The 55385-nt window shown below is 71.0% G+C and carries 52 protein-coding genes, 2 pseudogenes and 1 riboswitch (1 of these 55 running past the window's edge); of the genes and pseudogenes, 28 read left to right on the forward strand and 26 right to left on the reverse strand.

Annotated features, from left to right (window positions below):
* Positions 1-219: 219 nt before the first annotated feature.
* Positions 220-1467, reverse strand: a complete 1248-nt coding sequence (locus ACFWRT_RS29625; protein ID WP_380951131.1) for an NAD(P)-dependent malic enzyme — start codon at positions 1465-1467, stop codon at positions 220-222.
* Positions 1468-2004: 537 nt separating this feature from the next.
* On the opposite strand from ACFWRT_RS29625, the gene ACFWRT_RS29630 reads away from it, so the two are divergent.
* The 3 genes from ACFWRT_RS29630 to ACFWRT_RS29640 are packed head-to-tail and all read left to right on the forward strand — an operon-like array spanning position 2005 to position 4725.
* Entirely contained in the window at positions 2005-2967 is a 963-nt protein-coding gene (locus ACFWRT_RS29630; protein ID WP_380951129.1) for an ABC transporter substrate-binding protein, read from the forward strand.
* A gap of 28 nt (positions 2968-2995) precedes the next feature.
* Positions 2996-3964, forward strand: coding sequence for an amino acid ABC transporter permease (locus ACFWRT_RS29635; RefSeq protein ID WP_380951128.1), 969 nt, complete (start codon positions 2996-2998; stop codon positions 3962-3964).
* Complete coding sequence (locus ACFWRT_RS29640) at positions 3961-4725, forward strand: amino acid ABC transporter ATP-binding protein (RefSeq protein ID WP_018509991.1); 765 nt, start codon at positions 3961-3963, stop codon at positions 4723-4725. Before ACFWRT_RS29635 ends, ACFWRT_RS29640 begins: the two co-directional genes overlap by 4 nt.
* 174 nt (positions 4726-4899) lie before the next feature.
* Here ACFWRT_RS29640 and ACFWRT_RS29645 read toward each other — a convergent pair whose 3' ends face one another.
* The 3 genes from ACFWRT_RS29645 to ACFWRT_RS29655 form a co-directional block, all read right to left on the reverse strand.
* On the reverse strand, positions 4900-5700 hold the full coding sequence (locus ACFWRT_RS29645) for a hypothetical protein (protein WP_380951127.1): 801 nt from the start codon (positions 5698-5700) through the stop codon (positions 4900-4902).
* Positions 5697-6185 carry a SigE family RNA polymerase sigma factor gene (locus ACFWRT_RS29650; protein WP_380951126.1) on the reverse strand — a complete coding sequence of 163 codons (489 nt, stop codon included), beginning with the start codon at positions 6183-6185 and terminating at the stop codon, positions 5697-5699. Before ACFWRT_RS29650 ends, ACFWRT_RS29645 begins: the two co-directional genes overlap by 4 nt.
* 170 nt (positions 6186-6355) lie before the next feature.
* Positions 6356-7117 (reverse strand): class I SAM-dependent methyltransferase, encoded by a 762-nt coding sequence (locus tag ACFWRT_RS29655; RefSeq protein ID WP_380951125.1) that lies wholly within the window; start codon positions 7115-7117, stop codon positions 6356-6358.
* Positions 7118-7205: 88 nt separating this feature from the next.
* Between ACFWRT_RS29655 and ACFWRT_RS29660 the strand changes: the two genes are divergently transcribed.
* Positions 7206-7826 (forward strand): CGNR zinc finger domain-containing protein, encoded by a 621-nt coding sequence (locus ACFWRT_RS29660; RefSeq protein WP_380951124.1) that lies wholly within the window; start codon positions 7206-7208, stop codon positions 7824-7826.
* Here the strand turns inward: ACFWRT_RS29660 and sodX are convergent.
* Positions 7739-8242, reverse strand: a complete 504-nt coding sequence (gene sodX, locus ACFWRT_RS29665; RefSeq protein ID WP_380951123.1) for a nickel-type superoxide dismutase maturation protease — start codon at positions 8240-8242, stop codon at positions 7739-7741. The genes ACFWRT_RS29660 and sodX overlap by 88 nt on opposite strands.
* 121 nt (positions 8243-8363) lie before the next feature.
* Here sodX and sodN point away from each other — a divergent pair, with 121 nt between their 5' ends.
* Positions 8364-8759, forward strand: a complete 396-nt coding sequence (sodN, locus tag ACFWRT_RS29670) for a superoxide dismutase, Ni (protein ID WP_380951122.1) — start codon at positions 8364-8366, stop codon at positions 8757-8759.
* A gap of 183 nt (positions 8760-8942) precedes the next feature.
* On the opposite strand, the gene ACFWRT_RS29675 is transcribed toward sodN, so the two are convergent.
* Entirely contained in the window at positions 8943-9992 is a 1050-nt protein-coding gene (locus tag ACFWRT_RS29675; protein WP_380951121.1) for an aldo/keto reductase, read from the reverse strand.
* A gap of 115 nt (positions 9993-10107) precedes the next feature.
* Here ACFWRT_RS29675 and ACFWRT_RS29680 point away from each other — a divergent pair, with 115 nt between their 5' ends.
* The 8 genes and pseudogenes from ACFWRT_RS29680 to ACFWRT_RS29715 all read left to right on the forward strand — a co-directional run bounded on the left by ACFWRT_RS29680 (position 10108) and on the right by ACFWRT_RS29715 (position 17375).
* On the forward strand, positions 10108-10407 hold the full coding sequence (locus tag ACFWRT_RS29680) for a MerR family DNA-binding transcriptional regulator (RefSeq protein ID WP_380951120.1): 300 nt from the start codon (positions 10108-10110) through the stop codon (positions 10405-10407).
* Positions 10408-10510: 103 nt separating this feature from the next.
* Positions 10511-11482, forward strand: coding sequence for an alpha/beta fold hydrolase (locus tag ACFWRT_RS29685; protein WP_380951119.1), 972 nt, complete (start codon positions 10511-10513; stop codon positions 11480-11482).
* Between the two features lie 109 nt (positions 11483-11591).
* On the forward strand, positions 11592-12563 hold the full coding sequence (locus ACFWRT_RS29690; RefSeq protein WP_380951118.1) for an alpha/beta hydrolase: 972 nt from the start codon (positions 11592-11594) through the stop codon (positions 12561-12563).
* A gap of 16 nt (positions 12564-12579) precedes the next feature.
* Positions 12580-13764: an acyltransferase family protein gene (locus ACFWRT_RS29695; protein ID WP_380951139.1), complete on the forward strand. Its 1185-nt coding sequence runs from the start codon at positions 12580-12582 to the stop codon at positions 13762-13764.
* A complete protein-coding gene (locus tag ACFWRT_RS29700) occupies positions 13757-15139 on the forward strand; it encodes a sensor histidine kinase (RefSeq protein ID WP_380951117.1) in 1383 nt (460 codons plus the stop codon). The genes ACFWRT_RS29695 and ACFWRT_RS29700 overlap by 8 nt, the downstream gene beginning before the upstream one ends.
* Positions 15136-15810, forward strand: a complete 675-nt coding sequence (locus ACFWRT_RS29705) for a response regulator (protein ID WP_380951116.1) — start codon at positions 15136-15138, stop codon at positions 15808-15810. The genes ACFWRT_RS29700 and ACFWRT_RS29705 overlap by 4 nt, the downstream gene beginning before the upstream one ends.
* Positions 15811-15838: 28 nt before the next feature.
* Positions 15839-16186: pseudogene (locus ACFWRT_RS29710) on the forward strand (DUF1266 domain-containing protein); the annotation flags it as partial.
* Positions 16183-17375: pseudogene (locus ACFWRT_RS29715) on the forward strand (DUF1266 domain-containing protein). The pseudogenes ACFWRT_RS29710 and ACFWRT_RS29715, both read left to right, overlap by 4 nt.
* A 34-nt stretch (positions 17376-17409) precedes the next feature.
* On the opposite strand, the gene ACFWRT_RS29720 reads toward ACFWRT_RS29715, so the two are convergent.
* From ACFWRT_RS29720 to ACFWRT_RS29740, 5 genes are all read right to left on the reverse strand, one after another.
* Positions 17410-18300: an NAD(P)H-binding protein gene (locus ACFWRT_RS29720; protein ID WP_380951115.1), complete on the reverse strand. Its 891-nt coding sequence runs from the start codon at positions 18298-18300 to the stop codon at positions 17410-17412.
* On the reverse strand, positions 18297-18704 hold the full coding sequence (locus tag ACFWRT_RS29725; RefSeq protein ID WP_380951114.1) for a DUF952 domain-containing protein: 408 nt from the start codon (positions 18702-18704) through the stop codon (positions 18297-18299). The genes ACFWRT_RS29720 and ACFWRT_RS29725 overlap by 4 nt, the downstream gene beginning before the upstream one ends.
* A 22-nt stretch (positions 18705-18726) precedes the next feature.
* A complete protein-coding gene (locus ACFWRT_RS29730; protein ID WP_380951113.1) occupies positions 18727-20235 on the reverse strand; it encodes a choice-of-anchor A family protein in 1509 nt (502 codons plus the stop codon).
* A 153-nt stretch (positions 20236-20388) separates the two neighbouring features.
* Positions 20389-21387 (reverse strand): NAD-dependent epimerase/dehydratase family protein, encoded by a 999-nt coding sequence (locus tag ACFWRT_RS29735; protein WP_380951112.1) that lies wholly within the window; start codon positions 21385-21387, stop codon positions 20389-20391.
* Positions 21388-21463: 76 nt separating this feature from the next.
* Positions 21464-22411 carry a LysR family transcriptional regulator gene (locus ACFWRT_RS29740; protein ID WP_380951111.1) on the reverse strand — a complete coding sequence of 316 codons (948 nt, stop codon included), beginning with the start codon at positions 22409-22411 and terminating at the stop codon, positions 21464-21466.
* A 286-nt stretch (positions 22412-22697) separates the two neighbouring features.
* Here ACFWRT_RS29740 and snpA point away from each other — a divergent pair, with 286 nt between their 5' ends.
* Positions 22698-23354: a snapalysin gene (snpA, locus tag ACFWRT_RS29745; RefSeq protein WP_380951110.1), complete on the forward strand. Its 657-nt coding sequence runs from the start codon at positions 22698-22700 to the stop codon at positions 23352-23354.
* 165 nt (positions 23355-23519) lie between these two features.
* Here snpA and ACFWRT_RS29750 read toward each other — a convergent pair whose 3' ends face one another.
* From ACFWRT_RS29750 to ACFWRT_RS29775, 6 genes are all read right to left on the reverse strand, one after another.
* A complete protein-coding gene (locus ACFWRT_RS29750) occupies positions 23520-23876 on the reverse strand; it encodes a GntR family transcriptional regulator (protein ID WP_380951108.1) in 357 nt (118 codons plus the stop codon).
* A 2-nt stretch (positions 23877-23878) separates the two neighbouring features.
* A complete protein-coding gene (locus ACFWRT_RS29755; RefSeq protein ID WP_380951107.1) occupies positions 23879-24850 on the reverse strand; it encodes a DUF1648 domain-containing protein in 972 nt (323 codons plus the stop codon).
* Between the two features lie 157 nt (positions 24851-25007).
* On the reverse strand, positions 25008-25751 hold the full coding sequence (locus ACFWRT_RS29760; RefSeq protein ID WP_380951106.1) for a DUF6304 family protein: 744 nt from the start codon (positions 25749-25751) through the stop codon (positions 25008-25010).
* A 75-nt stretch (positions 25752-25826) separates the two neighbouring features.
* Positions 25827-26423, reverse strand: coding sequence for a GNAT family N-acetyltransferase (locus ACFWRT_RS29765; RefSeq protein WP_380951105.1), 597 nt, complete (start codon positions 26421-26423; stop codon positions 25827-25829).
* A 179-nt stretch (positions 26424-26602) separates the two neighbouring features.
* Positions 26603-27646, reverse strand: a complete 1044-nt coding sequence (locus tag ACFWRT_RS29770) for a family 2 encapsulin nanocompartment cargo protein polyprenyl transferase (RefSeq protein ID WP_380951104.1) — start codon at positions 27644-27646, stop codon at positions 26603-26605.
* A 92-nt stretch (positions 27647-27738) separates the two neighbouring features.
* Positions 27739-29145: a family 2B encapsulin nanocompartment shell protein gene (locus ACFWRT_RS29775; protein WP_380951103.1), complete on the reverse strand. Its 1407-nt coding sequence runs from the start codon at positions 29143-29145 to the stop codon at positions 27739-27741.
* A gap of 175 nt (positions 29146-29320) precedes the next feature.
* On the opposite strand from ACFWRT_RS29775, the gene ACFWRT_RS29780 reads away from it, so the two are divergent.
* The 3 genes from ACFWRT_RS29780 to ACFWRT_RS29790 all read left to right on the forward strand — a co-directional run bounded on the left by ACFWRT_RS29780 (position 29321) and on the right by ACFWRT_RS29790 (position 32025).
* The gene (locus ACFWRT_RS29780) at positions 29321-29767 is read left to right on the forward strand and encodes an RrF2 family transcriptional regulator (protein WP_380951102.1); all 447 of its coding nucleotides are present in this window, start codon (positions 29321-29323) and stop codon (positions 29765-29767) included.
* A gap of 105 nt (positions 29768-29872) precedes the next feature.
* Entirely contained in the window at positions 29873-31069 is a 1197-nt protein-coding gene (locus tag ACFWRT_RS29785) for a globin domain-containing protein (protein WP_380951101.1), read from the forward strand.
* Between the two features lie 35 nt (positions 31070-31104).
* On the forward strand, positions 31105-32025 hold the full coding sequence (locus ACFWRT_RS29790) for a 1-aminocyclopropane-1-carboxylate deaminase/D-cysteine desulfhydrase (RefSeq protein WP_380951100.1): 921 nt from the start codon (positions 31105-31107) through the stop codon (positions 32023-32025).
* Here ACFWRT_RS29790 and ACFWRT_RS29795 read toward each other — a convergent pair.
* Positions 32001-33602 carry a Na+/H+ antiporter gene (locus ACFWRT_RS29795; protein WP_380951099.1) on the reverse strand — a complete coding sequence of 534 codons (1602 nt, stop codon included), beginning with the start codon at positions 33600-33602 and terminating at the stop codon, positions 32001-32003. The two genes, ACFWRT_RS29790 and ACFWRT_RS29795, sit on opposite strands and share 25 nt — an antisense overlap.
* 35 nt (positions 33603-33637) lie before the next feature.
* Between ACFWRT_RS29795 and ACFWRT_RS29800 the strand changes: the two genes are divergently transcribed.
* The 3 genes from ACFWRT_RS29800 to ACFWRT_RS29810 all read left to right on the forward strand — a co-directional run bounded on the left by ACFWRT_RS29800 (position 33638) and on the right by ACFWRT_RS29810 (position 35490).
* Positions 33638-33898 (forward strand): UBP-type zinc finger domain-containing protein, encoded by a 261-nt coding sequence (locus tag ACFWRT_RS29800; RefSeq protein ID WP_380951098.1) that lies wholly within the window; start codon positions 33638-33640, stop codon positions 33896-33898.
* A gap of 231 nt (positions 33899-34129) precedes the next feature.
* Complete coding sequence (locus ACFWRT_RS29805) at positions 34130-34543, forward strand: ATP-binding protein (protein WP_024492166.1); 414 nt, start codon at positions 34130-34132, stop codon at positions 34541-34543.
* A 23-nt stretch (positions 34544-34566) separates the two neighbouring features.
* On the forward strand, positions 34567-35490 hold the full coding sequence (locus tag ACFWRT_RS29810) for an RNA polymerase sigma factor SigF (RefSeq protein WP_026241107.1): 924 nt from the start codon (positions 34567-34569) through the stop codon (positions 35488-35490).
* A gap of 99 nt (positions 35491-35589) precedes the next feature.
* On the opposite strand, the gene ACFWRT_RS29815 is transcribed toward ACFWRT_RS29810, so the two are convergent.
* Entirely contained in the window at positions 35590-36039 is a 450-nt protein-coding gene (locus ACFWRT_RS29815; protein WP_151513693.1) for a hypothetical protein, read from the reverse strand.
* Between the two features lie 183 nt (positions 36040-36222).
* Between ACFWRT_RS29815 and ACFWRT_RS29820 the strand changes: the two genes are divergently transcribed.
* A complete protein-coding gene (locus ACFWRT_RS29820; RefSeq protein WP_380951097.1) occupies positions 36223-37191 on the forward strand; it encodes a diacylglycerol/lipid kinase family protein in 969 nt (322 codons plus the stop codon).
* A gap of 319 nt (positions 37192-37510) precedes the next feature.
* Entirely contained in the window at positions 37511-37768 is a 258-nt protein-coding gene (locus ACFWRT_RS29825) for a WhiB family transcriptional regulator (protein WP_003953983.1), read from the forward strand.
* A 173-nt stretch (positions 37769-37941) separates the two neighbouring features.
* Here the strand turns inward: ACFWRT_RS29825 and ACFWRT_RS29830 are convergent, their stop codons facing one another.
* Together ACFWRT_RS29830 and ACFWRT_RS29835 are read right to left on the reverse strand one after the other, a co-directional pair.
* Positions 37942-39408, reverse strand: a complete 1467-nt coding sequence (locus tag ACFWRT_RS29830) for a sensor histidine kinase (RefSeq protein ID WP_380951096.1) — start codon at positions 39406-39408, stop codon at positions 37942-37944.
* A 371-nt stretch (positions 39409-39779) separates the two neighbouring features.
* Positions 39780-40862, reverse strand: a complete 1083-nt coding sequence (locus tag ACFWRT_RS29835) for an SIS domain-containing protein (RefSeq protein WP_380951095.1) — start codon at positions 40860-40862, stop codon at positions 39780-39782.
* Between the two features lie 184 nt (positions 40863-41046).
* On the opposite strand from ACFWRT_RS29835, the gene nagB reads away from it, so the two are divergent.
* The gene (nagB, locus tag ACFWRT_RS29840) at positions 41047-41832 is read left to right on the forward strand and encodes a glucosamine-6-phosphate deaminase (protein WP_380951094.1); all 786 of its coding nucleotides are present in this window, start codon (positions 41047-41049) and stop codon (positions 41830-41832) included.
* A gap of 138 nt (positions 41833-41970) precedes the next feature.
* On the opposite strand, the gene ACFWRT_RS29845 is transcribed toward nagB, so the two are convergent.
* From ACFWRT_RS29845 to ACFWRT_RS29860, 4 genes are all read right to left on the reverse strand, one after another.
* Positions 41971-43506 carry a glycoside hydrolase family 3 protein gene (locus ACFWRT_RS29845; RefSeq protein WP_380951093.1) on the reverse strand — a complete coding sequence of 512 codons (1536 nt, stop codon included), beginning with the start codon at positions 43504-43506 and terminating at the stop codon, positions 41971-41973.
* 9 nt (positions 43507-43515) lie between these two features.
* Positions 43516-44376: a carbohydrate ABC transporter permease gene (locus tag ACFWRT_RS29850; RefSeq protein WP_380951092.1), complete on the reverse strand. Its 861-nt coding sequence runs from the start codon at positions 44374-44376 to the stop codon at positions 43516-43518.
* Positions 44373-45380, reverse strand: coding sequence for a carbohydrate ABC transporter permease (locus ACFWRT_RS29855; protein WP_380951091.1), 1008 nt, complete (start codon positions 45378-45380; stop codon positions 44373-44375). The genes ACFWRT_RS29850 and ACFWRT_RS29855 overlap by 4 nt, the downstream gene beginning before the upstream one ends.
* A gap of 115 nt (positions 45381-45495) precedes the next feature.
* Positions 45496-46794, reverse strand: a complete 1299-nt coding sequence (locus tag ACFWRT_RS29860; protein WP_380951090.1) for a sugar ABC transporter substrate-binding protein — start codon at positions 46792-46794, stop codon at positions 45496-45498.
* A gap of 279 nt (positions 46795-47073) precedes the next feature.
* Here ACFWRT_RS29860 and ACFWRT_RS29865 point away from each other — a divergent pair, with 279 nt between their 5' ends.
* From ACFWRT_RS29865 to ACFWRT_RS29885, 5 genes are all read left to right on the forward strand, one after another.
* On the forward strand, positions 47074-47838 hold the full coding sequence (locus ACFWRT_RS29865; RefSeq protein WP_018510045.1) for a GntR family transcriptional regulator: 765 nt from the start codon (positions 47074-47076) through the stop codon (positions 47836-47838).
* A 251-nt stretch (positions 47839-48089) separates the two neighbouring features.
* Positions 48090-50315, forward strand: coding sequence for a carbon starvation CstA family protein (locus ACFWRT_RS29870; RefSeq protein WP_380953626.1), 2226 nt, complete (start codon positions 48090-48092; stop codon positions 50313-50315).
* Positions 50312-50515: a YbdD/YjiX family protein gene (locus tag ACFWRT_RS29875; protein ID WP_380953625.1), complete on the forward strand. Its 204-nt coding sequence runs from the start codon at positions 50312-50314 to the stop codon at positions 50513-50515. The genes ACFWRT_RS29870 and ACFWRT_RS29875 overlap by 4 nt, the downstream gene beginning before the upstream one ends.
* Positions 50516-50706: 191 nt before the next feature.
* Positions 50707-50829: riboswitch (cobalamin riboswitch) on the forward strand.
* Between the two features lie 135 nt (positions 50830-50964).
* Entirely contained in the window at positions 50965-53379 is a 2415-nt protein-coding gene (locus tag ACFWRT_RS29880; protein ID WP_380953624.1) for a ribonucleoside-diphosphate reductase subunit alpha, read from the forward strand.
* Positions 53379-54398, forward strand: coding sequence for a ribonucleotide-diphosphate reductase subunit beta (locus ACFWRT_RS29885; protein WP_030810657.1), 1020 nt, complete (start codon positions 53379-53381; stop codon positions 54396-54398). The genes ACFWRT_RS29880 and ACFWRT_RS29885 overlap by 1 nt, the downstream gene beginning before the upstream one ends.
* 106 nt (positions 54399-54504) lie before the next feature.
* Here ACFWRT_RS29885 and ACFWRT_RS29890 read toward each other — a convergent pair whose 3' ends face one another.
* Positions 54505-55385 carry the 3' portion of a hypothetical protein gene (locus tag ACFWRT_RS29890; protein ID WP_380953623.1) on the reverse strand. 484 nt of this gene lie beyond the right edge of the window, so only the last 881 of its 1365 coding nucleotides appear in the window; the start codon falls outside the window, past its right edge — the gene reads right to left on this strand; the stop codon is at positions 54505-54507.

Genomic DNA, 55385 nt, shown 5'->3' on the forward strand with positions numbered 1-55385 from the left:
GCATCCGAGCCCGGTCCGGGGCAGCGCCCCGGGGGCTCCGCCTCCAGACCCCCGCTGCTCAATCGCCGCAGGGGCTGGTGGTTCGGGCCCCGCTCCTCCAACGCCGGAGGGGCTGGAGTTGCCCCGAGCGCCGAAGCGGCTGAACGAGAGGGGGCGGGGCCCGTAATAACCACCGGACCCCGCCCCCTCACCCCTACAGGCACACACCCACGCGCACCGTCAGCGCCGAGCCACACCCTCCGCCCGCGCCGCCGCGGCCACAGCCGCGGTGACCGCCGGCGCGACCCGCTCGTCGAACGGCGACGGGATCACGTAGTCCGCCGCCAGCTCATCGCCGACCACGTCGGCCAACGCGTTCGCCGCGGCGATCTTCATGCCCTCCGTGATCCGGGAGGCCCGCACCTGGAGTGCCCCCGCGAAGATCCCCGGGAACGCCAGCACGTTGTTGATCTGGTTCGGGAAGTCGGACCGCCCGGTCGCCACCACGGCCGCGTACTTGTGCGCGATCTCGGGGTGGACCTCCGGGTTCGGGTTGGCCATGGCGAAGACGTACGCGCCCGGCGCCATCGACGCCACCGCCGCCTCCGGAACCGTACCGCCGGAGACACCGATGAAGACGTCCGCACCGGCGAGCGCCTTCTCCAGCGAACCGGAGATCCCTGCCCGGTTGGTGAGTTCGGCCAGCTCGCGCTTGACGTCGGTCAGGTCGTCCCGGTCCCGGCTGACGATGCCCTTGCGGTCGGCGACCGCGACATCGCCGATGCCGGCCTCCAGCAGGAACTTGGCGATGGCCACGCCCGCCGCGCCCGCGCCGGAGATGACGCCGCGCAGGTCACCGAGCGTCCGCCCGGAGAGCTTGGCTGCGTTGCGCAGGGCGGCGAGGGTGACGACGGCGGTGCCGTGCTGGTCGTCGTGGAAGACCGGGATGTCCAGCCGCTCCTGGAGCTTGCGCTCGATCTCGAAGCACCGGGGCGCCGAGATGTCCTCCAGGTTCACCCCGCCGAAGGAGGGGGCGAGCCGGACGACGGTGTCGACGATCTCCTCCACACTCGTGGTCGCGAGCGCGATCGGCACCGCGTCCACGCCGCCGAACTGCTTGAAGAGGATGGCCTTGCCCTCCATCACGGGGAGGGACGCCTCGGGCCCGATGTCACCGAGGCCGAGCACGGCGGTGCCGTCCGTCACGACGGCCACGACCTGGGACTTCCAGGTGTAGTCGTGGACGAGCTCCGGATTGTCGGCGATGGCGCTGCAGACCTTCGCCACGCCCGGCGTGTACGCCAGGGAAAGGTCGTCCTTGTCCCGGATCGGGACGGTGGACTGCACGGCCATCTTCCCTCCCCGGTGGAGGGCGAAGGCCGGATCGAAGGGCTCGTCGGCCCCGGTCTCCGTATCCGCGGCGCTCACGCGCCGGATGTCGCTGTCGGTGGTGCTGTCGCTGCGAGGATTGACGATCTCCGCTGCCATGGTGTTGACCCCTTAAGTCTTCATCGTTCGAGGGTGGCCACTCCTGGTTGAGGAGGGGTGGGCGGGCACCGCGTACGTGCCCTGCGCCGAGCGGTTGGCCCGCCCCGGCAGGGTGAGGTACATACGCGCGGGCGCGCCGCACACGCGCCCTGAGCCCCGGATGAGGGGTGTAAACGTCTTTCTTACCGGACCAACCCTGTTACGCACGAGTCCATTCCGATGCGGTGACGTGACTCATAGTCGAATATCTGGACAAGTCGGCAAACCGGCATAAATGCCACCCTTCCTCAGGGCGCGCCGGAGATTCTCCGGTGGCGGGAAGGGTTCGCGACAGATGGTCCGGCCCCGAGGTACCGGCCGCGCGAGTTCGGGGGTCGCCCGTTATCCGATTTTGACATGGCTGGGCCCCTGAATGGGCCTGTCCAAATGGCAGGATGCCGTAATCAAACGAGGTGACGACACTCGAAGGTGCGTGCCAAGCCTCCCCGAAAGCACCCTCACCCTCACCCTCACCCTCACCTGCCGGAGGATCCCGACATGACCGCAAGCATCATGCGTCGTAAGACCGCGAAGTCCCGGATTGCGGCGGTCGGCGCCATCGCGGTCGCCGGCACCCTGCTGCTCACCGCCTGCGGCGACCAGACCGAGAGCGCCTCCTCGGACGGCGGCGACAGCACGGCCACCAAGGCCGGCGCCCCGCTCTTCGCCAAGCTGCCGGCGAAGTACCAGAAGTCGGGTGTCATCAAGGTCGGCACGAACGCCGAGTACGCCCCGATGGAGTCCGTCGAGAACGGCAAGATCGTGGGCGTCGACCCCGACATCGCCGAGGCCCTCGGCAAGCAGCTGGGCGTGAAGTTCGAGTTCACCTCCGGCTCCTTCGACGGGCTGATCACCGCCCTGAACTCCGGCCGCCACGACATCGCCATGTCGTCCATCACGGACAACAAGCAGCGCCAGGAGGGCCTGGACGACTCCGGCAAGAAGCTGGGCGAGGGCGTCGACTTCGTCGACTACTTCCTGGCCGGCACCGCCGTGTACACGAAGAAGGGCAACCCGCAGAACATCAAGTCCATCGAGGACCTCTGCGGGAAGACCGCCGCCGTCCAGCGCGGCACCACGTACGAGGAAGCCCTCAAGAAGCAGTCCAAGGCATGTACGGACGGCGGCAGGAAGGCAGTCAAGATCGAGTCGTTCGAGAACGACACCGAGGCCCAGACCCGGGTCAAGTCCGGCGGTGCGGTCGCCGGTGTCAACGACTACCCGGTCGCGGTCGACCTGGCCCGCAAGGCCGACGGCGGCAACGCGTTCGAGGTCGTCGGCGAGCAGATCGACGCGGGCCCGTTCGGCATCGCCGTCAAGAAGGACAACACCGGTCTCCGGGACGCCCTGAAGGAGGCCGTCGACGCGATCATCGCCGACGGTTCGTACAAGAAGGTGCTCGACAAGTGGGGCGCCGGCACGGGAGCGATCGACAAGGCCGCCATCAACGGCGGCAAGTGACCGGACGCTTCACCGAAGGGCAGTCACCATGACTGACAAGTTCGACAAGACACCCGCCGGCGCACCGGCCGGCCAGGTGTCCGTCTCCAAGGGCGCCACCACGGCCCCGGAGAACATCAAGGCCATCCCGGTCCGCCATGTCGGCCGCTGGATCAGCGGCATCGTGGTCATCGGCCTCCTCGTGGCCCTCGGGTACGCCTTCTCGCAGGGCAACATCCAGTGGCAGGCCGTCGGCGACAAGCTGTTCGACAAGAACGTCGTCGCCGGAGCCGGCCGCACCCTGCTGATCAGCGTCCTCGCCATGGTGCTCGGCGTGATCCTCGGTGTGATCCTGGCCGTGATGCGGCTCTCGAAGAACCCGGTCACCAGTTGGGTCGCCTGGCTGTACATCTGGTTCTTCCGGGGCACTCCGGTCTACGTCCAGCTGCTGCTCTGGTTCAACCTGGCGCTGATCTTCCCGGTCCTGAACATCCCGTTCATCTACAAGGACGAGATGACGGACGTCATGACCCCGTTCATGTGCGCCCTGCTGGGGCTCGCCCTGAACGAGGCCGCCTACATGGCGGAGATCTGCCGCGCCGGCATCCAGTCGGTGGACGAGGGCCAGACCGAGGCGTCCCACGCACTCGGTATGACCCAGGCGAAGACCATGCGCCGCGTGGTCCTGCCGCAGGCGCTGCGGGTGATCATCCCGCCGACCGGCAACGAGTTCATCAACATGCTGAAGACCTCCTCCCTGGTCTACGCGGTCACCTACAACGAGCTGCTCCGCTCCACCTCGCAGATCGGCTCCACGTCGTACGCGGTCATGGAGATGCTGTTCGTCGCGTCCATCTGGTACATCGTGATGACCAGTGTGTTCAGCGTCGGCCAGTACTACCTGGAGCGCCGCTACGCCCGCGGCTCGCTGCGCTCGCTGCCGCTCACGCCGCTGCAGCGCATCAAGGTGAACCTCGCCTCCTTCAGCAACCGGCCCTCCGGAGGTGTCTCCGCATGACCACCCCCATGGTGAAGGCCGAGGGCGTCCACAAGTCCTTCGGCGCCGCCCACATCCTCAAGGGCATCGACCTGGAGGTCGCCCCGCGTGAGGTGTTCTGCCTGATCGGCCCGTCCGGCTCCGGCAAGTCCACCTTCCTGCGGTGCATCAACCACCTGGAGCAGATCAACGCCGGCCGGCTCTCGGTCGACGGCGAGCTGGTCGGCTACCGGCAGAAGGGCGACAAGCTCTACGAGCTCAAGGACAGCGAGGTCGCCCTCCAGCGCCGCGAGATCGGCATGGTCTTCCAGCGCTTCAACCTGTTCCCGCACATGACGGCGCTCGAGAACGTCATGGAGGCACCGATCCAGGTCAAGGGCGAGGCCAAGGCCGTGGCCCGGGCCCGCGCCGAGAAGCTGCTGGACCGGGTGGGCCTCGCCGACAAGGCGAAGAACTACCCCACCCAGCTCTCCGGCGGTCAGCAGCAGCGCGTCGCCATCGCCCGCGCGCTGGCGATGGAGCCGAAGCTGATGCTCTTCGACGAGCCGACCTCGGCGCTCGACCCGGAGCTGGTGGGTGACGTCCTGGACGTCATGCGCGGTCTGGCCGAGGACGGCATGACGATGATCGTCGTCACCCACGAGATGGGCTTCGCCCGCGAGGTCGGTGACGCGCTGGTCTTCATGGACGACGGCGTGGTGGTCGAGTCCGGCCACCCGCGCGACGTGCTGGGCAACCCGCAGCAGGACCGGACGAAGTCGTTCCTGTCGAAGGTGCTGTAGCAGGCTCGACCTGAGCTCTTCCTTCGGAGCTCTTCCTCTGGGGCTCTTCCTTCGGGGCTCCTCCTTCGGGGCTCCTCCTTCGGGGCTCTACCTGTCGGGCTCTTCCTTTCGGAGAGGGCGGTACGGACACGACGTCCGTGCCGCCCTCTCGGGCGTCCGGGACCCGGGACGTGTTCAGGGCTTCTCCGGCAGCACCTCCGGACCGGTCAGCAGCGCCTTCAGCCGCTCCCGGGAGACCGGGGGCTCATCGAGCAGGGGTCCCTGGGTGCCGGTGCTCTCGAAGCCGGTGCTGGAGCGGACGAGGAGCTGGGAGCCGTCGCGCTGGACGAGCTGCCCGGTCAGTTCGGGCCCCCAGCGGACGTCGTCGCCGCCCCGGAACGGCATCGCGCTGTTCCACAGGGTCAGCACTCGGCCGTCGGGAAGCACCTCCCGTACGCACCCCGTACGGTTCGTCTCCTGGCCTGGTTCGGGGCAGAGGTCGACGTCCGGATCGGCCGGACGGCCCTCCTTCTCCGTCACCGCCTCCCGGTCCTCGTAGGTGAGGACGAGGTAGCCCACGCCGCCGTCCTTGCGGAATGCGTACTGCCCGTCCAGCGGCCCGAGAAGGGGCCCCTGCGCCTGCTCGGGCGGGATCCCCTTGATAAGGGCGAGCAGCAGGACCTCCTCGATCTGCCCCGCGTCCGGGGGCAGGAGTGCGGCCAGCCGCTCGGTCTTGGTGAGCGTGGGTGCGGAGCTCGTCGGGGAGCCGCTCGGCCGGGGCGTCGTCGCCACCGAGGAGTGGGCGGTGTCCCCCCGGTCACCGGCCCGGGCCACCGTGAGCGCCCCGGCCGCGACCGCGGTGAGCGCCGCCGCCGAGACGAGGGCCCGGCGGCGCCGGCGTATCCGGGCGGCCCTCGCGTACACCGTGCCGGTGGAGAGCGCGGGGGTGCCCGCGTCGTCGGCGGCGCGGCCGAGCAGTTCGTGGACGTCGTTCATACGAGTTCCTCCGCCATCCCGGCGCGCAGCGCCGCCAGACCCCGAGCCGCGTGGCTCTTGACCGTGTTCGTCCGCATCCCCAGCGCCTCGGCCGTGGCCTCCACGCTCAGGTCCTCCCAGTAGCGCAGGACCAGCACCGCTCGTTGCCTGGGCGTGAGCCGGGCGAGGGCCGCCCGGACCACCAGGCCGGTGTCCGTGTCGGACACGGGCCCCTGGCGGTCGGGCAGCTCGCCGTACGCCTGTTCGCGCCGCCAGAACCTCCGGCGGCTCGCGATGAAGGTGTTGACCAGCGTCTTGCGGGCGTACGCCTCGATGTTGTCGAGCCGTCCGAGCCGGCGGCCGCCGAGGACGACCTTGACCAGCGTGCTCTGGACCAGGTCCTCGGCATCGTGCCGGTCGCCGCACAGCAGATAGGCGCTGCGGAACAGCGCGGTGCGCCTGCCCTCCACGAAGTCGTGCAGCGCGGCCTCGTCATCGGTCCGCATCCCGGCCCCTTTCCCGGATCCGCATGGACCGCCCCCTCTCCCCCGGGCCCGCCGACGCGGACCGTCTCACCCTTCCAGTGCGTCGGGAGGGGCAGGAGGTTGCAGCGGAAACGCGGGAGGGGCGGTACGGGCCATCGGCCCCGTACCGCCCCTCCCTCACCCGGCTCCGCCTACTTCACGGCGAGGATCAGGCTGTCCGAGGGCGATGCCCAGACCGCGCGGGCCTCGCCGAAGCCGGAGGCGAGCAGGGTGCGGGCGTGCCAGTCGGCGGAGGGCATGTCGCCGTCCGCGTGCTCGCCGTAGATCGCGAACCGTTCGGCGGTGGGCCCGGCGAGAACCGGGTCCTTGGCGGCGAGCGCCCACCACTCGGCCCAGTCCAGGGCGCCCGCGGCCTTGGCCCGGTCCATGGCGGCGTGCCGGTGGGCGCGCTCGGCGGCGTTGATGCGCGGGGTCTCCGGGTCGATGGTGCGGTCGGCGTTCATGAAGACCCCGCCCTCCCGGACGAGCCCGCCGAGCTGCCCGTACAGCGTGGCGAGCGGCTCGCTGTGGAACCAGTGCAGGGCGGTGGCGGTGAGGACGGCGTCGTACGAGGTGTGGGGCAGCCCGGTCGTCCACTCCGGGTCCTTGAGGTCGGCGGTCACGAAGGTGACCCGGTCGTCGCCCTCGAAGGTGCCGCGGGCTATGGCCAGCAGCGCGGGGTCGAGGTCGACGCCGGTGCTCGTGGCGTCCGGGAACCGCTTGAGGAGCCGGTCCGTAATACTTCCCGTACCGCACGCGAGGTCCAGGACCCGGGGCGCGGGGCCGACGACCGCCTCGACCATGTCCAGCATCACCCGGAACCGCTCCTCGCGGTCGGGCATGTACCACTCCTGCTGCCGGTCCCAGCTCTCCTGCCAGGACTGCCAGTCGGTGCTCGTCCCCGTCTCCGTCACGCCAACCTCCCAGTAAGCCTCATGAATGTCGGCCACCTATTACACTGACCGGCACACCGACCCTAGACCGACCCGGTAAGGACTACAAGTGGAACTGGCCTATTACTCGGACTACGCCGTGCGCCTGGTCAACACCGAGGAGCCGGCCCGCAACAAGGACGCCCTCACCTCGGTCGAGGCGGTACGGGAGCTGTTCGGCGCCAACCAGCAGGCGGCGCGGCGGACGGCGGAGGCGGACGTGACCCGCTTCCGTTCCGTACGGGCCCGGCTGCGGTCGGTCTTCGAGGCGGCCGACGGCGGCGACGAGACGCTCGCGGTCGACCTGCTGAACTCGCTGCTGCTGGAGTTCCCGGTGAGCCCTCAGATCTCCGGACACGACACCCGGGACGAGGACGGCAGGCCGGACTGGCACATGCACCTGGCCGACCACCCGTCGAACGCGACCGCCGGATACGCCGCCATCGCGGCCATGGGGCTCGCCTTCCACCTGACCTCGCACGGCGTGGACCGGCTCGGCCTGTGCGAGGCGGCCCCGTGCCGCAACGCCTACCTCGACACCTCCACCAACCGGTCCCGGCGCTACTGCTCGGACCGCTGCGCGACGCGGGCCAACGTGGCCGCCTACCGGGCCCGCAAGCGCGCGGAATCGGACCGGACGGCCCTCACCGCCGAGGCGGCCCAGCCGAGCAGCTCGGTCACCGACCGCTGACCCTTCGCCGTCCGCGCCGGGGGCCGGTAACGAGCGCGCACCCGGGCCAGTACGAGCTCGTCGGGGACCACCCCGTAATCCGTGCTGTCCCCGCCCGCGAAGGTGTTGTCGCCCCGTACCCACCAGCCGCCCGGCCGCCGTTCGACCGCCCGCTTCACCACCAGCAGGTCCTGCTGGAAGGGGTGACGCAGGATCACCACGTCACCGGGGCGCACCGGAGCGCCGTACTGCACCAGCAGCAGGTCCCCGTGGTAGAGCGTCGGCACCATCGAAGGCCCCGTCACCTCCACGACCCGCAACGGCCGCCGGCGGCCGGCCCGCCCGCCTCCGGACACCCGTCCCCACTCCGGCACCTCGGCCACCTCCCGGTCCTCCTCCGGCACACCGTCCCGCGTACCGCGTTCCGCTCCGTACATTCGGCCGACGGTCCGAATCCCACCCCGGACTTTTGACCTAAGCCCCTGGGGCAGCCACGGAAAGCGGCGCTCCACGGAGTAATGTCCCACCTGAGAAGACGATCACGAGGAGGACAGCTCCATGCTTTCCCGCCTGTTTGCCCCCAAGGTGAAGGTCAGCGCCCACTGCGACCTGCCCTGCGGCGTCTACGACCCGGCCCAGGCCCGCATCGAGGCTGAGTCGGTCAAGGCCGTCCAGGAGAAGTACCAGGCCAACGAGGACGCGGACTTCCGCACCCGCGCCATCCTGATCAAGGAACAGCGCGCCGAGCTCGCGAAGCACCACGTGTCGGTGCTCTGGAGCGACTACTTCAAGCCCCCGCACTTCGAGAAGTACCCGGAGCTGCACCAGCTCATCAACGACACCCTGAAGGCGCTCTCCGCGGCCAAGGGCTCGAACGACCCGAAGACGGGTCAGACGGCTCTTGACCTGATCGCCGAGGTCGACCGGATCTTCTGGGAGACCAAGAAGGCTTGATCTTCCCCGGGCCGTCCGACCGCGCGCGAGCGCGGGCCGGACGCCCCGAACGACCGCACCCGGTCCGCAGGCCGCCACAACGGCGTCCATCGCGGGCCGGGTGCGGTCGTTCGCGCCGGGTCACCGGGGTTCTTCTTCGGGACGCCCGGGCTTTCCGAAGCCGGGGCACCCAGGGGCAGTCTTTCAGGCGGCCGCGCGTTCGGCGAGCGGGCGGCGGCGCAGGGTCGGCTCGGTCAGGGACCGTGGGGGGAGCGAGGCGGCGGGGTTGTAGAGGTTCGCGCCGGGCCGGACGATCTTGTCGATCCGGTCGAGGGTCGTGTCGTCCAGGGTGACCGGGGCGCCCTTGAGCAGGCCCCCCAACTGTTCCATGGTCCGCGGCCCGATGATCGCCGAGGTGACGGCGGGGTGGGCCACCGTGAAGGCCACGGCGAGCTGCGGCGGGGTACAGCCGATGCTCGTCGCGAGTTCGACGAGTTGTTCGACCGCGTCGAGCTTGGCCGCGTTCTCGGCGATCGCGGGATCGAAGAAGGCCGGCCGGATCGCGGCCCGGCCGGCTTCCAGGTCGATGGGCCGCCCCTTGCGGTGGTTGCCGGTGAGGAATCCGAAGGCGAGCGGGGACCAGACCAGGACGCCCATCCCGTAGCGCTCGCAGGCGGGCAGCAGCGAGCCCTCGATCCCGCGGGCCAGGATCGAGTAGGGCGGCTGGGCGGTACGGAAGCGGCCGAGAGCGCGACGCTCGGAGACGTGGTGCGCCTCGACGATCTCGTCGGCCTGGAAGTTCGAGCAGCCGAAGGCGCGGATCTTCCCGTCCCGCACGAGGACGCCGAGGACCGAGAGCGTCTCCTCGATGTCGGTGGTGTGGCCGGGGAAGTGGACCTGATAGAGGTCGATCCACTCCGTGTCCAGGCGCCGGAGGCTGTCCTCGACCGCCTTGAGGATCCAACGCCGCGAGTTGCCCCCGCGGTTGGGTCCCTCGCCCGTCGCGAAGTGCACCTCGGTGGCGAGCACGACGTCGTCACGGCGCCCCCGCAGCGCCTTGCGCACGATCCCCTCGGACTCGCCCTGCCCGTACATGTCGGCGGTGTCGACGAAGTTGATCGCCTGGTCCAGGGCCGCGTGGATGATGCGGACGCAGTCGTCGTGATCGGGGTTGAAGCCTGCCTGGAACATCATGGTCCCGAGGCAGTGGGTACTGACCTCGATACCGGTTCTGCCGAGCGTGCGACAGCGCATGGTGATGTCCCTTACCGAGTGACCGTCGATGCCGGGCGACGGAGGACTCGGCCGGCACGGGGGACCCTGGGATCTAGACCCGACTTCGGGTCAACTCCCTTCTACGCCGACCGCCATGGCCGAGATCACCCCACCTCTGAGCATCGGACAGGTCGCCGAACGCACCGGCCTGAGTGCGCACGCGCTGCGCTTCTACGAGAACGAGGGCCTGTTCCTCACCCCCGTACGCCGCGGAGCCGGCGGCCGCCGCGTCTACGGCGAGGACGAGTCGCTGGACCTGATCAGGTTCAAGGCGGCGGTGTACGAGGACCTCATCGACCGGGGCAGCGCGGCCGCCCACCCATGTCACGGCCCGTCCGTCGCCGAGGGGGAAGAGCACTCGCCGGTGCCGCGCCGCGAGGCGCCGGCCGCATAGGGGGCACCGCTCCACCTGCCGATTCCCCTCGCCTGCCGTCCGCGTGCCCGCTACCATGAAGACGAAACGATACGTCTCGTCTCATAGGGCGGTGAGGTTTGCCATGGAAAGCTTCGTCGATGTCGCCCCCGGTGTCCGCCTCTGGGTGGAGGATCGCGGCGCCCGCGACGCCCCCGCCCTGCTGCTGGTCATGGGCGCGCTGGCGTCCGGGCTCGGGTGGCCGGACGAGCTGGTGGAGTCGCTCGCCGAACGGCACCGCGTGATCCGCTACGACCATCGCGACACCGGGCGCTCCACCTGGTCCTTCGACGAACAGCCCTATCCGCTCACCGCACTTGCCGAGGACAGCGTGGCGGTGCTGGACGCCCTCGGGGTGGAGCGGGCGCATCTGGTGGGGATGTCGCTCGGCGGGATGCTGGTCCAGCTCACCGTCGCGGACCGGCCCGAGCGGGTGCTCAGCGCGACGCTGATCGGGACCGGTGCGCTCAGTTCCGTACCGTACGAGCGTCCGGACGGGACCCGGATCCCGGCGGATGAGCTGCCCGGCGCGTCGCCCGCTCTCCTGGAGATGTGGAGCGGGCCCGTCGAGGATCTCGGGCCGGAGGCGGAGCTGGAGCGGCGGGTCGAGCACTGGCGGGCGCTCGGTGGCGACCGGATTCCCTTCGACGCCTCCTACGCCCGCGAGCAGGAGCGCCGGATCATCGCGCACACCGGGCACCACCACGCCGGTACCGCGCACGCCCGGGCCGACACCTCCGGCATGGACCGGACGGAAGCCCTGGCACGTACCGAGGTCCCCACCCTCGTCGTCTCCGCGCCCGCCGAACCCGTCTTCCCGCCGCCCCACGCCCATCACATCACCCAGGCGGTCCGCGGCGCGCGGCTAGTCGAGATTCCCGGCATGGGGCACGCGCTGCCCCGTGAGGTGCAGGCATCGCTCGCCGACGCGATCCTGGAGCACACCGGGCGGACGGACCACACCGGATGGATGGACCGCACCGGATGGGCGGACCGTCCTGGACGGACCACACCGGGCGGAGTTGACGCCGCTTCCCGTACGCCGCGTCATACCTGAGAGCTACCTCGGAGATCCACTCCTCAGCGGGACGGCAACTACCCGTCGCTCTCCGTAACTTCTGTATCGGAAACAGGAAGAACTCCCGGTACGGAAGGACCTCACCCCCATGGCGGACCGCCCGCGCAGACACCGTCTGCGCCGTACCCTGCTCGCCGCTCTCGTCACCTTCTCGGTGGCCGTTCCGGTGTCCGGGGCGGCCCGGCCCGCCGCTGTGCCCGCCCCCGCGCCGACCGTGCTCGGGCCGCCGCGGGACGCGAGCGCGGCGGCGTTGGAGGAGCGGTACGGGGTGAGCCGGGCCGATATCCGGGCGGCCGGGCGGGCGGCCTCCGGGCACGGGGACCTCAGGCGGGCGGCCTCCCTGCGGGCGATGGCCGCGCCCGGGCGGCAGTTCCTCTCCTTCGACGGGCGGGACGGGGGCCGGAGCGTGGAGGTCGTCGGAGAGCTGTCCGGGGCCCGGCGCGTCGCGGTGCTGGTGCCGGGGGCCGGTGTCGGGCTCGACGCGTACGGGCGGCTGCGGCGCGGGGCGGTGGCGCTCCAGCGGGAGTTGGGGGAGAGCGGGGCGGTCGTCGCCTGGCTGGGGTATCGATCACCCGCCACCGTCGGCCCGGCCTCGGTGACCGACGACCGGGCCGCCGAGGCCGCGCCGAGGCTGCGGCAGTTGGTGGACCGGCTCGGTGCCGCGCTGCCGGGGGCCAGGATCACGCTGCTCTGCCACTCCTACGGCTCCGTGATCTGTGCCCGGGCCGCCGCCTCGGGGACCGCCGCCGACGCCATCGTCCTCTACGGCAGCCCTGGGACCGGCTTCGAGGATGTCGCCGCCCTGCGGACCGGGGCGCGCGTGTGGGCCGGGCGGGGCGGGGACGACTGGATCGCCCGGGTGCCCCATGTGCGGGTGCGGGTGCCGTTCGTCGGGGCTGTGGGGTTCGGGACGGACCCGGTGGCGGAGCGGTTCGGGGCCGAGGTGTTCGACGCGGGCGGCGGGGGCCACAGCGACTATCTGCTGCCCCGGTCGCGCTCGCTGACGAATCTGGCCCGGATAGCCTCCGGCCGCGCCCCGTTGGAGGCCGGCCGTGGCTGACGACGTACGTGGACCGGTGCGCCGCCTCGTCGCGCTCATCGAGGCCGCCACCCCGCCCGGACGCGACCGGGCCGTGGACGCCCTGCGGGCCTTGGCCATCATGGGCGTGGTGGGCGGCCACTGGCTGGTGACCGCGCTGGTCGCCGACAGCGGGACCGTGCGTGGGGCGAGCCCGTTGACGTATCTGCCGGAACTGGCCCCGGTCTCCTGGGTGTTCCAGACCCTGGCGGTGTTCTTCCTGATCGGCGGGCAGGTGGCGGCCCGGAGTTGGGCCTCGGCGCGTGAGCGGGGCGTGCCGTACGGAGGGTGGGTGGGCGGCCGGCTGACGCGGCTGTTCCGGCCGGTGGCGGCGTTGGTCGTGGTGTGGTCGGTGGCGGCGGGCGTGATGCTGGTGGCCGGGGTGGGCGAGCCGACGGTGATGGCGCTGGCCAAGCTGGTCTGGTCGCCGCTGTGGTTCCTGCTCGTCTTCGCCGCGCTGACCGCGCTGACGCCGCTGGTGGTCCGGCTCCACCCGCTGTGGCCGCTCGTGGTGGTGCTGCACGTCGACCTCGTACGGTTCGGGCTCGGCGGTCCGCGGGAGCTGGGGTGGGTCAACGTGGTCGCGGGGTGGCTGGTGCCGTACTGCCTCGGGGCGCTGGTCGCCCGGGGCGGGCTGCGTGGCCGGGGGAACCGCTGGGCGCTGGTGGTCTGCGGGGGCGCGGCGGCTGGCGCGCTGGTGCTGTGGGCCGGGTATCCGGCCGCCATGGTCGGCGTTCCCGGCGGCCGGATATCCAATCTGGACCCGCCGAGCCTCGCCGCCGTGGTCTTCGGACTGGCGCAGTGCGGGGCGGCGCTGCTGCTGCTCGGGCCGCTGCGCCGGGCGCTGCGCAGGCCCGTCGCGTGGGCGGCGGTGGCTGTGGTGAACCTGGCGGCGATGACTGTGTTCCTCTGGCACCAGACGGCGATGATCGTCGTGACGGCGAGCGCGCTGCTGATCGCCGGTGGCCCGCTGCCGGGGCTGCACACCGTGCCCGACGGCGCCGGCTGGGTGGCCGCCCGGCTGCTCTGGCTGCCGGTGTTCGCGCTGGCGCTGGTGGTGTGCGGGGCGGCGTTCCGGGGTCACGAGCAGGGCGGGCGGAGGGAGGGCACACGCTCCCTCCTCGTACGGGAGTCGCTCACCGAGCGCTCCCCCGGGCGAAAGCAGGAGGTGCGTCGTGCCTAATCTGAACGCGGGTGAGACCGGAGGGGCAGTGGGGGACGTGAAGGCAGCGTGGGGCGTGCGGCTGCGGGCCGCGGTGCGCCGGGCGCCGCGCGTCCTGTACGAGGACCTGTGGGCGGCGCCCGCCGACCGGGTGCCGCGGATGGGAGAGGCCGGTGCCCCGGTGTGGCGGCCGGTTTTCCTGGTGATGCTGGTGATCACCGCGGTCGGCGTCACGGTGATCCGTACCTTCGAACTCGCTCCGCACGGAGCCTCGGTCAACGGGCCGACGGTGCTGCTGGCCGTCGCGCAGTCCGCGGTGCTGGTGGCCGGTATGGGCCGTCCCGTGGGGGCGTGGTGGGCGGCGACCGCGCTGACCGTCGTGTCGGTGCTGGTCGTCGTGGCCCAAGCTCCGTCGGAACTGCCGTACCCGCTGGTGAGCATGGTCCCGTTGAGTCCCCAAGTCCTCTACCCCTCCCCCTTCGCGGGGGCGGCGCTGCAAGGCGGTGCCCTGTTCCTGCTGGCGCTGCGGGTGCGGCCCCGCCGGGCGGTGGCCGCGCTGGTGCTCTCGATGGCCCTGGCGCTCTTCCTGGCCCTGCGCACGCCACCGGTGCCTCATATCGGCCTGGCCGCGTCCGTGCTCGTGTTCTCCACGGCGTTCGTGCTCGGTACCGCGCTGCGCAGCCTGCGCCTGGCCCGTCAGGACCTCGTCGACCAGGTCGAGCTGACCGCAGACGAGCGGGCCCGGCGGACCCTGCTGGAAGAGCGCCACCGGATAGCCCGCGAGCTGCACGACGTGGTGGCCCACCACATGTCGGTGATCTCCATCCAGGCGCAGGTGGCCCCGCACCTGGTGCAGGACCCCTCCGACGAGCTCAAGGAGAACCTCACCGGCATCCGCGAGAATGCCCTGGAGGCCCTCGCCGAACTGCGCCGGGTGCTGGGCGTCCTGCGCTCGGAGGAGGCGCCCGCGCAGAGCGCCCGGCACACCCCGCAGCCCAGCCTCGACCGGCTCGGCGCGCTCGTCGCCTCCGTGCGCTCCGCCGGTATGGCCGTCACCCTCGCCACCACCGGCGAGCCGCGCCCGCTGCCGCCGGGCGTCGAGCTGTCGGCGTACCGCATCGTCCAGGAGGCGCTGAGCAACGTGATGCGGCATGCCCCCGGGGCGAGTGCGCGGGTCGAGATCGGTCATCGGGCCGCCGGGCTGATCGTCCGCGTCACCAACACCGCGCCGCTGCGCCCCGCCCACGCCTCCCACGGGGTCCGGCACGGCCTGCTCGGGATGCGCGAGCGCACGACGATGCTCGGCGGCGACCTGGCCACGGGCCCCGCGCCCGGCGGCGGCTGGGAAGTCACCGCCATCCTGCCCGTCACCGGAGACACCGAGGACCTGCCATGACGCCACCCATCCGCGCAGTGATCGCCGACGACCAGATGATGGTCCGCCAGGGCTTCACGGTCCTGCTGAACGCCGAGCCGGACATCGAGGTCGTCGGGCAGGCAGTCAACGGGCTCGACGCCGTGACCAAGGCCGGGGAACTCGCCCCGGACGTCGTGCTGATGGACATCCGGATGCCCGAGCTCGGCGGTATCGAGGCGACCCGCCGGATCACCGCGTGCGAGGACTCGACGGTGAAGGTGCTGATCCTGACCACCTTCGACCTCGACGAGTACGTGTACGAGGCGCTGCGCGCGGGCGCCTCCGGCTTCCTGCTGAAGGACGCCTCGGCCGACGAACTCGCCAATGCCGTACGGGTGGTGGCGGCGGGCGACGCGCTGCTCTCGCCCAACATCACCAAGCGGCTGATCACGGAGTTCTCCCGGACGGCCGGGACCCCGCGCGCCCCGCTGAAGGAGCGGATCGGGGATCTGACGGAGCGGGAGACGGAGGTGCTGTCCCTGATCGCGGCGGGCCTGTCGAACGCGGAGATCGCCGGGCGGCTGATCCTCGCGGAGCAGACGGTGAAGACCCATGTGGGCCGCATCCTGGTCAAGTTGGGCATCCGCGACCGGACCCAGGCGGCGGTCTTCGCGTACGAGTCGGGGCTGGTGCGCCCGGGCGGCCTCTGACCACCCGGCCGGGCGCGTGGTTGACCACGAGAACAGGCTCCGGGCCGACGGCGCGCTCGCCCCGGACGGCCGCGTCGACACCCTGGCCGCCTTCGACCTCGGCCGGGCGGTCAACGTCGTACGGCTCGCGCTCGGCGCCCGGTACGGCGATCCGCACGAGGCCGAGCAGGACGTCCTGCGGCTCGGCGAACTCGCCCGGGAGGCCTACACCTCATGGGCGGACTTCTCCCTCGGCTACCTCATGGCCCACATCGTTCACCGGGCCGAGGACGACGGCCCGGAGGCCGCGGAGCACACGTACCGGCAGTCGCTCGCCGAGCACCGCCTCCTCACGCAAGACCCCACCAGCCCCGACCGGAACATCCCCTGGTCATGAACCCGATCCCCCACCCGAACCACGCGAGCCACCCGAACCCGACAACTCACCCGACCGCGCCGCCGGCTCCCTGGATCCCGCCCGGCGAGACCGAGCAGTTCCTCCACGAGGCGACGCTGCGCGGTGACGCCCGGGCCCAACTGGCCGCGCTGGCCGGGGCCGAGCTGTACATCCCGGCTCCGCGCGCCGAGGTGGACGCGAGGCCGGACAACGTCACCTGGCGCGCGCACCACGACCCGTCGGGCTTCGTCTGCCGGCCCGTGCTCACCCGGGGCATGCTGCCCGCCTGGCACGCGGACTGGGTCTTCCACGGGGTCTCGCTGCGCTGGGTCGCCGAGTTCGGCTGGCCGGAGGCGGGGATGTTCCTGGGGGTGAACGTGGGGACGCCCGGCCAGTTGCTGCTGCCGGCGACCCCGACGGAGCGGGCGCTGTGGCAGCGGGCGTACGCGGAGAACGACCGCCTCCAGGAGGACCGGCTGCTCGCGCTGCGCCACGGCGCGCTGCACGGGCCCTGGCGTACGGGCTGGCCTGCGGGGCGCACCTGGCGATCGCGGCCGCGGTGCCGTGGAACGAGGTCGGCACGGTCTGTCGCGAGTACGAGAGGGAGCGCGCGCAGCTCCGCGACTCCTGGGGCATCACCGACCACCCCGGGTGGCGCAGGCAACTGGACATCCTCCTCGACGCCCGCAACAGCCCGCCGGAGCCGGACTTCGTGCTGCGCGCCCGCGAACAGCTGGCGGCCGGCCTCGGCGAGCTGCCATCGGCCGACCTGTGGCGGGAGACGGCCGCCGGCCACGCCCAGGACCTCGGGGCCGACGCCGGGACGGTGAAGGGCATCGAGGACCTCGTACGCCGGATCATGCGGTACGAGGCCCGGTTCCGCGCGGACGGCCTGTTGGAGCCGGACGGGCGGGTGCGCACCGCGGTCGCGTACGACTACGGGCGGGCGGTGAACCTGGCGCGGTGGGGGCTGTCGGCCCGCTACTGCGCCCCGGCCGAGGCCGAGCAGGCGATCGTCTACGCCGGGGCGCTGAGCAAGTCGGCCTACCGGTCGTGGGAGGAGTTCTCGGCGTCGTACGCGCTCGGGCGGGTGCTGCGGTTCGACGGGGAGTCGTACGGCCCGTTCTACGAACAGAACGTCATCGCCCACCGTCTGCTGGCGGAGAGCGAGGACAGTCCGTGGCGGTGAGCCGGGGACTGCCCCCTCAGACCCCTCAGACCTCTCAGACTCCTCGGCCGCCGGGCAGCAGGTGGCGGTAGCTCTCCGGATTCTCCGCGAGGAACGCGGCGAAGCTCTTGGCCGGGTGGCCGGTGAGGGTGGGCACGGCGTCGGAGACGGCGGCCAGTTCGCCGGCCGCGATCGCCTCGTACGAGGTGACCCAGCCGGCCACCTCCCACTCCTCGGCCCCGTATCCGGCCCGGGACGCGTAGGCCTCCTCGACGGTCTCGGGGACGTAGCGGACCGGGTGTCCGGTGACCCGGCTCAGCTCCTCGGCGGCCTCGGCGAGGGTGAACGCCTCGGGGCCGGTGAGGTCGTAGCCCCGGTCGTCGTGGTCGGTTCCCTCGTCCAGCAGTACGGCGGCCGCCGCGTCCGCGATGTCCTCATGGGCGACGGCCGCGACCCGGCCGTCCCCGCCCGGACCGCGCAGCACCCCGTCGGCGCCGGTCATCGCGGGCAGCCCCGCCAGGTACCAGTTGTCCCGCAGAAACGTGTGGCGCACGTCGGCCGTGCGGATGTGGGCCTCGGTGTGCCAGTGGTCGCGGGCGAAGGTGAACGTGGCGTCGGGCGCGGCGCCCTGGAAGGACACGTACACGATCCGCTCCACGCCCACCGCCACGGCCGCGTCCACGGCGGTGATGTGCTCGCGCACCCGATAGGGGCTCTCGTGGGCGGAGACCAGGAACAGGGTGTGCGCCCCGTCCAGGGCCCGGCGCATGGCCTCCCCGTCGCCGTAGGGGGCGGCGGGCGCGCGGTCGGCGCCGGGCAGGTCGGGCAGGCGGGCCGGGTCGCGGCCGAGGAGGCGTACGGGGACTCCGGTACGGGCGAGCCGCTCGGCGACCCGGCCGCCGACGGCTCCGCTCGCTCCGGTCACCGCGGTGAGGGGGCCGTTCACTGGGGTTCGTCTTCCTCTCGTCGTGCCTGGTGCCAGTCCTCGTAGCGCCGCACCTCCACGACCGCCTCCACCGGGAGCGGTCCGTACAGGTGCGGGAACTCCTCGCCGCCGGGCTTCATCGCCTCGTACCGGACGGGGGCGGTGAGGCGGGCGGGGTCGACGACCAGGACCACCAGGTCATGGCCGCCGGCCCCGCTTCCGCCCTCGCTTCCGCCCTTGCCCCCGCCCCCGCCCCCGTCCCCGTACAGCATCCTTGCCACGCCCGGGAGTTGGTGGGGCAGGGAGAGGTGGATGAAGCCCTCCTCCTGGAGAGTGCGGCCGCGGGTGGACATCTCGTACGTCCCGGTCCCGCGGGCCGCCTCCCAGAGAGGTGCTTCGGCGAGGTGCAGCAGCGCTTCGGTCATCGCACCACGCTAGCGGGCGCTGCTAGTAGGTACGACGACGCGCCCTGCGGGTGGCGACGAGGACCGTACCGCCGGCGGCCACCAGCGCCGCCGCGATGGAGCCGATGATCCACTCGCCGCCCCGCGATCCGGTGTCGGGCAGTTCACCCGGGTGGGACGGGGAGGGGGTCGGCTTCCACGTCGGCGTGGGGTCGGTGGGATCCGGCGTGGGGTGGGTGGGAGTGGGGTCGGTGGGCGTCGGCGTCGGGTCCGTGGGGGTCGGGGTGGGATCCGTCGGGGTCGGCGTCGGGTCTGTCGGCGTGGGCGTCGGATCCGTCGGCGTCGGGGTGGGGTCTGTCGGGGTCGGCGTCGGATCCGTCGGCGTCGGGGTCGGATCCGTAGGCGTGGGCGTCGGGGTCGGATCCGTCGGCGTCGGGGTGGGGGTCGGTGTTGGGGTGGGGGTCGGCGTCGGGGTCGGGGTCGGGTCCGGGCCGCAGGTCGGGAGGTCGCCGTCGAACGGGTACGAGTGGATCTCCTGGCCGCCCGAAGCGCCCGACGAGGTGTGGGTGAGCGAACCGGCGGTGTAGAAACGGCCGTTGGTTCCACTCATGGAGAGCGTGGTCGCGCTGGCCGGCTGCCCGATCAGCACGCTCCCCTGGAACTGGGCCGGCCCGGTCAGCGTCAGGTCCGTCGCGTCCGGGAAGTTCCACAGCAGGCGCTCGCGGAGCCCCGGGTTGGGGAGGGTGCCCATGAACGTGGCGACCGTGCGGGCGTCCCCGTAGACGTTGACGAGGACGGTCGCACCGGCGGGGATGCCGTTGAAGGTGAACCCGGCGTTGCCGCCCGTCGAGGAGACCAGGTCCGCGTCCACGTCGAAGACCTGGATCGGCGAGGCGTTGTCCCCGGTGAAGGTGAACGTGTCGCCGGCCCGCGTCCAACTGCCGGTCGTCGCGCGGTGCTCGTCACCCTCGTACGCGTAGCACCGGCTGGCCTCGGTGAGCTGCGGGCGCAGTCCGGTGAACGGGGCGGTGGCCGCCGGATCGGGGCGCGGGGCCGTCAGCGGGTTCACCGTGCCGGTGAGGCTCCCCGCGTAGGCGACCCGGCCCGAGTGTTCACCCTCCTCCGCGAGGAGGCGCTTGCCGGGGGCGATGAGGATGTCCCCGCCCACCGTCAGGTAGTCGGATCCGTCCGGCGGCGGGACCCGCGAACCGACCCCCGCGACCCCGACGTTGTAGATCTGCGAGGCCCCGTCCCGCTTGTCCATGTCGAACCGGCCGAGGGTGACGACCTTCCCCTCGGCCTCGGAGGCGGCCTCCCGGACCAGGAAGTCCCCGCCGACGTAGATGTTGATGTTCTCGTCGAAGCCGACGACCGGCCCGTTGTTGGGTTCGTTCCACGTGTCCGGGCACGCGCTGCCGAGGCAGGGGCCCAGTCCCCCCGGCAACGGATCGGCGGCGGCGGCCGGGGCCAGCATGCCCACCATCGCCGCGGCCGTGGCCACTGTCACTGCTGCCCGGATTGCGTTGCCGCGCCTGCGCGCCTGTTGTTCCATGCCGCGCAATATGCATCTTAAATGCTAGTCATTTGTTATGACACGCCGCATTTGCCCCCATGCGTCGACCTATAGGCGGGCGTCGGCCCGGAGACGGGCGTCGGCCCGGAGGAGGGCGTCGGCCCGGAGGAGGGCGTCGGCCCGGAGGAGGGTTCAGAGAGCCAGTAGCTTCTCCTCCAGCCGGGGATCGAGCCCGACCGCCGGCCGGTCCGGCCGCTGGGGCGCGGTGCCGCCCCGCTCGCGCAGCCAGGTCCAGGTGTCCGCGACGGTCTCGCCGACCGGCCGGCAGCGCAGTCCGGCGGCCTCGGCCCTGGCATGGCCGCCCTGGTGCAGCGCGTCGTACAGCTCACCCTCCGGCAGCCAGACCGGCAGCCCGCTCCAGGGCTCGACCCCGGCGGCCAGCAGCGTGCCCGGGTCCGTCCAGCGCAGTTCGGCACCGGACCCGGTGACCCGGACGCAGGCGTCGAGCAGTTCGCCCATGGTGGTGTGGCCGGGGCGGCTGACGGTGTTGTACGGGCCGTGCAGCCCGGCCGCCGCGGCGTCCAGGATCCAGCGCGCCAGGTCGCGCGCGTCGACGTACTGGAGCTGAGCGGTACGCGGGCCGGGGGCGATCACCGGGCCGCCGCGGGCGATCCGCGTGAGCCACCAGGGCAGCCGCCCGATGTTCTCCCCGGGGCCGAGGATCAGCCCCGCCCTTGCCAGCAGGGCCCGGTCCCCGAACGCGTCGAGGGCCGCCAGCTCGCCGCCGCGCTTGGCCCGGTCGTACGGCACGTCCCCCTGCTCGTCGGGAGAGGCGCCGCCCACCAGCGGCCCGCCCTCGTCCAGACCGGCCGGTGCCGGGTAGGCGTACACGGAACGGCTGGAGACGTACGTGAAGTGGCCCGCGCGGTCCGCCAGCAGCCGGGCGGCGTCCCGTACGGCGGTGGGCGCCCCGCTCCAGGTGTCGACCACGAGGTCCCAGTCGCCCGCGTGGTCCGCGAGCGCGGCGAGGCCCCGCTCCCCTCCCGTACGGTCGCCCGTCAGCGCGCGCACGGCCGGCGGCGGCGCGTGGTGGCCCCGGTGGAAGACGGTGACCTCCCAGTCCCGCTCCAGCGCGGCCTCGGTGACGGCCCGTCCGACGAACTCCGTACCGCCCAGCATCAGCAGCTTCATGGACCGAGCCTGCCCGCTGCGGCCGCCCCCGGGAACATCCGCACGCCGTCAGCAGAGCGGGGAACTCCCGGCGGGCTCAGGGCGTACGCGCGAGGGGGCTGCGGTGGCGCAGCAGCCAGGCGTAGTAGCCGCTGGAGCGCCGGGCCGCCTCCACATAGGCCGCCTCCAGCTCCCCGTACACCACCGAGATGTCCGTCTCCGGCCGGGAGACCAGGAGCAGCCGCACCGCGAGGGGGTCGCCGCGCAGCGGGCGGATCGCCATGTCGTGGCGCGGCCCCGAGGTGGGCTGGCAGGGCGCGACGGCCTCACCGAGCACGACGAGGGAGGCGGCGGTGAGGTAGTCCCCGTGCAGGACGGGCGGGTCGATCCCGGCCGCGCCCAGCACCCGGCGCACCCCGTCCCACTCACCGTCCACCGTCGGATCGACCATCCACCGGTCGCCGGCCAGGTCCCCGAGCTCCACGACCCGGCGGCGGGCGGCGGGGTGGTCCCGGGAGAGGGAGATGAACTGCGGTTCGCGGTCCAGGAGTACGCGGTGGACCAGGCCGTCGGGGAGGGTCAGCGGGGAGCCCTCCACCTCGTGCACGAAGGCGACGTCCAGCCGGCCCGCCTCGACCGAGCGCAGGAGGGCGTGGGCCGAGACGTCGACCCGCAGGGAGATCTCCGTACCGGGCAGAGCACCCCGCAGCCGGCGGAGCCAGCTCCCCACGACCCGGCTCGCGGTGGAACCGACGCGCAGCCGGGGCCCCCGGGACGCGTCGGCCTCCGCGAGGGCGTGGGTGACCAGGGCGCTCATCCCCTCGACGAGCGGCCGGGCCCGGCTCAGGACGGCCCGGCCGAGGGGGGTCGGGCGGCAGCCGGTGCGGTCGCGGCGGAACAGCTCGGCGCCGAGCGAGTTCTCGATCCGCCGCAGCTGGGTGGTCAGAGAGGGCTGGCTCACGCCGAGACGACGGGCGGCCTGGTGCAGACTGCCCGCGTCGGCGATGGCGCACAGCGCCCTGAGGTGCCTCACCTCAAGCTCCATGGAGCGGAGACTACGACCGGTCATGCCCCTGACACCAGCGGCCTCAACCCCATCAAAGGGAGTTAATTCAGCGGGTGTTGGGCGGAGCTTCAGGAAGCGATGACAGGGTGGCGCGGCCCGGCCGGGCGGTGGGCGGGCACGGGGGATAGGTCCGCGCTATCCCCGGTTGGCATCATCCCCGGCGGCCGTCCGCTCCCCCACACTCTCCCCGTACCGCCCCGCGCCCCGTCCGTTCAGCGGACAACCCCCACGGCGCGGGTTCACCGGACCGTAGGAGAAATCCCCCATGAGACACCTCAGGACCGCCATCGCCTCCGCCATCGCCGGTCTCGGCCTCGTCGCCACGCTCGGCACGGCCCCCGCGGTCTCCGCCGCTCCTGCCCCTGCCGTCTCCACCCCCGCCACCATCGCCGCGTACAACGGGTCGGGCGAGAACGCCGCCGCCAACCGGGCCTTCTTCGACGCGGTCATGAAGTCCGTCGCCGAGAAGCGCGCCGCCAACCCGCGCGCCCTTGCCGTCACGGTGACGTACAGCGCCGCCTCCGCTCCGAGCTTCCGCACCCAGATAGCCAACAGCACGCGGATCTGGAACAGCTCGGTCTCCAACGTCCGGCTCCAGGAAGGCTCCAACGCCGACTTCACCTACCGCGAGGGCAACGACCCGCGCGGTTCGTACGCCTCGACCAACGGGCACGGCCGGGGCTTCATCTTCCTGGACTACCGGCAGAACCAGCAGTACAACTCGACCCGGGTCACCACGCACGAGACCGGGCACGTGCTCGGCCTGCCGGACACCTACTCGGGTCCGTGCAGCCAGCTGATGTCCGGCGGCGGCCCCGGCCCGTCCTGCACCAACGCCCAGCCCGACGCCAACGAGCGGGCGCGCGTGAACTACCTCTGGCAGAACGGCTTCGCCGCCGCTCTGGCGGGCACCGCCTCCTGACCCGCAGCACAACGCAAAGAGGGCCGTTCCGGACGCGGAACGGCCCTCAGCCGTGGGCCCTCTGTGTCGGGGGCCCTCTGTGTCGGGGCCCTCTCTGTCGGGGGCCTCTCCGTGGTGGGCTCGCTGTGATCGGTGAGCTGCTGTCGTACGCCGGTGGCGGCGGCCTCAGGTGCCCAGCTCGGCGCGGACCAGCGTCAGCAGTTCCTCCTCCGTCAGGCCCAGCTCCCGTGCGTCCGCGACCACTTCGCGGATCCGCTCCTGGAGTTGGGCCCGGCGCGGTGAGGCGCCTTCGGTGACCACCGCTCCGCGGCCGCGGCGCAGCTCGATCAGCCCCTCCTCGCGCAGCCGCTGGTAGCCGCGCAGCACCGTGTGGACGTTCACCCCGAGGGAGTCGGCGAGCACCCGGGCGGCGGGGAGCCGCTCGCCCGGGGTCACCGCGCCGTCGGCGACCGCGCGGCGCACCGAGGCCGCGATCTGGTCGCCGAGCGGCACGGTGGAGGTGGGATCGACCCGGAAGAGCATGGTCAGCGCCCTGCCCGGTTCCGGTCGACGAGGGTGTTGAGCAGGGCGGCGCCGGTACCGGAGTCCTCGACGGTGACCGCGAACTCACGGCCGCTCCGCTGCCGGGCCACGATGGCCTCGCCCGAGCGGACGATGAAGCCGGTGCGGCCCGGGCGGATGCGGTAGCCCCAGCCGCCGAACTCCGCGACCGCGTCGACCCGCCGGCTGTCCGCCGCCTCGATGCGCTCCAGCGGGACCTGGACCCGGGGCCAGGGCAGCAGGCCGGAGACGGTGAGGCCGCGCCGATCCACGGTGACGTGGGCGCGGCTGAAGGTGAGCGCCGCCAGGCCGAGGAGCAACAGCGGTGCGCCGATGAACCAGGTGATCCCGTAGCCGACCCCCGCCCCGAGGCCCACGAGCACCAGGGCGCTCAGCGGCAGCCACCAGGAGCCGGTGGTGCGCGCCCAGCCGGCCACCTCGCCGTCGGCGAGCGCGATCCGCTCGCGCTCGGCGGGGCTCCTCCCGGCGCGGGGGTCCTCCGGCGCGGGGACCAGCCGGGCCAGCAACAGCCCGATCCCGCCGGCGAGGACGGCGGTGCCGGTGGCCGCGGCGAGGTGCCACAGCGGGAAGCGGCCGGCCGCGGCTCCGTCGGTGGCGTCCAGGTTGACGATCAGGGCGGCGCCCAGCACGTACTGGAGGAAGGCGGCCACGGCCCAGCCGCCGCCGATGAGCAGGCGGTGGGCCCGCCCGTAGAACTTTCCGCCGGCCGCCATGAGCACCCACAGGGCGCCGAGCACGGGCAGCACCGGGGCGGCGACCAGGACGTAGGTGGTGCGGTCGACATAGCCGTTCACGTCGCCGGAGACGTCGAAGTGGCCGGCCAGCCGGGTGGGGAGACGGTCCTTGAGGACGAGGAAGAGGATCAGGCCGACGAGGAAGGAGAGGGCAAAGGGCAGGGCCGCGAGCGTGGCGCGGCCAAGGTTCTTGCGTGTCATGAAAACCTCCGTTGTTTGCATGTTAGTAGAACAATTAGAGGAAGGGCAATGCGGAAGGGCAATGCGGTAGCGGCCACCGACTTCCGGGAACAGCTCTGCCCCGTACCGGAGTTGCGGTACGGGGCAGAGGAGGCGTCCGTCAGGAACGGCGTGACCGTCAGGCGGGTTCGAGGGGCCCCAAAGGTTCTAGAGGTTCGAGGGATTCCAGGGGCTCCAGAGGTACCGGCGGCTCCAGGGGGAAGGCTCCCCGGTGGCCGGTTCCGGCGCCCCGGGACGGGCGCACCTCGAACTCCTCGCAGCTCCAGATCTCCTGGACGAAGCCGGTCCGCCGGTCCCACAGGCCCAGCACCGCGGCCTCGCCCTCCGCGTCCCGGTAGGCCTCCTTGGCACCGCGGAAGCAGGCGAGACCGCCGGAGAGGCCGCCGGAGAGGCCTCGGCCGGGGGCCGGGAAGTAGTCGGAGAAGGCGCAGGCGATACAGGTCTGGAGCTGGACGCCGTCCGGGAGGATGCGCTGGATCGCCGTCAGCGCGCCGGCGAAGTCGCTCTCGGCCCGGGCGGATTCGTAGGCCGCGCCGTCCAGATGGAGGGTGAGGTAGAGGTCCGGGTCGACCCGGCGCAGGGAGAGCAGGCAGGCGAGGGTGGCCTGGCGCAGAGCGCCGTCGACGAGGACGGGCAGCGGGAGGTCCCACTCCAGTACGCAGTCGGCGAGGGCGCCGTCCGCCAGGGCGAACATCCCGTTCTCCAGAGGTGTGCCCGACACCGGCGCCAGGTCGTCGAAGCTCTCGCCCTCGAAGTCGACGCCTCTGATCCGGATCCGGAGCTGCTGTCCGTCCGTGGTGAGAACGACGGCATCGGAACCGCCCCGGTCCCGGTACCAGCCGGCCCACGACTCATCTGTCATGAGCAGGGACTGTAGCCCCTGCCCGGCCCGGCTCCGGTGCCGCCCTCCCGCTACGCGGAGAGGCCGGACGAGGCGTCAACCCGTATGCGGTTCACGCCACATGGGCCACATCGACGGGCCGTCCGGCAGCTCGACGGCCCGGCCCAGGAAACGGAAGCCGAGCCGCTCGTAGAGCGTACGGCTGCGGGCGCTGCTCGCCTCCAGATAGGCGGGTACGCCGTCGCGGTCGCAGCGGTCCAGCTCGGCTCGGATGAGCTCGGCCCCGACGCCCTCGCCTTGGCGCTGCGGGGTGACTCCGATCATGAGCAGGTAGGCGTGGGCGCGGTCGTGCGGGTGCACCTTCCCGGTCAGCCTCCCGACCAGTTCGCACCGCTCGTTGTCGGGGTCGGCGGTCTGCCGCATCAGGGCCGGCGTGGGGTCCTCCTCCTCGGGCGCACCGGCGGGCACCGGCAGCCACAGGGCCACCGCGGCGCCGTCGTCCGCGATGTCGATACGGCCTTCGGCGAGGGTGATGTCGGCGAAGACGCCGAGGAACCTGCCGTGCACCGCCAGCCGATGCACCTCGTCGGGGAAGACCCAACTGCTGACCGGGTCGTGGTGGAAGGCCTCCTCCAGGACCGAGACGACCAGCCCCCTGTCGTCCTGGCCCGCCTGCTGAATCCGTATACCCATGACCGGCTTCCACCCCTTCGCCCGCTGCTCCCGACGCACTTTCTCTCAACCGACCTCCGGAATACTAGAGTTGATGGGTCCTGGACCGACCGGATCCGGCCGGTCAGCTGGTGGGGCGGATGACTGCCGGGATCCGGCCGGTCAGCCGGTGCGGCGGATGACCGGCCGAATCAGGCCGGTCAGCTGGCGCGGCGGGTGACGAATTCGGCCAAGGCCAGCAGGTCACCGGCTCCGTCGGGGTCGGGGACCGCCCGGGAGAGGTGGTGCACCGCCCGGGCCATCCGGTCGGCCGCGCAGACCTGCGCCCAGTCGCGGCCGCCGGCCCGGTCCACCGCGTCGGCGGCGCGGTCCACCTCCGTGGAGGTGGTCATGGGTCCCCGGTAGAGCGCGGCGAGCTCGGCGGCGGCCGGGGTGCCGGAGGTCAGGGCCGCCACCACGGGCAGCGACTTCTTGCGGGCGGCTAGGTCGGCGCCGACGGGCTTGCCGGTGCGGGCCGGGTCGCCCCAGATGCCGATCAGGTCGTCGATGAGCTGGAAGGACAGCCCGGCCTCCCTTCCGAAGCCGTCCATGGCGCGGACCGCCCGGTCCTCCGCCCCGGCGTAGAGGGCGCCGAGCGCGCAGGCGCAGCCGAGCAGGGCGCCGGTCTTGGCGGTCGCCATGGTCAGGCATTCGTCCAGCGTGACCTCGTCCGGGCCGCGCTCCTCGAAGGCGCAGTCGGCCTGCTGCCCCGCGCAGAGCTCGATGACGCAGGTGGAGAGGCGGGCGGACGCCTGCTGGGCAGCCGGGTGGGTGTCCTCGGCCAGCAGGCGCTGGGCGAGGGCCAGCATGGCGTCGCCGGTGATGATCGCGTCCGGGACGCCGAAGACCGCCCAGGCGGTGGGCCGGTGTCTGCGGGTGGTGTCCTCGTCGATGACGTCGTCGTGGAGGAGGGTGAAGTTGTGCGCCAGCTCGACGGCGACGGCGGCGCGCACGGCGCGTTCCGGATCGCCGCCCAGCGCCTGGGCGGCGGCCAGCACGAGCGCGGGGCGGATGGCCTTGCCCGCCTGTCCGGCGGCGGGCGTTCCGTCGGCGTTCTCCCAGCCGAAGTGGTACATGGCGATCCGGCGTATGCCACCGGGCAGCGATTCCACGGCCGATCGCAGATGGGGGTCGACGAGTCGGCGGGTGCGCTCCAGCAGCGCCGCGGCCTCGTGCCCTTCCGTCGCTGCGTCCGTACTGGTCATGGTCACGGTCACTCCCTGGGGCGGTGCGATGGGGCGGGGCCCCGGCGGCCCGGCCGGTGTCGGCCGACCGGGCCGCCGGGGGTGACACGGGGTCAGCGCCAGCGGCTCACCTCCACGTTCTCCAGCACGCCGAGGGCGTCCGGTACCAGGATGGCGGCGGAGTAGTAGGCAGTCACCAGGTAGGAGATGATCGCCTGCTCGTCGATGCCCATGAAGCGGACCGAGAGGCTCGGCTCGATCTCGTCCGGGATGCCGGTCTGCTGGAGGCCGATGACGCCCTGCTCGGCCTCACCGGTCCTCATGCAGATGATGGAGGTGGTGCGGGCGTCGGTGACCGGGATCTTGTTGGACGGGAAGATCGGCACCCCGCGCCAGGCCGGCACGTGGTGACCGCCGATGTCCACGCTCTCGGGGACGAGTCCGCGCCGGTTGCACTCGCGGCCGAAGGCGGCGATGGCGCGCGGGTGGGCGAGGAAGAGCTTCGATCCGCGCCGCCGCGAGAGCAGCTCGTCCATGTCGTCGGGGCTGGGCACCCCGTCGTGCGGCTGGATCCGCTGGCCGTAGTCGCAGTTGTTGAGGAGGCCGAACTCCCGGTTGTTGATCAGCTCGTGCTCCTGGCGCTCCCGCAGCGCCTCGACCGTGAGCCGCAACTGCTGCTCGGTCTGGTTCATCGGCTGGTTGTAGAGGTCGGCGACCCGGCTGTGCACCTTGAGCACGGTCTGCGCGACGCTCAGCTCGTACTCGCGGGGCGCGGCGTCGTAGTCGACGAAGGTGTGCGGGACGACGGCCTCGCCGACATGGCCGGCGGAGAGGTCGATGGCCGCCTCGCCGTACTTGTTGGTCCGCTGATGCGGGATGGAGAGCAGACCGGCGAGATGGGCGCGGAGCGGCTCCGCGCGCTCCGCGAGGTTGAACACGTCCGCGCGGCTGAGCGTCAGCAGCGTGCACGCGGTGACGGCCCGGGCGGTGTACTCCCAGACGGCGTCGCCGTCGACCAGGCTCTGGTCACCGAAGTACGCGCCGTCGGCGAGGACTTCGAGCTCCGTCTCGTCCCCGTAGAGACCGGAGCCGATCTTCTCGACCTTGCCGTGCGCCAGCAGGAAGACCCGGTCCGCCGCGTCCCCCGAGGCGGCGAGCACCTCCCCCGCGGCCACGTCCCGCTGCTCGCACCTGCGGGCGAGCTCGGCGAGGACCTCCTCGTCCCCGAAATTACGCAGAGCGGGCAGCTCCCCCAGCTCGGCGGGGATCACGGTCACCCGGTCCCCGGTCTGGACGAAGGTCACCCGGCCGTCACCGACCGAATAGCTGAGCCGACGGTTCACCCGGTACGTACCGCCCTGTACCTGCACCCACGGCAGCATCCTCAGCAGCCACCGTGAGGTGATCTCCTGCATCTGCGGCGCGGATTTGGTGGTCGTCGCGAGGTTCCGCGCAGCCGCCGTCCCCAGACTCTGCTGCGGCGGCGCCTGCGTGTCGCGAACCTCTTCACCAACGGACATCTGACGTCCTTTCCATCATGGGCTGACCTGCTGGAGAAGCCTTTCAGCGGAGGACGCCGCCCGCCATTACACAAAAGAGTGTGACTAATCGGCCTTCGGTCGGGGCACATTGCTCCTCGTCGCCCTGCGGAGCGTAAAAGTTGCATCTCATATGCCATTTATCTACGGTGGAGTCATGCGGCTGACCAGATTCACCGATGTGGCGCTCCGCGTGCTCATGCGGCTGGCGGTCGCGGAGGGCGCGGACCCGCCCACCACTCGCCATGTGGCGGACACCATGCGGGTGCCGTACACGCACACGGCCAAGGTCGTCGCCCGCCTCCAGCACCTGGGCCTGCTCGACGCCCGCCGCGGCCGGGGCGGTGGCCTCACCCTCACCACGGCCGGGCACTCCGCCTCGATCGGCGCTCTCGTGCGGGAGCTGGAGGGGACGGACGACGTCGTGGAGTGCGAGGGCGACACCCCCTGCCCCCTGCGCTCCGACTGCCGGCTGCGCGGGGCCCTGCGTAAGGCCCAGGAGGCCTTCTACGCCTCGCTCGATCCGATCACCGTCACCGATCTCGTCGCCTCCCCCACCGGCCCCCTGCTGCTGGGCATCGGCAGCGGCCCGCCGCAGGACTGATGCGGGCTCCGGCCTTCCCGGCACACCCGCCCGAGCCACGGGTGGGTTCCCTTCCGCCCAAAAATAGGCATCCAGAATACCAATTAACAGAGGAGCTTCTCCTTCATGCTCTCCGACCGGTCCACCGCCACCGTCCGTGCCACCCTCCCCGCCGTCGGCGCTGCCATCGACGACATCGCCGGCCTCTTCTACAAGAAGCTTTTCGCCGCCCACCCCGAGCTGCTGCGCGACCTGTTCAACCGGGGCAACCAGGCCTCCGGCGACCAGCGCAAAGCCCTCGCCGGATCCATCGCCGCGTTCGCCACCGCGCTGGTCGAGCACCCCGGCACCCGGCCCGACGTGATGCTGAACCGGATCGCCCACAAGCACGCCTCGCTGGGGGTGGCCCCCGAGCAGTACGAGGTGGTGCACACCCACCTCTTCGCCGCGATCGCCGACGTCCTGGGAGACGCGGTCACCCCTGAGGTCGCCGCGGCCTGGGACGAGGTCTACTGGCTGATGGCGAACGCCCTCATCGCCATGGAGGCGCGGCTCTACGCCCAGCAGGGCGTGGTCGCGGGCGACGTGTGGCGGGAGTGGGAGGTCGCCGCCCGGATCGAGGAGACCGAGGACGTGGCCTCGTTCCACCTCCGCCCGGCGGACGGCGGTGAGGCGCCCGCCTTCCGGCCCGGCCAGTACGTCTCCGTCCAGGTCGAACTGGCGGACGGGGCCCGGCAGATACGCCAGTACAGCCTCTCCTCCTCCCCCGGCTCCCGGCTGCGCTCCCTCACCGTGAAGCGGGTGCGCGGGGAGGCGGCCCCCGACGGCGAGGTCTCCCGCCACCTCCACGAGCACACCCGCGCGGGCGACCGGCTGCGCGTCTCCGTCCCCTACGGGGACCTGGTCCTGGACCACCTGGACGCACCCCTGCTGCTGGCCTCGGCGGGGATCGGCTGCACGCCCGTGCTGTCGATGCTGGAGTACCTGGCCGAGCACGGCCACGACCGCCCCGTCACCGTGGTGCACGGCGACCGCTCCCCCGCCGACCACGCCCTGCGCGCCCACCACGTCCGGCTGACGGAGAAGCTCCCGGAGGCCGAGCCGCACTTCTGGTACGAGTCCCCGGAGGCCGGCCACCCCGCCCACCGCACCGGCCTCGTCGACCTGAACGGCATCACCGTGCTGCCCGGCACCCACGCCTATCTGTGCGGCCCGCTCCCCTTCATGCGCACGGTCCGCACCCGGCTGCTGGAGGCGGGGGTGCGCCCGGCCGACATCCACTACGAGGTGTTCGGCCCGGACCTCTGGCTGGCGAGCACCTGAGAGAGGCCGGACCGGGGCGGGCCACAATAGGGCACGTGAACCGCCCCGAGACCCTCCTGCGCCCCCGGGTGCCGTCCCCGCTCCAGGAGGTCCGGGACGACCGCTTCGCCCGGCACGGGATCACGCTGCTCCTCAAGCGGGACGACCTGATCCACCCCGACCTGCCGGGCAACAAATGGCGCAAGCTCGTCCTCAACCTGGAGGCGGCCGCCGGGCGGACCGTGCTGACGTTCGGCGGCGCCTACTCCAACCACCTCCGGGCCACCGCCGCGGCCGGCCGGCTGCTGGGCTTTGCCACCGTCGGAGTCGTACGCGGCGACGAACTGGCGCACCGACCGCTCAACCCCTCGCTCGCCCGGTGCGCCGCCGACGGCATGCGGCTGCACTTCGTGGACCGTACGACCTACCGCGCGAAGGCCTCACCCGAGGTCCTGGAGGGACTGCTGAGCCTCTTCGGGGACGTGGAGGTGATCCCGGAGGGCGGCAGCAACGCCCTGGCCGCACAGGGCTGCGCAGCGCTGGGACACGAGTTGCGCGGGCACACCGATGTGGCGGCCGTGGCCTGTGGGACCGGCGGCACCCTGGCCGGGCTGGCGGCCGGACTGGACGGCGGGCAGCGTGCCCTCGGCGTACCGGTGCTGCGCGGCGGCTTCCTCGGGGCGGCCGTCACCGCTCTCCAGCGGGAGGCGTTCGGCGGTCCGGCCGGGAACTGGTCCCTGGACGAGCGCTTCACCTTCGGCGGCTACGCCCGTACGACCCCGGAGCTGGACGCCTTCGCCGCGGACTTCGAGGACCGGCACGGGCTGCCGGTGGAGCGGGTCTACGTCGCCAAGCTGCTGTTCGCGCTGACGGCCCTGGCCGAGGAGGGCGCGTTCGCGCCGGGCAGCCGGGTGAGCGCGGTGATCACGGGCACGCCCGATGCGCCGGGCCCTCAGGATTCGTCCGTCTCCCGGTAGGCGGCCGCCTCCTCCAGGTCCAGCCGGCGCAGCAGCGTACGCATCATCTCGTCGTCGATCCGCCGCTCGTCCCGGAGCCGGACGAAGACCTCGCGTTCGGCTTCGATCATCCGGCGGGAGAGCCGGCGGTAGGTGTCGTCCGCCGACTCCCCCGTGACCGGGTCGGCCGCCCCCAGCCGCTCCCAGACGGAGTTGCGGCGCCGCTCCAGCACGTTGCGCAGCCGGTCGGCCAGCGGGGGCGGCAGGCTGTTGTGCGGGTCGGCGAGCAGCTCCTCCAGGCGGGCCTCGGCGGCCACCGACGCCTCGCTCTGGGCCTGCGCCTCGATGAGCGTCTCGGTCTGCGGGTCGCGCCCCGGCAGCTTCAGTACGCGGACGAGGACGGGCAGGGTCAGCCCCTGGATCACCAGCGTGGCGATGACGGTGGTGAAGGTCAGGAACAGCACCAGGTTGCGGGCCGGGAACGGCTCACCGTCGTGCGTGGCCAGCGGGATGGAGAAGGCGACGGCGAGCGAGACGACCCCGCGCATCCCGGCCCAGCCGACGATCAGGGGCGCGGTCCAGTCGGTGCCCGGCTCCCGTTCCCGTACCCGCTTCGACAGCCATCGGGGCAGGTAGGTGGCCGGGTAGACCCAGATGAAGCGGACCACGACGACCGCGACGAAGATGATCGCCGCGTAGCCGAGCGCCTCTGTCGCGCCGCCCGCTTCGAGCCCCTTCAGGACGAAGGGCAACTGGAGCCCGATCAGAGCGAAGACCGTGGACTCCAGGATGAAGGCGACCATCTTCCAGACGGCGGCCTCCTGGAGGCGGGTGGCGAAGTCGACCTGCCAGGAACGGTGTCCCAGATAGAGGGCGACGACGACCACCGCGAGGACGCCGGAGGCGTGCACCCGCTCGGCCGCCGCGTACGCCACGAACGGGATCAGAAGGGAGAGCGTGTTCTGGAGAAGGGCCTCCTTCAGATGCGTGCGCAACCAGTGCAGCGGCACCATCAGCAGCAGACCGACCCCGACCCCGCCGACCGCGGCCAGCAGGAACTCGGCGATCCCGGCGGCCCACGTCATCCCCTCCCCCACCGCGGCGGCCAGCGCCACCCGGAAGGCGGTGATCGCGGTGGCGTCGTTCACCAGCGACTCACCCTGGAGGATGGTCGTCACCCGGGCGGGCAGCCCGACCCGGCGGGCGATCGCCGCGGCCGTCACGGCGTCCGGCGGCGCGATCACGGCCCCCAGGACGAGTGCGGCGGTCAGCGGCAGCTCCGGGATCACGAGGTACGCCAGCCAGCCCACGGCGAGGGTGGCGAAGAGGGTGTAGCCCACGGAGAGCAGCGCGACCGGCCGGATGTTGGCCCGCAGATCGAGGTAGGAGCTGTCGACGGCGGCCGTGTAGAGCAGCGGGGGAAGCAGCAGCGGGAGCACGATGTGCGCGTCCAGGTGGTACGTCGGAACGCCCGGCACCAGGCCCGCGATCAGGCCCACGGCCACCAGGACGAGCGGCGCGGGAACGGGCGTGCGGCGCGCCGCTCCGGCGACCGCCGCACTGGCCGCGACCAGCGCCACCAGCGGCAGCGCGTCCATCTCACCGTCCTCGGATCCGTCGTAACCTGCCCATCATGATCGAGTGTGCGCATGTAGCGGAACTGCCACGCCCCGAGCCGGTCCCGCTCGGGGAGACCTGCCCCGAGTGCCTGGCGGCCGGGACCCATCCCGTACAGCTGCGGCTCTGCCTGACCTGCGGGCACGTCGGCTGCTGCGATTCCTCACCCCTGCGGCACGCCACCGGGCACTTCCGGGAGACCGGTCACCCGGTGATGCGGAGCTTCGAGCCGGGCGAGAGCTGGCGCTGGTGCTTCGAGGACGGTTCGATCGTCTGACGTCTGGGTACGTCAATCCGGCGCCGGTTCTTCGTAATTGGACGCCGCAGACCCCTAGCCACTGTGTGTACTCATGGGTTTACTATGAGTGATGGCCGGGGGATGGGGTGCGGGCGACACTGCATCATGGATCCGATAGCGTCGCCGAGCTGAGAACCGTCGACCGACCGCATGGCTCCGGGCCACCCTTCCCGGAACCTCGAAAGAGTTTGTGCCACCTTGGAGGTGAGGGTGTCCCAGATCGCAGGCGAGCCCGGGAATCAGGACTTCGTAGAGGTCCGGCTGCCCGCTGCGGGTGCCTACCTGTCGGTGCTGCGAACGGCCACGGCCGGTCTCGCAGCGCGTTTGGACTTCACTCTCGACGAGATCGAGGATCTTCGCATCGCGGTCGACGAGGCCTGCGCGATCCTGCTTCAGCAGGCCGTGCCCGGCTCCGTCCTCAGCTGCGTGTTCCGGCTCATCGACGACTCTCTCGAGGTGACGGTGTCGGCCCCCACGACGGACGGCCGCGCACCCGAGCGTGACACCTTCGCCTGGACGGTGCTCTCCGCACTGGCCGGCAAGGTCGAGTCGACGGTCGCCGACGACCGTACGGTCAGCATCAGCCTCTACAAACAGCGCGGCGCGGGCCCCGGGCCGGCGTGAGCGACGGGAACGGGGACGATCCTGTGCGGGACGAGACGATCCGACCCGGGGTGGTGCGCCCAGCAGGCATCCCGGAGCAACAGGCCCGGCCGCATCCGGTGGACGGAGCGGACGGGCCCCAGGGGCTCAACGTCGCGGTGGAGCAGTCGCAGGAGCGGGCGGGCCAGATGAGCGAGCACGGGCACCACGATCCACACGACCGCAGCGGGGCCCGGGCCCTGTTCATCGAGTTGCGGGAGCTTCCCGACGGCTCCGCGGAGAAGGCGGAGCTGCGCAACCGGCTGGTACGGATGCATCTGCCGCTGGTGGAGCACCTGGCCCGGCGCTTCCGCAACCGCGGGGAGCCGCTGGACGACCTGACGCAGGTCGCCACGATCGGGCTGATCAAGTCGGTGGACCGGTTCGACCCGGACCGGGGCGTGGAGTTCTCGACGTACGCGACCCCCACGGTCGTCGGCGAGATCAAGCGCCACTTCCGGGACAAGGGCTGGGCGGTGCGGGTGCCCCGCCGCCTCCAGGAGCTGCGGCTCTCACTGACCACGGCCACCGCCGAGCTCTCCCAGCAGCACGGCCGCTCGCCGACCGTGCACGAGCTGGCCGAGCGGCTCGGCATCTCCGAGGAGGAGGTGCTGGAGGGCCTGGAGTCCGCCAACGCGTACAGCACGCTCTCGCTGGACGTGCCGGACACGGACGACGAGTCCCCCGCCGTCGCGGACACGCTGGGCTCCGAGGACGAGGCGCTGGAGGGCGTGGAGTACCGGGAGTCGCTCAAGCCGCTCCTGGAGGACCTGCCGCCGCGCGAGAAGCGGATCCTGCTGCTGCGGTTCTTCGGCAACATGACCCAGTCGCAGATCGCCCAGGAGGTCGGCATCTCGCAGATGCACGTCTCCCGGCTGCTGGCCCGCACGCTGGCCCAGCTCCGAGAGCGCCTGCTCGTCGAGGAGTAGAACGGCCGACCGGCCCTCCGCAGGGCACGCGCCGGTCTGGGGGGCTCAGGCCTCCAGGTCCGCTCCGGCCTCCAGGTCCGCTCCGGCCTCCGGGTCCGCTCAGGCTTCCGGATCCGCTCCGGCGCCCCTGCGCAGGCCCAGGATCTGGGTGGTCGCCGGGTTCAGGACGAGCACCAGACCGGTCACGGCGACCGCCGCCAGGACGATCCCGGCCGGGATCAGCGCGCCCTGGGAGCGCAGCAGCGTCCACGCCACCGGCAGCGCCATGATCTGGGTGATCAGCGCCGGCCCCCGGCTCCAGCTCCGCAGCAGCATCAGGCCGCGGGCGGCGATGAGCGGGATGGCACCCAGCGCGATCAGCGTGATGCCGACCGTCTCCGCCTGCTGCGGGCTCTCGGGGCGCCCGAGCACCCCCATGACCAGCAGGTAGAGCCCGCTGACGGCGAGCGCGGCGCCTTCGAGGGCGTTGATCCCGGCGAGGGCGGTGATCCTTCGCGGGCGCTCCGTCGCAGCGGGCGAGGGGGTGGAGGGGGTCGCTTCAGTGCTCACGCCGTTCAGGTTGGCATCCCCGGGCCCCGGAAGTGAAGCCGGGGTGCGCGGGCGCGGCGCATGTCACGTACGAGGGACGGAGACGCGGAGTGCGCACGGTGGAGGATCACGGAACGTGACCGGTCCTGAGCTGAGCGAACCGCGACTTCGGTACCGAACCACCCGGTAGGTACTCTGGCGGGCATGCGCGCACTCCTCGTGGTCAACCCGGCAGCCACCACCACCAGTGCACGCACCCGTGACGTCCTCATCCACGCCCTGGCCAGCGAGATGAAGCTGGAGGCGGTGACCACGGAGTACCGGGGTCACGCGCGGGACCTGGGGCGGCGGGCGGCCGACAGCGACGACATCGACCTGGTGGTCGCCCTCGGCGGTGACGGCACGGTGAACGAGGTCGTGAACGGGCTGCTGCACCGGGGCCCGGATCCCGAGGGCCTGCCGAAGCTCGCCGTGGTTCCCGGCGGCTCCACCAATGTCTTCGCGCGCGCCCTGGGACTGCCCAACGACGCGGTGGAGGCGACCGGCGCGATCCTGGACGCCCTGGAGCACCGGACCGAACGCACGGTCGGTCTGGGCCTGGCCGCCGGCACTCCGGGCACCGAGGACGAGTCCGTACCCGAACGCTGGTTCACTTTCTGTGCCGGTCTCGGTTTCGACGCCGGAGTGGTCGGCCGGGTCGAACAGAAACGCGAGCACGGCAAGCGGTCGACGCACGCGCTGTACGTCCGCCAGGTGGTGCGGCAGTTTCTGAACGAGGCCCACCGCAGACACGGGACGATCACGCTCGACGTGCCCGGCCAGGACCCCGTCACCGACCTCGCGCTCTCCATAATCTGCAACACCGCCCCCTGGACCTACCTGGGGAATCGTCCGGTGTACGCCTCCCCGAAGGCCTCCTTCGACACCGCCCTGGACGTCCTCGGGCTGAAGCGTCTGTCGACCTCGGCGGTGGCCCTGTACGGCACCCAACTGCTCACTTCGAGCCCTGACAGAGGGCCGCGCGGGAAGCATGCCGTTTCACTGCATGACCTTACGGACTTCACCTTGCATTCAAAGGTTCCACTGCCCTTCCAGATGGACGGCGACCACCTGGGACTGCGTACGAGCGTGACGTTCACAGGCGTACGCCGTGCACTGCGTGTGATTGTGTGAGTGGAAGCGCCTAAAGTCCTTTAACTCGAACGTTTGGCCTGGCCCCCACCCCTTAGAAGTGCGGCTGTGACCTAGTCGACACCGAGGAATCAAAAAAAACTTTCCAGAAGGGGTTGTATCCGCCGCCGAGGTTTGCGAATCTCTACATGGCGATCGGGACGGCCCGCAACACCGGCCTCCATGAGAGCCAGAACCCCTCCTCACCATCACAGACCACACCCAGTGCTTCTGGGAGTCGGCCCGTCATCTGTGGGGGGATTCGTGAAAGCGTTCACATTCACAAGCAACAAGCGTGTAATACCAAGGAGAGGTAGCAGCCATGGACTGGCGTCACAACGCCGTTTGTCGTGAGGAAGACCCCGAGCTGTTCTTCCCCATCGGCAACACCGGTCCTGCGCTGCTGCAGATCGAGGAAGCCAAGGCCGTCTGCCGTCGCTGCCCCGTCATGGAGCAGTGCCTGCAGTGGGCGCTCGAGTCCGGCCAGGACTCCGGCGTCTGGGGTGGCCTCAGCGAGGACGAGCGCCGCGCGATGAAGCGCCGTGCCGCTCGCAACCGGGCGCGTAACGCCAGCGCCTGACCGACGCCCCCCACGAACACGCCTCAGCCCGGCGGCGCGTACAGAGCGTACGCACAGCCCCGCCTTCGAGTCGCAGCGCGCAGTACCCCGAAGCGCATCGCAACGTGAGCATCACGGAGCGGGCCCGGACCGTCACCACGGTCCGGGCCCGCTCTGTTTACTTGTACGTGCTCCTATTTGTCGCCGCGCACCGGCAGGTCCAGCACCACCTGGGTGCCGCGCTCCGGCGCCGGGACCATGCCGAACGTGCCGCCCAACTCCCCCTCCACCAGCGTCCGTACGATCTGGAGCCCCAGATTGCCGGCTCGCTGCGGGTCGAACCCCTCGGGCAGACCGCGCCCGTCGTCGGTCACCGTGATGAGCAGCCGGCCCTCGGTCGGCGAGCCGCCGCGTACGGCCGAGACCTCCACCGTGCCGTGATCGGCCACCGTGAATGCGTGTTCCAGGGCGTTCTGCAGGACTTCGGTCAGCACCATGGAGAGCGGGGTGGCGACCTCGGCGTCCAGGATGCCGAAGCGTCCGATACGCCGGCAGGTCACCTTGCCGGGCGAGATCTCGGAGACCATCGCGATGACGCGGTCGGCGATCTCGTCGAACTGGACGCGCTCGTCCAGGTTCTGCGAGAGCGTCTCGTGGACGATCGCGATCGAACCGACGCGCCGCACCGCCTCGTTGAGCGCCTCGCGCCCCTGTTCGGAATCCATCCGGCGGGCCTGGAGGCGCAACAGGGCGGCCACCGTCTGGAGGTTGTTCTTCACCCGGTGGTGGATCTCCCGGATGGTCGCGTCCTTGGTGATCAATTCGCGTTCGCGGCGACGGAGTTCGGTGACGTCGCGGAGCAGGACCAGCGAGCCGATGCGGACGCCCTTGGGCTTGAGCGGGATGGCCCGTAGCTGGATCACCCCGCCCTCGCCCTCCACCTCGAACTCGCGCGGGGCGTACCCGCTGGCCACCTTGACCAGGGCCTCGTCCACCGGGCCCCGGGAGGGCGCCAGTTCGGCGGTGGTGGTGCCGAGGTGGTGGCCGACCAGGTCGGAGGCGAGGCCGAGGCGGTGGTAGGCGGAGAGGCCGTTGGGGCTGGCGTACTGCACGACCCCGTCCGCGTCCAGCCGGATCAGGCCGTCGCCGACGCGCGGGGAGGCGTCCATGTCGACCTGCTGGCCGGGGAAGGGGAAGGACCCGGCGGCGATCATCTGGGCCAGGTCGGAGGCGGACTGGAGGTAGGTGAGCTCCAGCCGGGAGGGGGTGCGCACGGTGAGCAGGTTGGTGTTGCGGGCGATGACGCCGAGGACCCGGCCCTCACGGCGTACGGGGATGGACTCGACCCGTACGGGAACCTCCTCGCGCCACTCCGGGTCGCCCTCGCGCACGATCCGGCCCTCGTCCAGGGCGGCGTCCAGCAGCGGGCGGCGGCCGCGCGGCACCAGGTGGCCGACCATGTCGTCCTGGTAGGAGGTGGGGCCGGTGTTGGGCCGCATCTGGGCGACCGAGACGTACCGCGTGCCGTCGCGGGTGGGGACCCAGAGCACGAGGTCGGCGAAGGACAGGTCGGAGAGCAGTTGCCACTCCGAGACCAGCAGATGGAGCCACTCGAGGTCGGTGTCGCTCAGAGCGGTGTGCTGGCGGACGAGATCGTTCATGGAGGGCACCTGTGGAGCGTACCCGGGGTTAACGGACGTGTTCGAACCGATCGGCCCGGCGGGCCGTGCGACAGGGTGGGGCGGCGGAAGGCGATGGACAGCGTGCCGTACGCGGCCGGAGAATGTCGTGCACATGGATGGACACGGGCAATTGGTCTAGTCCACAATAGTCCTACCAAGACCTCCGCTCTCCCCGCACAGGAGAGCGGACCGAGGCACCCGGCGCTCTCTGCCCTGACCGCGCCGGTGCCTCATGTGGCCGGAGGCACCGCACACCGCCGGCCAGGTGGCTCCGGGCTGCGGTGCCGGGCGGGCTGAGGGTCCCGCCCTGGCGCCGCGGCCCGCGGGTGTTTCCGGCGCCCGTTCCGGCTTCAGCTCGTCTCCGTGACCTTCGCCAGGGCGCGCGGCGAGTCCGGGTCCTGGCCGCGCGCGATGGTGACCTCGTACGCGAGCATCTGGAGCGGCAGGATCTCCAGGATCGGCTGCAACTCCTCCGGGACGCCCGAGGTCGGCAGTGAGAAGCCCGCCGACGCCGCCTCCACTTGCACCTTTGGTCCGACCACAAAGAGGTCCGCGCCGCGCCCGCGCAACCGGTCCAGCACCGGCTGGAGGGCCTCGCCGCCCCGACCGTCGGTGACCACGGCGATCACCGGGGAGATGTTGTCGACCATGGCCAGCGGGCCGTGGAGGAGGTCGGCGCCGGAATAGGAGAGAGCGGGGATGTAGCTGGTCTCCATGAGCTTCAGGGCCGCTTCCTTGGCCGTGGGGTAGCCGTAGCCGCGCGAGGTGATCACCATGCGTTCGGCGAAGCGGTAGCGGGAGGCCAGCGCCTTGACCTCGGCCCGGCGGCCCAGGATCGCGCCCGCCAGGTCGGGCAGGGCCGACGCCTCCTCCGTACCGTCCTCGCCCGCCAGGCCCGCCACGAAGAGGTAGAGGGAGAGCAGGGAGGCCGTGTACGTCTTGGTGGCCGGGAGCGCCTTCTCCGGGCCCGCCAGGATGTCGATGTGGAACTCGGATACGGCGGCGAGCGCGGAGTCCGGGTTGTTGGTGACCGCCAGGGTGACCGCGCCGGCCTCCCGGGCCGCCCGCGTGGAGGCCACCAGGTCCGGTGAGCCGCCCGACTGGCTGACGGTGATCACCAGGACGTCCCGCAGATCGGGCTTGGCCCCGTACGCCGTCGTGGTGGACATGGAGGCGAGGCCGCAGGGCAGGCCGAGCCGGATCTCCAGCAGGTACTTCGCGTAGAGCGCGGCGTTGTCGGAGGTGCCGCGCGCGGTGAGCAGGACGAAGCGGGGGTTCCTGGCGGCGATCTCGGCGGCCACCGCGCGGATGCGGGGCGCGCCCTGGTCCAGGATGCGCCGCAGCATCGCGGGCTGCTCGGCCATCTCGCCGGACATGATGCGGCCGGGCACGTCGCGCTGGTCGTCGGAGCCGGGCGGAGGGGTGGCTGACATGGAGGGTGCCTCCCGATGCGGTGTCGTACCGGACAAGTCGACCAGGCGAACGCGGGGTCCGCCAGCGGGCGGGGCGGGTGGGCCGAACCGCGGGCCGTTCACCGCACAGACGGCCGATTCTGCTAGATTGGACCCTTGATTGGTCTATACCACAGGGTCCCCTCATCAGATCGGCAGGCACAGCGTGGAAGTTGTCATCGTCCCGGACGCCACGGCAGGCGGCGAACTGATCGCGGAGGCCATCGCCTCCCTGCTCAGCCGCAAGCCCGACGCCCTGCTCGGCGTTGCCACCGGCTCTACCCCGCTGCCCGTCTACCGTGCGCTGGCGGCCAAGGTCGCCGCCGGGGCTGTTGACGCCTCGCGCGCCCGCATCTGCCAGCTCGACGAGTACGTCGGGCTGCCCGCGGGCCACCCGGAGTCGTACCGCTCCGTGGTCCTGCGTGAGGTCGTCGAGCCGCTCGGGCTCTCCGAGGCGTCCTTCATGGGCCCGGACGGCTCGGCCGAGGACGTCCAGGCCGCCTGTGAGGCGTACGACCGGGCGCTGGCGGAGGCAGGCGGGGTCGACCTCCAGCTTCTCGGCATCGGCACCGACGGGCACATCGGCTTCAACGAGCCGTGCTCCTCGCTCGCCTCGCGCACCCGGATCAAGACGCTGACCGAGCAGACCCGGGTGGACAACGCGCGCTTCTTCGACGACGACATCGACAAGGTGCCGCACCACGTGATCACCCAGGGCATCGGGACGATCCTGGACGCCCGGCATCCGATCCTGCTCGCCACGGGTGAGGGAAAGGCGGAGGCCGTCGCCCAGACCGTGGAGGGGCCGGTCGCCTCGATCGTGCCGGCGTCGGCGCTCCAGTTGCATCCGCATGCGACGGTGGTGGTGGACGAGGCCGCCGCGTCGAAGCTGAAGCTGGCGGACTACTTCCGCGCCACGTATGCGGCGAAGCCGGCGTGGCAGGGGCTGTAGGTCGTCGTACGACTGTACGAGCGGGAAGGGCCAGGACACCGTGAGGCGTCCTGGCCCTTCCCGTTGTGCCGCCCGTCCGACGAGAGGCTTCTCCTCGATCGCCGGACGGGCTCGTTTTTCGGCCTTGCGGCCTCGTCCTCAAACGCCGGACGGGCTGGAAGTCACCGCTTCCGCCGCCGCCTGGCCGCAGACCTTGGACGCGCCGTGGGTCGCTATGTGGAGGGAGCCCCTCGGCGTGGACGCCGGGACGCCCATCTCGACCACGATCGTGTCCGGGCGGGCCGCCAGCAGGGCGTCCAGCGCCGCGCCCATCCAGGCGTGGCGGTGCTCGTCGCGGACGACGGCGACGATGCGCCGCTCCCCCGCCGCCGCGACCGCCTCGGCCGCCGGGTCGGCGCTCTCGTCGGTGTACCGGGCCGACTCCGTGCCCGGCAGCAGCCGGGTGAGTCCGGCCGCGATGCCCCAGGGGGTCTCGTCGCCGACCGCGATGTTGGCCACCGCGGAGAACTCCGCGACGTAGGCCGGCTCGGTCAGCCGGGCGCCGGTGCCGGTGACCTTCACCGCGCGGCGCGCGGCCACCAGGCCGATGTCGGAGCTGACTCCGGTGCCGGGCGCGGTCCCCTCCTGCACTTCCGCGCCCGGCTCCGGGACGTCCCCCCGGGCCCCCTGCGTCCAGGACGCGAGGGCTCGTACACGGGCGGCCGCGTCCGCGAGCCGCTCCTCGGTCAGGTCTCCGCTGTGCACGGCCGCCACCAGGGCGTCGCGCAGGCGCAGCACCGTCTCCTCGTCGGCCAGCCCGCCGCCGACGCAGATCGCGTCGGCGCCCGCGGCGATCGCGAGGACCGATCCACGCTCGATGCCGTAGGTCCTGGAGATGGCTTCCATCTCCACGCCGTCGGTGACGATCAGGCCGTCGTAGCCCAGTTCCTGACGGAGCAGACCGGTGAGGATCCGCGGACTCAGGGTGGCCGGGCGGTCCGGGTCGAGTGCGGGAAGCAGGATATGCGCGCTCATCACCGATTTGGAACCCGCTGCGATGGCCGCCCGGAAGGGCAGCAGCTCACGGGCGTGCAGGGTGTCGAGATCCACATCGATGCGGGGCGTCGCCAGGTGCGAGTCGACCGCGGTGTCGCCGTGGCCGGGGAAGTGCTTGGTGCAGGCGGCGACGCCGGCGGCCTGGAGCCCCTCGATGTACGCGGCGGTGTGCCGGGCGACCAGGGCGGTGTCGGCGCCGAATGAGCGTACGCCGATGACCGGGTTGTCCGGGTTCGAGTTGACGTCGGCGGACGGCGCCCAGTTCAGGTTGACGCCGCACGCGGCGAGCCGTCGGCCCAGCTCGTGGGCGACGGCCCGGGTCAGGTCGACGTCGTCGACGGAGCCGAGGGCGAAGTTGCCCGGGAACGAGGAGCCGTCCCTGACCTCCAGGCGGGTCACGTCCCCGCCCTCCTCGTCGATGGCGACGAGGACATCGTCCCGCTCGGAGCGCAGCCGTGCGGTGAGGGCGGCGAGCTGCTCGGGCGAAGCGATGTTGCGGCCGAACAGCCCGACGGAGGTGAGCCCTTCACCGACGCGGCGCAGCAGCCAGTCCGGTGCGGTGGTTCCGGTGAATCCGGGCTGGAGCACCGCGAGCGCGTCACGCGTCAGGGTGTCCGTGGTGGAAACGAGGGTGGTCATGGGCCCGCACTATCCCTTCACAGCGCCGGAGGTGAGCCCAGCGGCCATCTTCTTCTGGATGATCATGAAGAAGATGACGACGGGCAGGGCGATCATGGTGGAGGCCGCCATGAGTGCGCCGTAGTCCGTTCCGCGCTCGGTGGTGAAGGTCATCAGCCACACGTTGAGCGTGTACTTGGAGTTGTCGTTGATCAGGATGTACGCGAAGAGGTACTCGTTCCACGCGTTCACCAGGGCGAAGATCGACGCGGCGGCGAGCCCGGGGGCGAGCAGCGGGAAGATCACGCGGCGGAAGGCCTGGAAGCGGGTGCAGCCGTCCACCATCGCGGACTCCTCCAGCTCCACCGGGATGTTCACGACGAAGCCGCGGATCATGATGGTGGCGAAGGGCAGCGTGGAGACCAGGTAGACGACGATCAGGCCCCAGTACTCGTCGATTCCGCCCATGGCGTTGAGCTGGGCGTAGATCGGGATGAGCATCGCCGTCGGCGGCAGCATCTGGACCAGGATCATGATCAGGATCAGGGCCTTGCGGCCGAAGAACTTGAACCGGCCGATGGCCAGGGCCGCCAGGGTCGCGATGATCATGCCGCCGAGCACGGCGGTGACGGCGACGATCAGGCTGGACTGGATGGCGGTGGTGAAGTTCGGCTGCTCGGTGGCCCGTACGAAGTTGTCGAAGGTGATCGACGTGGGCCACAGGGTCTGGTCGTAGCTGCGGATCTCGCGGTTGGGCCGCAGGGCGCTGATGACCAGCCAGTAGACCGGGAAGATCATGACGACGGCGATGCCGAGGCCGAGCAGGTCGAAGTGGAGCCGGCTCTTCTTGCGGTCGGGGCGCAGCACCTGTGTTTCGGTCGTACTGCTCATTCGACCTCTCCCGTCTTCATGAGCTGGCGCAGGTAGTACACGGCCACGCCGGACAGCAGCAGCACCGTGATGAGGGCGATCGCGGTGCCCTGGCTAAAGGAGGTGGACTCGAACGCCTTGGAGTAGGAGTAGAGGCCGAGGGTCTCGTACTCCGGCTCGGGCTTGTTGCCACGCAGCAGCCAGATCTGGCCGAAGACGTTGAAGTCCCAGATCACCGAGAGGGTGGCGACCATGGTGAAGACCGGCTTGATGACCGGCCAGGTGACGAACTTGTAGATGCCGTACGCGCTGGCGCCGTCGAGCGCCGCGGCCTCCTCCAGCTCCTGCGGGACCTGGGTGAGGGCGGCGTACAGGGTGACGACCACGAACGGGATGGCGCCCCAGACGACCAGCAGGGTGATGATGCCGAAGCCCTGGATCGGGTTGAGGTACCAGTTGTGGCCGAGCCAGTCCTCGCCGACGACCTTGGCGATCAGCGTGTTGATCAAGCCGTAGTCGGAGTCGGCCATGAACCGGAAGATCGAGGCGGCGACCATCAGCGGCATCGACCAGGCGGCGATGAGGGCGACCGTCAGGACGAGCCGGACCCAGGTGGAGAGCTTGCGCATGAGCAGGGCGACCAGCAGCCCGATGCCCATCGTCAGCGTCACACAGATGGCCATGAAGACGATCGTGCGGAAGGTGACCCACCAGAACTCGGGGTCGCCGAGGATGTTGGTGAACTGTTCGAAGCCCACCCAGGGGGCGGGCTCTCCGGACCACAGTTCGCGCCGGCCCATGTCCTGGAAGGACATGACTACGGTCTTGCCGAGCGGGTAGAGGTAGACGGCGGCGATCGCCACGATCGCCGGGAGGATCAGGAAGTAGGGGAGGAGTTCGCCCTTCTTCCGCTTCCTCTTCTGTACCCGGGGCGCGTCGTCGTCGGAGGACGACTTCCGGGTCGGCTGCGGGTCGGGTGGTACGGGGACCGGCGGCCCGACGGCCTTGGTATCAGCGGCAGACACGTGGCTGACCTTCCATCGCGGGTCCGGGGCGAGCCCCGGAATTCACGGCGTTCACTTACGAGAAGAGGGCGGGGGCCCGGCATCTCTGCCGGGCCCCCGCCTGGCGACCGGAAGGTCAGGACTTCTTGTTGATCAGGGCGTTGATCTTGTCGTCGGCCTTCTTGGAGGCGTCGGCGACGGAGGCACCCTTGAGGATCTCCAGGAGGACGTTCTCCAGGATCTCCTCCTTCTCGACGGAGGCCCAGCCCGGCGCGATCGGCGTGAACCAGGCGTCCGGCACCGCGTTGGCGATGGCCGCGGTCTCCGGCTTCGTCTTCAGCGGCTCGAGCTGCTTCTCGTTGTTCGGGAGGACGTTCTTCGACGCGAGGACGTCGCCGCCCTTGGCGTTGGTGAAGAGGGCGATCCAGTCCTGGCCGAGGTCCTGGACCTTGGACTTGGAGACCGTCGCGAGGTCCGAGCCGCCGATGAAGGAGGGGAGGGCCTTGCCCTCGGGGCCGGGGATACCGGCCGTGGCGATCTTGCCCTCGAGCTTCGGGTTGCCGTTCTCGCCCGTGGTGACGCTGCCGGCCTCCCAGGCCTGGCCGTAGATCACGGCGGCCTTCTCGTTGGCCATGACGTTGGCGTGGTCCTGCTCGTCCTTCGTCTGGTCGGCCTTGTTGTACTTCTTGACCAGGTTGACGAAGTGCTCCAGGCCCTTCTGCGACTCGGGGGAGGAGAGCGAGCCCTTCCACTCCTTGGAGCCCTCGTCGTACGTGGCTATCTGGCCACCGTAGGCGGCGACGTAGGACATCGCGGCGTACCAGTAGCGGCCCGGGAAGTAGAGCGAGGAGGCGCGCTTGTCCTTCTTGCCGAGGGAGGCGGAGACCTTGTCCATCGCCTTGAGGAACTCGTCCTCGGTCTGCGGGAGCTCGTCGCTGCCGGTGCCGGCCTTCAGCATGTCCTTGTTGTAGACGGCCAGACGGGCACTGGCGTAGTAAGGAACGCAGTACGTCTTGCCCTCGAAGGTGCAGGTGTCCTTCAGACCCTTGATCCAGGTGTCCGAGTTCTCGTACTTCTTGGGGTCGATTTCCCCGAGTGCACCATTGAGGATGTACTGCATCGTCTCGGTGTTGCCGAGTTCGACAACGTCCGGGAATTTGTCGCCACCGAGGGAGGTGTCAAGCTTCTTGACCTTGTCGGCCCACTGCTGGTACTGAACCTTGACCGTGACGCCGGGGTACTTCTTCTTGAACTCGGCGTTGGTGTCCTTGACCAGCTCGGGCCAGGTCGACTGGGCCTCGCCCATGAGCCAGACGGTCAGGGTCTCCTTGCGGTCCTTGGGGTCCTGCGACGATGCCTTGTCGTCGGAACCACACGCCGCGACCGAAACCAACATGCCCGCGACACCGATAGCCGCGATGAGCTTGCGCTTCACGTCAAACCCTCCTCAGGGATGCTGCAACCCCACCCACCGCGAAGACATTCGACGAGTTCTGCTGGGGCTGGACCTGGTCTTTAATGGTTTAGACCAGTACCGGGAGCTTGGCCTAGACCTTTAGGGGTGTCAAGGGTGTATAAGAAGTGCACTCGCGTCCGTTATAGGACCGACACCTAAGGGAGGGCGACGACCCGTGACCGGACCGTGCCACCATGTGAGCCGCGACAGACGGAGGAGCCGGTGACGGCAGCAACGCAAGCGTCGGAGAGGCGGGCCATGGGTGCCGACGGCGGCAGTTCGGGGAGCGAGACCGGCAACGGTACGCGCACCGCGCGCGTACCGAAGTACTACCGGCTCAAGCGGCATCTCCTCGACATGACCGATACCTTGCCGCCCGGCACCCCCGTGCCGCCAGAGCGCACCCTGGCGGCCGAGTTCGACACCTCGCGCACCACCGTGCGCCAGGCCCTGCAGGAGCTGGTCGTCGAGGGGCGGCTCGAACGGATCCAGGGCAAGGGGACGTTCGTCGCCAAGCCCAAGGTCTCCCAGGCGCTCCAGCTGACCTCGTACACCGAGGACATGCGCGCCCAGGGGCTTGAGCCGACGTCCCAACTGCTCGACATCGGCTATGTGACGGCGGACGACACGCTCGCCGGACTGCTGGACATCTCGACGGGCGGCCGCGTGCTGCGCATCGAGCGGCTGCGCCTCGCCAGCGGGGAGCCGATGGCCATCGAGACCACGCATCTTTCGGCCAAACGCTTCCCGGCGCTGCGCCGCTCGCTGGTGAAGTACACCTCGCTCTACACCGCGCTCGCCGAGGTGTACGACGTCCGCCTCGCCGAGGCCGAGGAGACCATCGAGACCTCGCTCGCCACGCCGCGCGAGGCGGGTCTGCTGGGGACGGACGTGGGGCTGCCGATGCTGATGCTCTCCCGCCATTCCATCGATGGCCAGGGCGAACCCGTGGAGTGGGTGCGATCCGTGTACCGGGGCGACCGGTACAAGTTCGTGGCCCGCCTGAAGCGGCCGGTGGACTGAGAACCAGGAACAGGCGAACAGGCGGTGGCCCGGGGAGGAGTTCCCCGGGCCACCGCCTGTTTTCGGTCATTTCCGCTACCGCCCGGACCGGGTGAACCGACCCCCCCTTCCGTCCGTGTCCTTACTGCGGAACTTCGGTGGAGACATCGGTGATACGCGACCGGTATGCGGACAGGGGTTCCGGACAGCGGCCGTACCACCTAGATTTCGCGCACGTTACGAACAGTGATCACGCGAGGGGACGGATCGACATGCCGGAATCGCCCACACCAGCACCACCGGTTCCACAAGCACCGGGACGGCGGGCACCGTCCCCCAAGTCCATAGTCGTCTGGAGCCTGGTCGCCCTGGCCGGCGCCATCGGCTGGGCCACCCTCGCGCTCTCGCGCGGTGAAGAGGTCTCCGCCGCCTGGATGCTGGCGGCGGCGCTGGGCTCGTACGCCATCGCGTACCGCTTCTACTCCCGGTTCATCGCCAACCGGGTGCTGAAGGTCGACAAGAACCGCGCGACCCCCGCCGAGCGGCTGGACAACGGTGTCGACTTCCACCCCACCGACCGCCGGGTCCTGTTCGGCCACCACTTCGCCGCCATCGCGGGGGCGGGGCCGCTGGTCGGCCCGGTGCTCGCGGCGCAGATGGGCTATCTGCCCGGCACGATCTGGCTTGTCGTCGGCGTCATCTTCGCCGGTGCCGTCCAGGACATGGTGACGCTCTTCTTCTCGACCCGCCGCAACGGCCGTTCGCTCGGTCAGATGGCGCGCGACGAGATAGGGCCGGTCGGCGGGATCGCCGCCCTGGTCGCGGTCTTCATCATCATGATCATCCTGCTCGCGGTCCTCGCGCTGGTCATCGTGAACGCGCTCGCCCACTCACCGTGGGGCGTCTTCTCCATCGGCATGACGATCCCGATCGCCCTCTTCATGGGTGTCTATCTGCGCATCCTGCGGCCCGGCAAGGTCAGTGAGGTCTCCCTCATCGGCGTCGCGCTGCTGCTCCTCGCGATCGTCTCCGGCGGCTGGGTCGCCGAGTCGTCGTGGGCGGACTTCTTCACGCTGGAGCCGGGCACGCTGGTCATCTGGATGATCGTGTACGGGTTCCTCGCCTCCGTGCTCCCCGTGTGGCTGCTGCTGGCCCCGCGCGACTACCTCTCCACCTTCATGAAGGTCGGCACGATCGGGCTGCTGGCCCTCGGCGTCGTCGTCGCGCTGCCGACCCTGAAGATGCCGGCCGTCACCGACTTCGCCACCAGCGGCTCGGGGCCGGTCTTCGCCGGTTCGATGTTCCCGTTCGTGTTCATCACCATCGCCTGCGGCGCGCTCTCCGGCTTCCACTCCCTGGTCTCCTCCGGCACCACGCCGAAGATGGTCCAGAAGGAGACGCAGATCCGCGTGATCGGCTACGGCGCGATGCTGGTCGAGTCGTTCGTGGCGATCATGGCGATGATCGCGGCCTGCATCATCGACCCGGGCCTGTACTTCGCCATCAACGCGCCCGTCGGCGTCATCGGCGACAGCGTCCAGTCCGCCTCCCAGGCCGTCGCCAACTTCGGCTTCACCATCAGCCCGGACGCCCTGGCGCAGGCCGCCAAGGACGTCGAGGAGACGAGTCTGCTCTCCCGGACCGGCGGCGCGCCGACCTTCGCGCTCGGCATGGCGGAGATCTTCTCCGCGGTGATCGGCGGAACGGCGATGAAGGCGTTCTGGTACCACTTCGCCATCATGTTCGAGGCGCTCTTCATCCTCACCACCGTCGACGCCGGCACCCGCGTCGGGCGCTTCATGCTCCAGGACATGCTGGGCAACGCCTACAAGCCGTTCCGCGAGGTGAGCTGGAAGCCCGGTGTCTGGTTCGCCAGCGCCGTCGTGGTCGGCGGCTGGGGCTACTTCCTCTGGGTCGGCGTGCACGACCCGCTGGGCGGCATCAACCAGCTCTTCCCGCTCTTCGGCATCGCCAACCAGTTGCTGGCCGCCGTCGCGCTGGCCGTCTGCACCACCCTGCTCGTCAAGTCCGGCCGCCTGAAGTGGGCGTGGGTCACCGCGGTCCCGCTCGCCTGGGACGTGGCGGTCACCCTCACCGCGAGCTGGCAGAAGATCTTCTCGCCGGACGTGAAGGTCGGCTTCTTCGCGCAGCGCGACAAGTACCAGGCGGGCATCGACGCGGGCGAGGTGCTGCCGCCGGCCAAGTCCATGGACGACATGCGGACCGTCGTCACCAACTCCACCGTCGACGGGGTGCTCTGCGCGCTCTTCGCGCTCCTCATCATCGTGGTGCTCGTGGACGCCGGCCGGGTCTGCTACAAGGCCATCCGCGACCCGGAGACCGTCAAGCTCCACGAGGCGCCGTACGTCGAGTCCAAGCTCGTCGCCCCCGCATCGCTCCTCGCGACCAAGGAGGAGAAGGCCGAGCTGCTCGCCGCCGGTGTCGGCCCCGAGGGCGGCCTCCGCAAGGAGGCGGCGGGAACGGGGAGCCGGACATGACCCTCGCGGACGTACGGCGGGTGGCCGGGCGGATCCGCTGGTACGTCCGTGAGCTGACCGGCGAGTCGACGTACGACCGCTATGTGGCGCACGCGAGGGTCCACGATCCGGACACGCCGGTGATGACCCGCCGCGCCTTCGAACACAGCCGCATGGACGCCCGCGAGGCGGATCCCCGCGAGGGCTTCCGCTGCTGCTGACCACCACCGGCCGATCGGGGCCGTCGCACCCCTCCCAGGGGCGCGGCGGCCCCTTTTCGCGCCCTCGCAAGAGGGCCCGTGCACCCGGCCGATACGGAAAAAGCCGGGCGAAGAAGCCAGACCGCCATACCGACATCTGTTCACGCCGACACAACATGTGGGGGCTTCCTCATCGAGCGCCCCCCACATGTATGCTCGACCTCGCTGTCGCCGCAGGGGAATCCGGTGCGAATCCGGAACTGTCCCGCAACGGTGTGATCAGTGTGCTTTTGCACACCCGAAGTCCGACGACCTGTCGACAGCGCGTCCGGCTCGACCGAACCGGATGCCAGACGTCCGGGCCTCGCGGATGGGCCGGTGGACGCCGCAAGCAGTGCTGCCTTCACGGGCATCGTGCTGCCCGGCTCCCCCGCTCGCCGCCGGCCCCCAGCCGAGCGAGGGAAAGCCCCGTGACCATCGCGCCCGCCGATCCGGTTTCAGCCACCGAATCCGCTGCCTCCACCACGCCCGGAGCAGGCCAGAACGACGGACCCGGGACCGCCCTCCTGCGGACCCTCACCGACCTCACCGTCGATCTGCCCGACACCGACCCCGGACGGGTCGCCGCCTCCGCGCTGCGCGGGCGCAACGCCCGCTCCGACGAGGCCGAGCTGCGCTCGCTGGCCACCGAGGCGTCGGCGGGCCTGATCTCCGAGGACCCGGCGTACTCCAAACTCGCCGCCCGGCTGCTGACCCGTACGATCGCCGACGAGGCCGCGGGCCAGGGCGCCACGTCGTTCTCCGCCTCGGTCGCCGTCGGCCACCGCGAGGGTCTGATCGCGGACCGCACCGCCGCCTTCGTGGAGCTGCACGCCGAGGCGCTGGACGCGCTGGTGGAGCGGACGCTGGCGGAGGGCGCGGACGACCGTTTCGGCTACTTCGGTCTCCGTACGCTGCACAGCCGTTACCTGCTGCGCCACCCGATCACCCGCCAGGTCATCGAGACCCCGCAGCACTTCATGCTGCGCGTGGCCGCGGGCCTCGCCGAGGACGAGTCGGTGCGCGCGCTGGACGAGGTCGCCGCGCTCTACGGGCTGATGAGCAAGCTGGACTACCTCCCCTCCTCCCCCACGCTCTTCAACTCCGGCACCCGGCACCCGCAGATGTCCTCCTGCTACCTGCTGGACTCGCCCAAGGACGAGCTGGACTCGATCTACGACCGCTACCACCAGGTGGCGCGCCTCTCGAAGCACGCGGGCGGCATCGGCCTCTCCTACTCCCGTATCCGCGCGCGTGGTTCGCTGATCCGGGGCACCAACGGGCACTCCAACGGCATCGTGCCGTTCCTCAAGACGCTGGACGCCTCCGTGGCGGCGGTGAACCAGGGCGGCCGGCGCAAGGGCGCGGCGGCGGTCTACCTGGAGACCTGGCACGCGGACATCGAGGAGTTCCTGGAGCTCCGCGACAACACCGGCGAGGACCAGCGGCGTACGCACAACCTGAACCTGGCGCACTGGATCCCGGACGAGTTCATGCGCCGCGTCGACGCGGACACCGAGTGGTCGCTCTTCTCCCCCGCCGAGGTCCCCGAGCTGGTCGACCTGTGGGGCGACGACTTCGACGCGGCCTACCGCGCGGCCGAGGCCAAGGGCCTGGCCCGCAAGACGATGCCGGCGCGTGAGCTGTACGGCCGGATGATGCGGACCCTCGCGCAGACCGGCCAGGGCTGGATGACGTTCAAGGACGCCTCCAACCGGACCGCGAACCAGACCGCCGAGCCGGGCCGGGTCGTGCACTCCTCGAACCTGTGCACGGAGATCCTGGAGGTCACCAACGACGGCGAGACGGCCGTCTGCAACCTCGGTTCGGTCAACCTGGGCGCCTTCGTCGCGAACGGCTCGATCGACTGGGACCGCCTGGACTCCACGGTCCGTACGGCCGTGACCTTCCTCGACCGGGTCGTCGACATCAACTTCTACCCCACCGAGCAGGCCGGGAACTCCAACTCCCGCTGGCGGCCGGTCGGCCTGGGCGCCATGGGCCTCCAGGACGTCTTCTTCCAGCTGCGCCTGCCCTTCGACTCGCCGCAGGCCCGCGCGCTCTCCACGAAGATCTCCGAGCGCATCATGCTCGCCGCGTACGAGGCGTCCTGCGACCTCGCCGAGCGCTCGGGCCCGCTGCCCGCGTGGTCCGAGACGCGGGCCGCGCGCGGTGTGCTGCACCCGGACCACTACGACACCGAGCTGAACTGGCCGGAGCGCTGGGACGCGCTGCGCGCCCGGGTCGCGAAGACCGGGATGCGCAACTCGCTGCTGCTCGCCATCGCGCCGACCGCCACGATCGCCTCGATCGCCGGTGTGTACGAGTGCATCGAGCCGCAGGTCTCCAACCTGTTCAAGCGCGAGACGCTCAGCGGTGAGTTCCTCCAGGTCAACGGCTACCTGGTGGACGAGCTGAAGAAGCTCGGCGTGTGGGACGCCCGCACCCGCGAGGCGCTGCGCGAGGCCAGCGGCTCCGTGCAGGGCTTCGCCTGGATCCCCGACGACGTGCGGGCGCTGTACCGCACGGCGTGGGAGATCCCGCAGCGCGGCCTGATCGACATGGCGGCGGCCCGTACGCCGTTCCTCGACCAGAGCCAGTCGCTCAACCTGTTCCTGGAGACGCCGACGATCGGCAAGCTCTCCTCGATGTACGCGTACGCCTGGAAGCAGGGGCTGAAGACGACGTACTACCTGCGTTCGCGCCCGGCGACCCGGATCGCCCGTGCCGCGTCCGGCCAGGTGTCGGCCGCCGCCCCCATTCCCGTACAGCAGGCGTCGGCTCCCGACGCGGACGCCATCGCCTGCTCTCTTGAGAACCCCGAGTCCTGCGAGGCCTGCCAGTAATGAGCACCACGAACAACGAGAAGAACCTGCTCGACCCGGGCTTCGAGCTGACCCTGCGCCCCATGCGCTACCCCGACTTCTACGAGCGGTACCGGGACGCGATCAAGAACACCTGGACCGTGGAGGAGGTCGACCTCCACTCGGACGTCGCCGACCTCGCGAAGCTGTCGCCGGGTGAGCAGCACATGATCGGCCGCCTCGTCGCCTTCTTCGCGACGGGCGACTCGATCGTCTCGAACAACCTCGTGCTGACGCTGTACAAGCACATCAACTCCCCCGAGGCGCGCCTCTACCTGTCGCGGCAGCTCTTCGAGGAGGCCGTGCACGTCCAGTTCTATCTGACGCTGCTCGACACCTACCTGCCCGACCCGGACGACCGGGCGGCGGCGTTCGACGCGGTCGAGGAGATCCCCTCGATCCGCGAGAAGGCCCAGTTCTGCTTCAAGTGGATGGACTCGGTCGAGAAGATCGAGCGGCTGGAGACGAAGGCCGACCGCCGCCGCTTCCTGCTGAACCTGATCTGCTTCGCGGCGTGCATCGAGGGGCTGTTCTTCTACGGCGCCTTCGCGTACGTGTACTGGTTCCGCTCGCGCGGCCTGCTGCACGGCCTCGCCACGGGCACCAACTGGGTGTTCCGTGACGAGACGATGCACATGAACTTCGCGTTCGAGGTCGTGGACACCGTCCGCAAGGAGGAGCCGGAGCTCTTCGACGACGCGCTCCAGCAGCAGGTCACCGACATGCTGAAGGAGGCCGTCGAGGCGGAGCTCCAGTTCGGCCGCGACCTGTGCGGCGAGGGCCTGCCGGGCATGAACACCGAGTCGATGCGCCAGTACCTGGAGTGCGTCGCCGACCAGCGCCTCGCCCGCCTGGGCTTCCCGACGGTGTACGGCTCGGAGAACCCGTTCTCCTTCATGGAGCTCCAGGGCGTCCAGGAGCTGACGAACTTCTTCGAGCGCCGCCCGTCCGCCTACCAGGTGGCGGTGGAGGGCTCGGTCGGGTTCGACGACGACTTCTAGGCCTCGGCTCAAGCTCTTGTGGTGAGGATGTCCGGCGAGCGGCATCCTCACCACAAGAGCTTTCCTGTCTCGCTCGGCGTGCGTGCAGCGCCCGTCGAGCTACTGCTTATCGCGCGAGGAAGTCGAGCACGCGCTCATCGAGCTCCGCGGCACAGCGCACCCCGCGAGCGCGGAACCGCGCGAGGTCCTTGCGCATGTTCTTGACAGCTTTGCGTGTACGCATCGACTGCACGCCATCCATATGGTCGATGGCCCGGTTCCAGGTCTCACACGCCTCCTCGATCCGGCCACGCTTGAGCTGCATCTCCGCGCCGGCCACGAGGTCGAGCGAGACGATCCGCGCGTAGGTCGTGGCGGGGCGGGCGGTCGCCGCCCGGGCGTAATGACTCGCGGCGGCGCTGAAATCCCCCAGTGTCTCGTGCACCTTGGCCGTCCGGGAGTAGACGGAGGCGGCGGGTGGTCCCCAGGCCAGAGCCCAGAAAGGGGTCTCGTCGCCCTTGTCGGCGACGAGGAGTTCACGAGCGCGGTCGACCTCGAGGACAGCGGCTCGCTGTTGCCCGCTTTTGGCGAGCGTATGGGCGTGGACGACACGGAACAGAGCCATGGTCGCGTTGTCGACCTTGCCCTTGGCTCGGTTCAGTCCGGTTTCCGCGAGGCCCTGGCAGTGCTCGGGGCGGTGAAGCTTCAAACCCTGCATGGCCATGGTGCGCATGACGAACCCGTCTTGCCCGGTGATGCCGGACTCAACAGCCAGTGCGTAGGACTGAAGGTAGTAGCGCTGGGCGAGTCCCTGCTGTCCCGCGTCGTAGGACTTCCAGCCCAGGAGGTGCACACCCCGGCTGGCGGCGGAGAGCATGTACCGACGCATCTCCTCGTTGTGGAAGCGGGCACGGCACAGCGGTGCGACGTCGTCGCGGAGGTATTGGACAAGGGCGGAGCGCCCGTGCCGACCGCCATGGCGTTCGTCCATCTCGGAAAACATCCTCA

It is taken from the genome of Streptomyces cyaneofuscatus, assembly GCF_042718795.1.
In the GTDB taxonomy this organism is placed as follows: Bacteria; Actinomycetota; Actinomycetes; order Streptomycetales; family Streptomycetaceae; genus Streptomyces; species Streptomyces cyaneofuscatus_A.

Coding starts and splice junctions, on each gene's coding strand:
- ACFWRT_RS29625 (WP_380951131.1), bottom strand. CDS start 1,467: ATGGCAGCGGAGATCGTCAATCCTCGCAGCGACAGCACCACCGACAGC.
- ACFWRT_RS29630 (WP_380951129.1), top strand. CDS start 2,005: ATGACCGCAAGCATCATGCGTCGTAAGACCGCGAAGTCCCGGATTGCG.
- ACFWRT_RS29635 (WP_380951128.1), top strand. CDS start 2,996: ATGACTGACAAGTTCGACAAGACACCCGCCGGCGCACCGGCCGGCCAG.
- ACFWRT_RS29640 (WP_018509991.1), top strand. CDS start 3,961: ATGACCACCCCCATGGTGAAGGCCGAGGGCGTCCACAAGTCCTTCGGC.
- ACFWRT_RS29645 (WP_380951127.1), bottom strand. CDS start 5,700: ATGAACGACGTCCACGAACTGCTCGGCCGCGCCGCCGACGACGCGGGC.
- ACFWRT_RS29650 (WP_380951126.1), bottom strand. CDS start 6,185: ATGCGGACCGATGACGAGGCCGCGCTGCACGACTTCGTGGAGGGCAGG.
- sodX (WP_380951123.1), bottom strand. CDS start 8,242: ATGTACGGAGCGGAACGCGGTACGCGGGACGGTGTGCCGGAGGAGGAC.
- sodN (WP_380951122.1), top strand. CDS start 8,364: ATGCTTTCCCGCCTGTTTGCCCCCAAGGTGAAGGTCAGCGCCCACTGC.
- ACFWRT_RS29675 (WP_380951121.1), bottom strand. CDS start 9,992: ATGCGCTGTCGCACGCTCGGCAGAACCGGTATCGAGGTCAGTACCCAC.
- ACFWRT_RS29680 (WP_380951120.1), top strand. CDS start 10,108: ATGGCCGAGATCACCCCACCTCTGAGCATCGGACAGGTCGCCGAACGC.
- ACFWRT_RS29685 (WP_380951119.1), top strand. CDS start 10,511: ATGGAAAGCTTCGTCGATGTCGCCCCCGGTGTCCGCCTCTGGGTGGAG.
- ACFWRT_RS29690 (WP_380951118.1), top strand. CDS start 11,592: ATGGCGGACCGCCCGCGCAGACACCGTCTGCGCCGTACCCTGCTCGCC.
- ACFWRT_RS29705 (WP_380951116.1), top strand. CDS start 15,136: ATGACGCCACCCATCCGCGCAGTGATCGCCGACGACCAGATGATGGTC.
- ACFWRT_RS29725 (WP_380951114.1), bottom strand. CDS start 18,704: ATGACCGAAGCGCTGCTGCACCTCGCCGAAGCACCTCTCTGGGAGGCG.
- ACFWRT_RS29730 (WP_380951113.1), bottom strand. CDS start 20,235: ATGGAACAACAGGCGCGCAGGCGCGGCAACGCAATCCGGGCAGCAGTG.
- ACFWRT_RS29735 (WP_380951112.1), bottom strand. CDS start 21,387: ATGAAGCTGCTGATGCTGGGCGGTACGGAGTTCGTCGGACGGGCCGTC.
- ACFWRT_RS29740 (WP_380951111.1), bottom strand. CDS start 22,411: ATGGAGCTTGAGGTGAGGCACCTCAGGGCGCTGTGCGCCATCGCCGAC.
- snpA (WP_380951110.1), top strand. CDS start 22,698: ATGAGACACCTCAGGACCGCCATCGCCTCCGCCATCGCCGGTCTCGGC.
- ACFWRT_RS29750 (WP_380951108.1), bottom strand. CDS start 23,876: ATGCTCTTCCGGGTCGATCCCACCTCCACCGTGCCGCTCGGCGACCAG.
- ACFWRT_RS29755 (WP_380951107.1), bottom strand. CDS start 24,850: ATGACACGCAAGAACCTTGGCCGCGCCACGCTCGCGGCCCTGCCCTTT.
- ACFWRT_RS29760 (WP_380951106.1), bottom strand. CDS start 25,751: ATGACAGATGAGTCGTGGGCCGGCTGGTACCGGGACCGGGGCGGTTCC.
- ACFWRT_RS29765 (WP_380951105.1), bottom strand. CDS start 26,423: ATGGGTATACGGATTCAGCAGGCGGGCCAGGACGACAGGGGGCTGGTC.
- ACFWRT_RS29770 (WP_380951104.1), bottom strand. CDS start 27,646: ATGACCAGTACGGACGCAGCGACGGAAGGGCACGAGGCCGCGGCGCTG.
- ACFWRT_RS29775 (WP_380951103.1), bottom strand. CDS start 29,145: ATGTCCGTTGGTGAAGAGGTTCGCGACACGCAGGCGCCGCCGCAGCAG.
- ACFWRT_RS29780 (WP_380951102.1), top strand. CDS start 29,321: ATGCGGCTGACCAGATTCACCGATGTGGCGCTCCGCGTGCTCATGCGG.
- ACFWRT_RS29785 (WP_380951101.1), top strand. CDS start 29,873: ATGCTCTCCGACCGGTCCACCGCCACCGTCCGTGCCACCCTCCCCGCC.
- ACFWRT_RS29795 (WP_380951099.1), bottom strand. CDS start 33,602: ATGGACGCGCTGCCGCTGGTGGCGCTGGTCGCGGCCAGTGCGGCGGTC.
- ACFWRT_RS29800 (WP_380951098.1), top strand. CDS start 33,638: ATGATCGAGTGTGCGCATGTAGCGGAACTGCCACGCCCCGAGCCGGTC.
- ACFWRT_RS29820 (WP_380951097.1), top strand. CDS start 36,223: ATGCGCGCACTCCTCGTGGTCAACCCGGCAGCCACCACCACCAGTGCA.
- ACFWRT_RS29825 (WP_003953983.1), top strand. CDS start 37,511: ATGGACTGGCGTCACAACGCCGTTTGTCGTGAGGAAGACCCCGAGCTG.
- ACFWRT_RS29830 (WP_380951096.1), bottom strand. CDS start 39,408: ATGAACGATCTCGTCCGCCAGCACACCGCTCTGAGCGACACCGACCTC.
- ACFWRT_RS29835 (WP_380951095.1), bottom strand. CDS start 40,862: ATGTCAGCCACCCCTCCGCCCGGCTCCGACGACCAGCGCGACGTGCCC.
- ACFWRT_RS29845 (WP_380951093.1), bottom strand. CDS start 43,506: ATGACCACCCTCGTTTCCACCACGGACACCCTGACGCGTGACGCGCTC.
- ACFWRT_RS29850 (WP_380951092.1), bottom strand. CDS start 44,376: ATGAGCAGTACGACCGAAACACAGGTGCTGCGCCCCGACCGCAAGAAG.
- ACFWRT_RS29865 (WP_018510045.1), top strand. CDS start 47,074: ATGGGTGCCGACGGCGGCAGTTCGGGGAGCGAGACCGGCAACGGTACG.
- ACFWRT_RS29870 (WP_380953626.1), top strand. CDS start 48,090: ATGCCGGAATCGCCCACACCAGCACCACCGGTTCCACAAGCACCGGGA.
- ACFWRT_RS29875 (WP_380953625.1), top strand. CDS start 50,312: ATGACCCTCGCGGACGTACGGCGGGTGGCCGGGCGGATCCGCTGGTAC.
- ACFWRT_RS29885 (WP_030810657.1), top strand. CDS start 53,379: ATGAGCACCACGAACAACGAGAAGAACCTGCTCGACCCGGGCTTCGAG.